Genomic DNA, 57671 nt, shown 5'->3' on the forward strand with positions numbered 1-57671 from the left:
CGCCGCTGTCAGGATAATGACCGGGTACGGAATGATGTCCAGAACCGGAACGTCCTGGATGCCGCCGCGCCCGATCTGCCGGAAGCTGTCCGCAGGGTTCCCCTGGGCCGCGCCGCCGGTCCAGTAGAGGACCAGCCCGAGAAGCGCCAGCATCATGCCCAGCGTGACAATGAAACTCGGGACTTTTAGCAAGGTTGTGATCAATCCGTTCACCAGTCCGATGAAGGCGCCCAGCACCAGCATCAGGACCAGCACGGGGATCACCTTGGAATCGTCCTGCCGTATCAGGTTGCCGGCAACGATGACCTGCATCGTCACGACCGATCCCATCGACAGGTCGAATTCCCCGGCGACAATGACGAAGTACTGGCCGATGGCGGCAATGGCAATGGGGGCAGTCCTGCCGACGAACCGGATGAAGGAACCCGGCTCCCCGAAGGACGGGTTTAGGACGATGATCGTCGCCAGGAGGCCGGTCAGCAGGACGAAGACGGCGCCGCCGGGGGTGCGCACGGCGCGCAGGAGCCGCTCGGAACGGCTGGCACGGTTCTGCTTGAGAATGGCGCTGCGCTCGGAGTTCAAAGCCGTACTCATGGCCCCTCCACGGGCACAGGCTGGGCCGCGGGCGTTTCCACGGACCCTTTTGCGGGGAACCGTTCCGGTCTGCTGACGATCCGGCGACGGGCATAGACGGCGACGGCGACGACGATGACTACGCCCCTGACCACATCCTTCAGGAACGGGTTGACCTGCATGACGGACATGATGTTGTCCAACATGGCAAAGATCAGCACGCCGCCGAGGGTGCCGGTGATAGTCCCCTTGCCGCCGGAGAGCAACGTGCCCCCGAGCACAACTGCTGCGATGGAGAGCAGGTCGTAGCCGCCCTGGGAACCCACAGTGGGACTGCCCACGCCCAGCCTGCTGGCAAGGAGCAGCCCTGCCATTCCCGCCAGTACTGAACAGATGACATGCGCCGTAATGACCGGCACGTCAACGCGGATTCCGGATGTACGGGCGACGGCAATGTCGCCGCCGACAGCGTACAGGTGGTGGCCGACGCGGGTGCGGTGCAGGAGCAGGCCGGCCAGGCCCGCGCAGGCCAGCATGATGATCGTGGAGATCGGGACCGGGCCGATCCCCGTGGCTCCGACGAGGCGGAACGCAAGCGGTGTCTCGCCGAAGCTGCCCTTAAAATTGGTGGCGAGGAAGCCACTGATGATCAGGCCCACACCAAGCGTGGCGATGAATCCATGCACATTCAGGCGGGCGACGATCAGCCCGTTCGCGAGTCCAATGACCGCTGCGGTGCCCAGCGTCAGCAGGACTCCGGACAAGACGTTGTTTGGATTGTTGGCCATCACCCCGGCAGCGATGAGGCTGGCCAGGCTGGTGACGTAGGGAACTGACAGATCCAGGCTGCCTGCCAGGATGACCAGTGTCTGGCCGATCGCGATGAAGCCCAGAACACTGGTTCCTGTCAGGATGCTCGAGATATTTCCCGGGCTGAAGAAACTCCGCCCGATGGAGTTCACCAGCAACACTCCCAGGATGAGTGTCACCAGCGCCACCAGGTAGACGATCTGCGTGGAGGACAGTCTCTGGAAGAAGCTTGCTCGTTGTTTCATGCCTCTCCTTCGGGTGCTGTCCTGGCGCCGGTTCCCAGCTGGAGGATGGCTTCTTCCGACGTACCGGCAGGCAGTTCGCCGACGAGCCGGCCATCACGCATGACAAGGATCCGGTCCGACATTCCGATAACCTCCGGAAGCTCGCTGGAGGCCATCAAAATGGCCTTGCCCTCCGCCGCGAGCTGGCGCATCAGCCGGTACACCGCCACCTTGGCTCCCACGTCAATGCCACGGGTGGGTTCATCCAGCAGGACGAGCAGGGGGCGGATAGCCAGCCACTTGGCGAGGACCACTTTTTGCTGGTTGCCGCCCGACAGGTACTGCACCTCCTGGTCCAGGTCCCGCGCGATAACCTCGAGGGAGGAGAATACGCCCGGGATTTCTGTCCTGACGGCTCCCGTGCGGCGCGGAAAGACCGACCTGATGACACTGAGTGCGTTGTCCAGGATGGACTGGTTCAGGCTCAGGCCCTCAGCCTTGCGGTCCTCTGTGATCAGGGCCATCCGGGCCCGCACGCCTTGGCGGGGCGACTTGGGCAGCAGCTCCCCACCGGCCATTTTCATCGTTCCGCGGGTGAACGGTGCTGCGCCAAAAATGGCATGAAGCAATTCCGTGCGCCCGGACCCTTGAAGTCCTGCCAGGCCGACAATCTCGCCGGGCTGGATACTGAGGCTGATCCCGTCCAGCTGGCCGTTTCCGGCGCCTTGCAACTCGAGGATCGGCTTCTCCTCGGGACCGTCTGGCGTCAGATCCTCCCGGGGTAACTTGTCCGGGAAGAACGCCGAGATGGGCCGGCCCACCATCAGCCGGACCAGCTGGGCGTCGTCGAGTTTGGAGGCGGGTAGGGTGCTGACCACCTTGCCGTCTTTCAGGACGGTGATGACGTCACAAAGGTCGAACACTTCGCGGAGCCGGTGGGAGACGTAGAGGATGGCCGTGCCACGTTCACGGAGGCGTGCCACTATCTCGTAGAGAAGTCCGACCTCGGCGCCGGCCAAGGCCGCAGTGGGTTCGTCCATGGAGATGATCCGGGCGTCGTAGCTTACCGCCTTCGCGATCTCCACTACCTGCTGCTCAGCCACCGTCAGGCTCCGCACCTGCGTGCTGGGCCGGATGGCGGCGATCCCCAGGGAGTCAAGCAACTCCGCCGTTTGCGAATTCATCAGGGTCTTGCTCACGAGCAGTCCGCGGCGCGGCTCCCGGCCAAGGTAGATGTTCTCGGCCACCGTCCGGTCGGGGAGGAGGTTGAACTCCTGGAACACCGATGACAGCCCCGCTTCGTGTGCCTTCGTGGGATGGCTGAAAGTCACTTCCTGGCCGTCCAGGAGTACGGTTCCGGCGTCGGGTTGGTACACCCCGGCCAGCACCTTCATCAGGGTGGACTTGCCCGCGCCGTTTTCCCCCACGAGCCCGTGTACCTGGCCCCGGTGAAGGCTGAGATGGGCATCCTCCAGTACGGGTACGCCGAAAAAACTCTTGGTCAGTCCGCGGACTTCCAGGATTGGCGGGGGAGCCGGAGAGCCGGAATGGAGCGCCTCGGAAGCATTCACGGCATCAGTTTCGTTGTGGTTCTCCATCGATGCGCCCTCCACGAGCTAACTGTTACAGCACCGGTTCTGATCCGTCAAGAAGTGAACGAGCGTTCACTATTGCCGCTTTCCGGCCGGTCTCTTACTGCTTGAAGGCGGCGTCGAAGGAGGTGTTCGAGGCCGGGAAGTCGAACTTCTTGAGCGCGGCGAGGGCTTCGGGGGCGCCGTGGAGCCGGTCCATGCCCGCGTCCTCCCATTCGATCGAGATGGGGCCGTCGTAGCCGATCGCTGCGAGTGCCCGGAACGAGGATTCCCAGGGCACGTCCCCGCGGCCTGCGGAGACGAAGTCCCAGCCGCGGCGCGGGTCCCCCCAGGGCAGGTGCGAGCCCAGAACGGTGTTCCGGCCGGTGGGCCGCAGCTTGGTGTCCTTGCAGTCCACATGGTAGATCCGGTCCTTGAAGTCCCAGATGAAGGAGACCGGGTCGATGCCCTGCCACATGAAGTGCGACGGGTCCCAGTTCAGGCCGAAGGCCGCACGGTGCCTGATCGCCTCGAGGGTCCTGACGGTGGTCCAGTAGTCGTAGGCGATCTCGGAGGGGTGGACCTCGTGCGCGAAGCGGACACCGCAGTCGTCGAAGACGTCCAGGATGGGGTTCCAGCGGTCCGCGAAGTCCTGGTAGCCGGCCTCGATGACTTTCTCCGGCACGGGCGGGAACATCGCGACGTACTGCCAGATCGAGGATCCGGTGAACCCGACCACGGTGTCGACGCCGAGGGCCTTGGCGAGCCGGGCGGTGTGTTGCATTTCCTCAGCCGCGCGCTGCCGGACGCCCTCGGGGTCGCCGTCGCCCCAGACCCTGGCCCCGACGATCGCCTCGTGCCGGAAGTCGATCGGGTCATCGCACACGGCCTGGCCCTTGAGGTGGTTGGAGATGGCCCAGACCTTGAGGTTGTACTTCTGAAGCACAGCCAGCTTGGACTCGACGTAGCCGGGCTCGTCCCAGCGCCAGGCGTCCAGGTGGTCGCCGGAGACGGCGATTTCCAGGCCATCGTAGCCCCAGCCGGAGGCCAGGCGGGCGACTTCCTCGAAGGGCAGGTCGGCCCACTGGCCGGTAAACAGGGTGTACGGGCGGGGCATGTCAGGCTCCTTCGGTAGTGGTCTGGGTGGTCCGTGCGGACGGGGTCAGCTGGATGAGTGAACCTTTGGCGGCGGCGCTTTCCTCCACGGCCGCGAGGATCCGCTGGACGCTCAGGCCGTCCTCGAACGACGGCGACGGCTGGGTTCCGGTGCCCACCGCGACGAGGAAGTCGCGGATCTCGTGCGTGAACGTGTGTTCCCAGCCGATCACGTGGCCCTGCGGCCACCATGCTTCAAGGTACGGGTGCTCGGGTTCGCTGACCAGGATGCGGCGGAAGCCCTGCTCGCGGACCGGCAGTGTGGCGTCCAGGAAGCCGAGCTCGTTTAGGTCCTCCAAGTCGAACAGCAAGGCACCCTTGTCACCATAGATCTCCAGCTTCAGCGAGTTTTTCTGTCCGGTGGCCACCCGGGAGACCTCCACGGAGGCGATGGCCCCGGAGGCGAGGGTCAGCATGACCCAGGCGGCGTCGTCGACCGTCACCTCCTCGAGCCCGGCGGCGCCCGGGCGCTGCCGGGTGAAGGTGTGCAGCCGGCCGGAGACCTCGGTGACCGGCTCGCTTAGGAGGAACAGCACCTGGTCGATCGCGTGCGAGGCGATGTCGCCCAGCGCGCCGGAGCCGGCGGTGTCCTTGTTCAGCCGCCAGGTCATGGGCACGTCCGGGTCCACGAGCCAGTCCTGCAGGTAGGCGGCGCGGACGTGCCGGACGGCGCCGAGCCGGCCCTCCGCGATCAGCTCCCGGGCCAGCGCCAGGGCCGGGACCCGGCGGTAGTTGAAGCCGATCATGGACTGCACGCCTTCCTCCTGCGCGGCCCGGGCCGCCTCCGCCATGGCCTCGGCCTCGGCGAGGGTGTTGGCCAGCGGCTTCTCGACCAGGACGTGCTTGCCGGCGGCCAGCGCGGCGATGGCGATTTCCGCGTGCATGAACCCCGGCGTGCAAATATCGACGATCTGGATGTCATCGCGGGCGATCACCTCGCGCCAGTCCGTGGCGGACTCGGCCCAGCCGTACTTTGCGGCCGCCTCGGCGACGCCGTCCCGGTCGCGGCCGACCAGGACGCACCGTTCGAACGCCGGGACGTCGAAGTAGCTGGCAACATTCCGCCAGGCGTTCGAGTGGGCCTTGCCCATGAACGCGTACCCGATCATGGCCACTCCCAAACGTGAACCGGGTGCGCGGCCGGGGGTGGTTTCGTGGGAATTCATTGCTGGTCCCTAGAGTGTGGAAGCGGCGGGGTCCCAGTCCTCGGGGAGGGCTGCGGAGGTGGGGGCCGAGCTTTCCACATCGATGAACGTGCCGGAACCGACCGACTCGGAGATCGAGACCATGGTGTCCAGGACGTGGTAGGCGAGGTTGCCGGTGGCGCGGTGCGGGACGCCGGCGCGGATGGAGCGGGCCATGTCCAGCACGCCCATGCCGCGGCCCTGGCTGGGGCCGGTGGCCGGAATAACGGTCCATTCCTCGTCGCCGGCGCGCCAAAGCCTGATGTCGCCGTCGAAGTAGTTCGGATCCGGCAGCGAGATGGTGGCCTCCGTCCCGGTGATCTCCACGAAGCCCATCCGCAGCCGCGGGGACTCGAAGCTGAACACGCTGTGGGAGGACGCGCCGGACTCGAACTGGGCCATGGCGGAGACGTGGGTGGGGACCTCGACCGTGAATTCCTCGCCGGCCTGGGGCCCGGAACCGATGACCCGGACCTCCTTGGCCTTGGAACCGGTCGCGGCCACGCGGCGCACGGAGCCGAACGTCTGCACCAGGGCCGTGAGGTAATACGGGCCCATATCGAACAGGGGACCGGCGCCGTGCTGGAAGAGGAATGCGGGGTTGGGGTGCCACGATTCCGGCCCGGGCGTCTGGAACGTGGTCATGGCCGTCAGCGGGGTGCCGATGTCGCCGCGTTCGATCAGCCGCCGCGCAGTCTGCAGCCCGGCGCCCAGGAACGTGTCCGGGGCGCAGCCCAGCCGCAGCCCCGCGGCGTCGGCCAATTTCAGCAGGCCCACGCCGGAATCGCGGTCGAGCGAGAACGGCTTTTCCGTCCAGACGTGTTTGCCGGCATTGACGGCGGCCGTGGCCACTTCCACGTGCGCGGCCGGGATGGTCAGGTTGACGATGATTTCGACGTCGGGGTGGTTCAGGGCGGCGTCCACCCCGCCCCACTCCGGGATGCCGTATTCCTTGGCCCGCGCCTCGGCCGCCTCTTCGAAGAGATCGGCGATCACGTGGACCTTAAGGTCGGGGAAGACGGTCAGGTTGTCCAGGTACTGCTTGCTGATGTTGCCGGCGCCGATGACGGCGACGCCCACCGGGCCGCGGCCGGTGGCACGGTTCGGTGATACCTGGTTCACCGTTACCCGGTTCGCTGCGGCGCTCATGCATTCACGCCCTGCGCGTTGGCGGAACCGCTTTGCAGGTAGCCCAGGCTCTGGGCGATGCCGTCGAAGATGTCGCCGGAGTAGTCGTCGAATTCCACGACGCCGACTTCCAGGGACTGCGCCGCGGCGATGACGTCCCGCACGGCGATCTTGCCCTGCCCGGCCGGCTGCTGCGCCTTGGTGTCCGTGGAGACGGGGCCGTCCTTGATGTGGATGAACCTGACCCTGTCGCCGAGGCGCTGCAGCAGCTGCACCGGGTCCTGGCCGCCGACGGCCGCCCAATAGGTGTCCACTTCCAGGACGAGTTCCGGGTCGAGGAGTCCCTCGAAGTACTCCAGCGCGGTCTGGCCCTCGATGCTGGACTCCAGCTCCCAGGCGTGGTTGTGGTAGCCGACGCGGATGCCGTACCCGGCGCCCTTCTTGGCCGCGGCGTTGAGCTTCGCTGCGGTGGCCTGGATGTCCTCGGCCGACTGCCAGTGCTCGGCTGGCAGGTAGGGATCGATCACCGTGCTGATGCCCAACTCCTTGGCCGCGGCGAAGATTTCGTCCTGGTCCTGGCTCAGCAGCGGGGCGTGGCCGGACGGGGCGGTCAGGCCGTTTTCCTTCAGGGCGGCGCCGAGCTCGGCGGCCGTCGCCACGAAGTTGTAGGGCTCAACCTGGGTGAAGCCGAGCTGGGCGACCTTTTTGATGGTGCCGGGCAGGTCTTCCTGGAGGGCGTTGCGGAGGGTGTACAGCTGGATTGAGTAAGACACGGGATTCCTTTGCACGAGTTCGGCTTCGAAGGTGAGAGGGACAGCCCTGACAGCGGGAAGGGGGCGTCCACTCCGTTTGATTCTGCGCGAGGAAGGACTGCACGCCCATGGGCAGCGAGATGATTTGTCTGGAGCGGAGGAACACGATGGCTCTAAGCTAGGGAAGCTTTTGCCGGGCGTCAAGCAAAAGGTGGAAACCACGTGTCGATCTTTGTGAAGCGTGACATGCAGAAGATCTCCGTGCTATCACTTACTCATGAGTACGCCCACCGGCACCGAGCCCGCAGCCCCCGGGGCCGGCGGCAGCCTGTCCCGCGCCGGAGACCTCTTCCAGCTCCTGCGCGACGGCAAGGCCCGGACCCGCGCGGAGCTGGCCCTGACCACCGGGCTCGCCCGGTCCACTGTCGCTTCCCGCGTCGACGCGCTGATGGTCTCTGGCCTTGTTGGCCCGGCGGGGGAGGCGAGCTCCAGCGGCGGCAGGCCGCCGTCGCGCTTTGCCTTCAACCCGGCCGCCCGCGTCGTCCTGGCCGTGGATGTCGGGGCCACCCACGTGATCATCGCCGTTACGGATCTCAGCGGGAAGGTACTCGCCGAGCACCGGCTGGCGCAGGATGTCGCCGACGGCCCGGTGGTTGTCCTGGACCGCGTGGTCGATGAAGGGCTGCGGCTGCTCGCCGGGGCCGGCCGGGGCGCCGCGGATCTGGCTGGCGCCGGGATCGGGCTCCCGGGGCCGGTGGAGCACGCCACCGGCATGCCGGTGAAGCCGCCGATCATGCCCGGCTGGGACGGGTTCGACGTCGTCCGCCATGTCCAGCGGTCCCTCCCGGTGCCGGTCCTGGTGGACAACGACGTGAACATCATGGCGCTGGGGGAGCGCACGGCGCACTGGCCCGACGACGAAAACTTCCTGTTCATCAAGGTGGCCACCGGCATCGGGGCGGGCATCATCAGCAGCGGCCAGCTCCAGCGCGGGGCCAACGGGACGGCCGGCGACCTTGGTCACGTCCGGGTTCCGCGCGGCGATGACGTGCTGTGCCGCTGCGGGAACTACGGCTGCCTGGAAGCCCTGGCGTCCGGGCCTGCCGTCGCCAAGGCGCTGACGCAGCAGGGCCTGCCGGCGCACGACGGCGGTGATGTGCTGCGCCTGGTCGCCGAGGGCAACCTGCGGGCCATCCAGGCGCTGCGGCAGGCCGGCAGGGACCTCGGCGACGTCCTCTCCACGGTCGTGAACCTGCTGAATCCCTCAATGATTGTCATCGGCGGAAGCCTCGGCCAGGCCGGGGAGCACCTCATGGCCGGAGTCCGCGAGGTGGTCTACCGGCGCTCGCTGCCCCTGGCCACGACCCACCTGCGGATCGGCGTGTCCCGGGCCGGGGACCAGGCCGCGATCCTCGGTGCCAGCCAGATGGTCACCCAGCACGTACTCTCGCCCGCCGTCATTGAGGCGACCCTGCAGGCCACGGGCTAGGGCCCGCCGGCCCCGGCCCGGAATTTTCAGCGCAGCTGGAAAATGGTGCGGTGCCAGTCCTTTTCCGCGCTGCCGCTCAGCTCGAACATCACGTGCTTGACCTGGGTGTATTCCTCGAAGGAGTAGGCGGACATGTCCTTGCCGAAGCCGGACTGCTTGAAGCCGCCGTGCGGCATCTCGGAGATGATCGGGATGTGGTCATTGACCCACACGCAGCCCGCGTTTATCTCCCGGGTCGCGCGCATGGCCCGGTGCACATTGCTGGTCCAAGCGGAGGCCGCCAGCCCGTAGACAGTGTCGTTGGCCAGGCGGATGGCCTCGTCATCGTCGTCGAAAGGCAATACCACCAGCACCGGGCCGAACACTTCATCCTTGACGATCTCGCTGTCCAGGGCGGCGTCAATGATGAGCGTTGGCGGGTAGAAGGCACCACGGGCCAGGACGCCTTCGCTGGGGATTTCGCCGCCGGTGAGCACCTTCGCATAGCCGCGGGCACGCTCAACCATTCCCGCGACGTGCTCGCGGTGCTTGACTGAGACCAAGGAACCGAGGTCCGCGCCCTCGTCGTCCTGCAAGCCCAGGCGGATGTCCCGGAAACGCGTCGCGAGCTTGTCCACGAATTCCTGATAGATGGAACGGTGCACAATGGCCCGTGTGGCCGCCGTGCAGTCCTGGCCCGAGTTGATCAGGCTCCCGGCGACCGCGCCGTGCACTGCGGCGTCCACGTCGGCGTCCTCGAAGACCACGAACGGCGCCTTGCCGCCCAGCTCGAGATGAACCCGCTTGGTGTTGACGGCCGCGGCTTCCAGCACGGTGCGGCCGATCGCGGTGGAGCCGGTGAAGGAAACCATGTCTACGCCTTCGTGGCGCATCAGTGCCGCGCCCACTTCGGGGCCGGTGCCCACCAGGACGTTGACGACGCCTGGCGGCAGCCCGGCGTCGTTGAGCGCCTGGGCGAACATTACTGACGTCAGGGGTGTGATCTCGGCCGGCTTGAGGACGATGGTGTTGCCGGCGGCGATGGCGGGAAGAATTTTCCATGCCGCCATCTGGAGGGGATAGTTCCAGGGTGCAATTGAGCCCACCACGCCGATGGGTTCGCGACGAATGCTGGAGGTGTGATCTGGCGAATACTCGGCCGTTGCCTTGCCTTCTAGGTGGCGCGCGGCGCCTGCGAAGAACTCAATGTTGTCGATGGTGCCCGGGACGTCAAAACCCCTGGTCAACCGGAGGGGTTTGCCGGTCTGGCTGCTCTCCACCCGGGCGAATTCCTCGGCTCGCTCCGTCAGGATCGACGCGAAACGGTGCAGTATCGCGGACCGTTCGCCCGGTGCCGTGCGGGCCCACGTGGCGAAGGCCGCGCGGGCTGCCGCGACAGCGCGGTCAACGTCGGCCGCACTGGCAAGGTCTACGGTGGCCACCACCCCGCCGGTGGCGGGGTTCACGACGTCGTGCGTGTGGGTGGAAGTGCCCTGCTCGGTGCGGCCGTTGATGAATTGGTACATGATGCTCCCTCGGGGGATGGATGGGTAGTTGATGCCGGGGCGACGCCCGTGACGCGGCTCCCTACTACCGGACCCCCTGTTGGAGGGTTCCCGGCTAGCGGGTGCCCTCGCGCTCGGCGGAATCGAGAATGGCGCTGAGGCCCGCGGCGAAGACGTTCAGGCTGTCAAGCCCCAGGAGTCGATCGCGGTGTTCCTCGATCAGCGGGAAGCCGCTGACCGAAGCGACTGCAACCGCCTGGAGCCAGGGCTCGTGGCCGTCAGAGCTCGGTTTGGCCAGCACTTCCTGGGCGATGCCGGATCCGTGCCCCAGAGTGTAGCTCTCCAGCGCGCCGTAGTAGTGCACGAGCCGGTCCCCGGATAGACCGGCGTCCCGCAGGCAACCGAGGACGAATTCGATGCAGTGCAGTTCACCCTGGCCGAAGGTGTCGGTGGCAAAGGCGTCGCAGCCAATCGACGGGTACTTGATGAAGACTTCGATCAGGGTGTGGAGGTAGCGCTCCAGGCGGGGCCGCCAGTCCAGGGGCGCGTCTGAAGCGTTTGCTTCTTCAAGCGCCATGGAGAAGAGCCTGTCCAGCGCCGCGCGCAGGATCGCGTCCCGGTTGCGGAAGTGGCGGTACATGGCGGTGGGGTTCACATCGAGTGCCTCGCCGAGGCTTTTGAACGTGAAGCGGGACTGGGGTTCGTCCCGTGCAAGTTCCAGCACGGCGTCGACGATCATGTCTGCATCGAGACGTACTCGCCGGTCCGTGGGCTGTTCCTCGACTCGACCGGGCCTGGGCTGGGCCACGTATCACCGCCTCTCCTGAAGTTCTTTTCCCTGCGTGCGATCCCCACGGTACACGAGTCCCGGCACTCCTAGTCAAAGGTATTGTCATTGCCGTTGTCAACGTCGTTGACATTCTGTTGATGGCCACATAGTGTGACGCAGGACACCAGAAGTTTGCGAGGAAGGGAACCCATGGCCTGCGCTGAGACGATTTTTGAGAACGGTTGGATATACACGGGCGAGGACGAGCGCCCTGTCCGCGCCGCCCTGGCTGTTGCCGGCGGGCGTGTACTGGCAGTAGGGGACGGCGCGGAATTAGCCTCGCTGGCCACCAGCGCCACAATCCGCGTGGATCTGCGCGGACGCCTCCTCATCCCCGGGTTTCAAGATGCCCACGTCCACCCGATCATGGCCGGCGTCGAACACCTGCAGTGCGACCTCACCCAGACCACCAGTGCCGAGGAGGCAGTGGCCGCGGTGCGCGGCTACGCCGAGTCACATCCCGACGAGCCGTGGATCCTCGGCGCGGGCTGGTCGATGGACTGCTTTGCTGGTGGAACGCCCACCCGGCAGATGCTGGACGCGGTGGTGTCTGACCGCCCGGTGCTGGTCCAGAACCGGGACCACCACGGGGCCTGGGCCAATACAAAGGCCCTTGAACTGGCGGGGATCGACGCCGGGACGCCGGACCCCGACGGCGGCCGTCTCGAACGTGAGGCCGACGGCTACCCCGCAGGCACCATCCATGAGGGTGCGATGGGACTCTTTGACCACGTGCACCCGGGCATCTCACCGGAACAGGCCTACAAAGGGTTGCTCTGGGCGCAGGAGCTCATGCTCTCCTATGGCATCACGGCGTGGCAGGATGCCTGGGTGGGTACCTCCCAGAGCCCATTCGGGGACACCCTGGAGACTTACCTCAAGGCGCTCGACGCCGATGAACTCCGGGTCCGCGTCCGGGCAGCGCAGTGGTGGGACCGCTCAGCCGGCCGGGGACAGCTCGCCGAAATCCTGGCGCGCCGCGATCGTGTCGCCGACGCCTGCGATCCGCTGCGGTTGTCCGCGGCAACGGTGAAGGTCATGGTGGATGGGGTGGCGGAGAACTTCACAGCCGCCATGCACACGCCGTACCGCGATCGCCACGGACACCACACGGACAACCACGGCATCGAGTTCTTTGACCCTGCGCAGCTGCGGGAGTTCGTCACAGACCTCGACGCCAACGGGTTCCAGGTCCACTTCCACGCACTGGGCGACCGCGCCGTCACCAATGCGCTCGACGCCGTCGAGCAGGCACGCACTGTCAATGGCCCCGGCACTAACCGCCACCATCTCGCCCACCTTCAGGTGGTCCGCACGGCGGACGTGCCGCGTTTCGCGGCCCTCGGGGCAGCAGCCAACCTCCAAGCACTCTGGGCCTGCCACGAAGAACAATTGGACGTACTGACGCTACCTTTCCTGGAGGCCGATGCTGAGGAAAGGCACTACCCCTTCGGCGAACTCGCGGCGGCAGGGGCACATCTTGCCGCGGGAAGTGATTGGGCAGTCTCGTCGCCCAACCCCGTCCTGGCCATCCACGTTGCCGTGAACAGAGTGGAGCCAGGTGGCTCGCAGCAACCGCTCGGCCCGGAACACCACAAACTCTCCCTCAAGCAGATCCTTGATGCTTACACCCAGGGCACCGCATGGATCAACCACATGGACTCGGACACCGGCATCATCCGCCCCGGGGCCCTCGCCGACCTGGCGATCCTTGACCGGAACCTCTTCGACATTCCCGCGGAGGAACTGCATACCGCCCAAGTTGACGAAACCTGGATTGCCGGCGAGCGCGTCTTTGCCCGGCTGGATCCGTCATAGAACCGGGACGCCTTTCATGATTAGAGGAAGGATGCGCATGGCTCCCACACGCACATCGCGTCGACGGCTGGGCGCCGTCGTCGCCGGCTGCTCGGCCATTGGTCTCATGCTCAGCGGGTGCGGCACAACTGCGGGCGGCACCGTCGCCGCCAAATTCACCCTGAGCAATTCGACGCCCAAACCCAACAAGGAAATTGACCAGTTCAGCTGGGCGCTCTACGCCGAGCCGTTTTCGCTCGACTACGCCTACGCGTTCGACTACCCGGAGAACCAGGTCTTGGCAAACATGTGCGAATCGCTCTTCCGTTGGAACCCCGACCTGACCTCTGCGCCGGGGCTGGCAACCAAATTTGAGCACCCTGACGACCTGACCTGGGTATACACCATCCGGCAGGGAGTCCACTTCCACGACGGCAGCCTCCTGACGGCCGCGGACGTGGTGGCCTCGCTCAAGCGGCATGTCGATGAGAAGGTCGGTTCCTTCTGGGCTTCCTCCTTTGAACGAGTGGCCGACATCCGGAAGACCGGCGACTACGAGGTCACCATCACCACCAGTGTCCCGGATTACGCCTTGAACTCCGCGCTGGTCGGGGCGCCCGGCGTCGTGGAATCCGCCAAGACCCTCGCCAAGGACGGCGCGGACTACGGCAACGCCACCACAGGCGTGAATTGCACGGGCCCCTTTGAATTTGACCACTGGGAGGCCGGGGAGGGCATCACGCTCAAGCGCTTCGACGACTACTGGGATCCAAGCCTCAGGGCCAAGGCGAAGCAGATGACCTTTAAGATCCTCCCCGACGCCAATGCCCGGGTTAACGCTTTGCAGACCGGCGAGATCGATGGCAGCTGGCAGGTTCCCTCCAACGCACTGGACATCCTCAAGGCCAACACCGACGCCGGAAACGTCTACTTCGGCAACGACACCTCGGTGCAAAGCCTGGTCACATCAAATCTCAACGGCGTCTTCGGCGATGTCCGGGTCCGCAAGGCCCTCATGATGTCCATCAACCGTGAGGCGCTCCTTCAGGCGGCAGAACAGGGCTACGGCAAGACGACCGATGCGCTGACCACCAGGAACGTGTGGGTGGGTGCCCAGCCTTCCACGGTCAATTCGGCCTTCGAATCGCCCGACAAACAGGACTACAACCTTGACGAGGCCAGGCGCCTCATCAAGGAAGCCGGCGCTACAGGCAAGAAATTCGTCTACGCGACGGCGTCCCTCACCGCGGCCTTCGACATCACCTCGCGTGCCGTTGCTTCCGCTGCCCGGGAAATCGGCCTGGCACCGGAGATTCAGACCATGTCCAATGACAAGTACACGACGCTGTTCTCCGACCCCGAGGCCCGCAAGGGTGTCGATCTCTTCGAGACGTCCTGGTACCTCTCCAGCGCCGAACCCCTTGAAATGTACTCCGTGCTGCGTACCGGCGATTTCAGCAATTACGGTGGCTGGTCCAACGCCGAGTACGACCAACTCATCAACAGCGCGGTCGGCACCGAAGACGACGCCGAGCGAAACCGGCTCACGGCCCAGGCGGCGAAAATCGCCAGCCAGGACGTGGTCTGGTCTCCGCTCTATGAGACCGTCACCGCACTGTGGCTCGGCAAGCGCATCACGGGCGTGACGCCGTCGATCAACTACATGTACTACCCCTGGGCAGCAACGATTGGAGGCCGGTAGCCGTGGCTGTGACCCAACTGGCAGCACCACCCGCCCCACCGTCCCCCGCAACGAAGAAAAGCCCGACGGCGGCACCATTAGCCCTGGTGCTCCGCAAGGTAGGAACGCTGCTGATCACCCTGTTCTTCGCCTCACTGATCGTGTTCTTCTCCCGCTTTGTCCTGCCGGGCGACCCGGCGCGCTTCCTCCTGCGCGGCCGGAGCCCCAAACCGGAGGCCCTCGCGGAGATCACCAAACAGTTCGGCCTGGACAAGCCTCCGATCGAGCAGTATGTCACGTGGATCGGAGGCATCCTCCACGGTGACTGGGGCCGCTCGCTGACCTACCGCCAGAGCGTGAGCGATGTGCTGCTCAACCGCCTGCCCGTGACGCTGGAACTCGTGGCCCTGGCCGCCGTCTTCATCACAGGCCTGGGCCTCATTGCCGGCATGCTCGCAAGCTTGAACAAGGGCGGCTGGGACCGCTTCATCCTCATCACGGTCACGGCAGCCGGTGCCATACCGCCGTTCGTTGCGGCGATTGCTCTGACCGCCCTCTTCGCGGTCCAGTTGGGGTGGTTTCCTTCCTTCGGCAGCGGTGATGAAGGGCCGAGCCGGCTTTGGCACCTGACACTCCCTGCCCTGGCGCTGGGCGTGACCTTCATTGCCTTCATGGCCCGGGTGACGCGTTCCTCAATGAACGAACAACTCATCCGCGAACACGTGGAGGTGGCCACCAGCCGCGGCCTCACACGCAGTTCCGTGGTGTTCCGGCACGTGCTCCGCAACGCCCTGGGCCCCATTCTGACAGTGAGCGGTGTACTGATCGCCGGCCTTCTGGTCTCAAGCGCCATCGTGGAGCAGACATTCGGCCTGACCGGGATCGGCCAGCTTCTGGTCCAGTCGATCGACCGGCTCGACTTCGCGGTGGTTCAGGCGATCGTCATGATCGTTGTCACGGCATTTGTCCTGGCCAACACGGTCGTTGATCTCATCCAACCCCTCATTGACCCGCGGATCGCCGCAGGAACGGAGTCCCGATGACTCTCACAGGAACGCTTCCCCTCCTGAGGACCCGGCGCTACGGAAGCCTCCTGTCGGTCACGGGCTGGATGGCAGTGACGGTGACGCTCGTCGTCGTGTTGCTCTCCCTCCTCGCCCCGGTCATGGCGCCGTACGATCCGGACTTCGTCGATCTCTCCAGCGTGCTGAGCGGGCCAAGCAGCGCCCACTGGCTCGGCACCGATGCCCTGGGCCGCGACCTCCTCAGCCGGCTCATGTTCGGGGGGCGAACGTCGCTGATGGGCCCGTTGATTGTGGTGGCAGCGTCCACGGTCCTGGGCCTGCTCTTAGGCCTGGCAGCCGGATGGACGGACGGCTGGATCAGCAGGATCCTGACCCGCATTTTCGATCTGCTCTTCGCCTTCCCCGCACTGCTGCTCTCCATGCTGGCCATTGCCATCTTCGGCAAGGGCCTTATGGCGCCGATACTGGCCATGACCATCAGCTACATCCCGTACGTGGCGCGTTTGACGCAGCAGTTGGTGGTCGCCGAACGGGGCCGACCGTATGTCCAGGCCTACCGGGTACTGGGATTCCGGACTCCCTGGGTGGTGCTGGGACGGGTCATGCCAAACCTGGTCCCCACCGTTGGCGCCCAGTCCACGCTCAATTTCGGTTATGTGCTCGCCGATCTCGCGGCACTGTCGTTTATTGGCCTCGGCATCCAGCCGCCAACCTCCGACTGGGGCGCCATGATCGAGGAGGCCCGGGGCGCGCTGCTCGGCGGCCATGTGCTGCCGGCCCTCCTGCCTGCGCTCGTCGTCGTACTTATTGTCGTGTCGATCAACGTCATCGGTGAGGAACTCTCCGACCGGATTGGAGGCAAGCTTTCATGAGCAAGCTCCTTGAAATTGAACAGTTCTCGCTGCACTTCCCGGGCCGCGGCCCGCTCCTGAACGAGGTTACGCTGCACGTGGACGACGGCGAGGCCGTCGCCCTGGTGGGCGAGTCCGGTTCCGGGAAGTCGCTCACCACGAGGGCCGCGCTAGGCCTTTTCCCGGACACCTCCCGGCTCTCCGGTTCCGTGAAGGTACAGGGTCTGGACACGACGAGTGCACCCGCGGCCAAGTTGCTGCAACTGCGCCGCAACCATGCGTCCATGATCTTCCAGGACCCGCGCGCAGGCATCAACCCGGTACGCACGGTGGGGGATTTCCTCACCGAGACGCTGGTGAGATGGCGCGGGCTGAGCCGGAAGGAATCCGTCGCGCGGGCCCTCACGCAGCTGGAACAGGTGGGTCTGAGGCGGACCAAAGAAATGATGCGGCAGTACCCGCACCAGCTGTCCGGCGGCATGCTGCAGCGTGTCATGATTGCGGCCGCGCTGCTCGATTCGCCCGAATTACTGTTGTGCGACGAGCCGACCACGGCCCTTGATGTCACCACTCAGGCCGGGATTCTCGAATTGCTGCGCGAGCAGCAACAGGCACGGGGCATGGGCATGCTGTTCATCACGCACGACCTGAACCTCGCCGCCTCCCTGTGCGACCGCGTCTACGTGTTGCGCAAGGGCGAAGTTGTGGAGCATGGCGCGGCTCGCGAAGTGTTCATGAGCCCGCAGGCGGACTACACCCGCCAGCTGGTCGGCGCCACGCCCCGCATCGAGATAGACAAGATCCCGGCATCCCCCGCCGTCGACGGCACCATGCCGCTGCTCTCGGTCAAGGGCCTTGGCAGGCGCTATGAGTTGCCGGGCGGGGAAATGCTGACCGCCCTGAACGACGCCACGTTCACCCTTGCCCCTGGCGGCTCCCTGGGCGTGGTGGGCGAGTCAGGTTCGGGCAAGTCCACGTTGGCGCGAATGATTGTCGCGCTCGAGACGGCCGATGAGGGCGAACTCGCGATCAACGGCCGGGTCCGGGCGCCACGTCCGCTCCGGGCGGGTGAACGCAAGCTCCTGGCCAAAGACGTGCAGATTGTCTTCCAGGATCCCTATCTTTCCCTGGATCCGAGGATCGCTGTGGGTAAGGCTGTGGCAGATGTTTTCCGGCTCCACCAGGGACAGGGGCGGGCAGACGCCGTGCAGAGCGCCCGTGAGCTTCTCGAACGCGTGGGCATCGGCCCGGAGCGGTTCGACTCCAAACCGCGGGCGCTTTCGGGCGGACAGCGGCAGCGGGTGGCGATTGCCAAGGCTCTCGCCGCGCGGCCCAAGCTGCTGGTCCTGGACGAGGCCACCAGTGCCCTGGACGTCTCGGTCCAGGCGCAAGTGCTGGAGCTCGTGGAGGAAGTGCGGGAGCAGCTGGGCCTGACCATTCTCTTCGTGACCCACGATCTCGCGGTGGTTTCCAGGCTGTGCGCGGAGCTTCTTGTGCTGCAGCAAGGCCAGATCGTGGAGCAAGGGCCCACGGCGAAGATCTTGTCTGCTCCCACCAGCGACTACACCCGCACGCTCCTCGACTCACGGCCGAGGGCCCTCTGGGAAGAGCAGCCCGCTTAGTTCGACATCTATGCCGGCGCCTGTACAACCAACGTGTGCCACCAACCCAGGTGCCTCGGGCACTCGCAAAGTGCTCACAAAGCACTCACAAATAGGAGAGATTCCAGTGCATACGACCGTTTTTGAGCGGAGCTTCCCGGGCTCGGCAATTGTTGAGCAGGCTTTGGCAGACACCGTGCACCGACCATTCTGGATCGACGATCTGGGCGATGACGTGGTTCGGTACCCCCAGCTTGAGAGTGAGCTTCAAGCCGATCTCGTTGTAGTGGGCGCGGGCTACACAGGCCTGTGGACGGCCCTGCGGGCCAAAGAACGCAATCCGGAACTTGACGTAATTGTCGTCGAGGCGCAACGCGTCGGCTGGGCCGCGTCCGGCCGCAATGGCGGGTTCTGCGTTGCGAGCCTGACGCATGGCTATGAGAACGGCAAGAACCGCTGGCCCAAGGAACTGGACCAGTTGGAGCGCCTGGGCATGGAAAACCTGGACGGGATCCAGGAGACCGTTGAGCGTTATCAGATCGATTGCGACTTCGAGCGCACGGGCGAGTTCAACGTGGCCGTGGAACCGCACCATGTTGAATGGCTTAAGAGCGACGGCGGGGGTGGGGTTTTCCTTGACACGGATGCGATGCGCGCGTCGGTGAATTCGCCAACCTATCTCGCCGGCCGTTGGCACAAGGACGGGGCCGCCATGATCCATCCCGCCAAACTTGCCGCGGGACTGGCGCGGGCGGCGACGGAGCTCGGCGTGCAAATCTTCGAAGAGTCCCGCGTCAGCGGGCTGGAGGAGTTGCCTGACGGCGTCCGCGTGCACACGGGATCCGGCGGCGTTCGGGCCAAGCAGGTAGCCCTGGCCACCAATGTCTTCCCCTCCCTCCTGAAACGGAACAGCTTCATGACCGTGCCGGTCTACGACTACGCGCTCATGACCGAGCCGCTCACGGACGAACAGCTCGCCGCCATTGGCTGGAAGGAACGCCAAGGCATCGGCGACATGGCCAATCAATTCCACTACTACCGCTTGAGCAAGGACAACCGCATTCTTTTCGGCGGCTACGACGCCATCTATTACGCGGGGCGCCAGGTGAAGGAGGCGTACGAGGACCGGGAGGAGACGTTCAGGAAGCTGGCCAGCCACTTCTTCACGACGTTTCCGCAGCTTGAGGGATTGAGGTTCAGCCACAAGTGGGGAGGCGCCATTGACTCCAGCACCCAGTTCTGCACCTTTTTCGGTACGGCCCGAAAGGGACGGGTGGCCTATGCCGCAGGCTTCACGGGCCTGGGTGTCGCATCCACCCGCTTTGCCGCCGATGTCATGCTGGACCTGCTGGGCGGGCAGGAAACCGAGCGGACGCGCCTTGAGATGGTGCGCAAACGCCCGCTCCCGTTCCCGCCCGAGCCCTTCGCTTCGATTGGGATCAACCTGACCCGCTGGTCGATGGACCGGGCCGATCACAATGCGGGCAAGCGGAACCTTATCCTCAAGACGCTCGACGCCGTGGGGCTGGGTTTCGACTCCTAGACACCCCCATTGACCCCACCAGAGGAGACCCAGCAATGACGGACTCAGCGGCCGAGCACACAGCGGCACTCGGTCTTGACCTGAAACACGAGCCGCTTTCCGCCGACAAGGTTGTTCTGGGCAATCCCAGCACAGCGGTTCGCGAGCTTGAGGACCTGGCGGGATGCGGCGTCGGCATATGGGAAATGACCCCGGGCACTGCCACTGATACCGAGGCCGAGGAGGTCTTTGTCGTCCTGAGCGGGAAGGCCCGCCTCGTGTTCCTCGACGACGGAAGCACCTTGGACGTCGCAACTGGCGACGTCGTACGGCTGCGCCAAGGTCAACGGACGTCGTGGACCGTCACCGAGACGCTTCGCAAGATCTATTTCGCGGGCCAATAGCCCCGCCCCGGAAACGTCACATTCCGCGGGTGCGGCAGGGGCCCGTGATAGCAATGGGACTGATGAAAGCATATTTCTGCCCGGCCGCCGGGCAACGGCCCACCCCATGAGCGGCGTGGCCCGGGCGCCGCGCGGCTGGCTCCTCATGCTCGCGATCGGGCTGATCGCGCTGAACATGCGCGGCCCGTTGGTGGCGGTTGCCCCGGTGATCGCCCAACTGGAGGACGATCTCGGGTTTACCCCGGTGGAATTGGGATTCCTGACCGGCATTCCGGTGCTGTGCTTTGCCCTCGCCGCGCCCCTGGCCTCGCTGGCCGGACGCAAGCTGGGGCCCGAGTTCGCCATCACCCTGACCCTGCTCGGCGTGCTCTTCGGCGTCGTGGTCCGCTCGGCCGGCGGTGGTGCCCTGGTCATGCTGGGAACGGTGATCCTCGGCGTCGCCATCACGATCGGCAACATCGTGGTCCCGCTGATCATCCGCCGTGACTTCACCCCCGCCCGGCAAGGCGCGGCAATGGGCACCTACACCGCGGCACTGAACATCGGCTCGTTCCTGACCTCCATGGTGTCGGCGCCGCTGGCTGACCTGCTGGGCTGGCGGCCCGCGATTGCCGCCAGTGGCCTGTTCGCGGTGGCGGCTGCCGCCGTGTGGGTGATTGCGGTTGGCCGGCGGGCATTCATACCTGCTGCCATCCCCGCGGCGGACCCGCGGCGGCCCGGCAAGCTCACCTCGCGGTGGATCACGGCAGCGCTGACCTTCGGGTTCGCCGGGCAGGCGTTCTCGTACTACGGAGTGACCGCCTGGCTGCCAAGCCTGCTCTCTGACGAACTCGGCATGTCGCCGGCAGCCGCCGGGGCGGGGTCCTCGCTCTTCCAGATCCTGGCCATTGTGGGCGGACTAGGCGTGCCGCTGGCGGCCCGGTTCGCCAGTACGACGGCGGTGGGCCTCGCCCTTGGGCTGCTGTGGCTCACCGTACCCGTGGGCCTGCTGCTCGCACCGGAGCTGTGGTGGCTGTGGTGTTCCTTCGGCGGTGTGGCCCAGGGCGGCGGCATCACGCTAATCTTCCTGGCCATTATCCGGCTGGCGCGGGACCAGGCCTCGGCGGCCCGGATGTCCGCCGTCGTCCAGGGGACGGGATACTCCTTCGGGGCAGTGGCGCCGACCCTGCTGGGCTACGTCCACGGGACCACCGGCGCCTGGACCGGCCCGCTGCTGATGATCCTGTGCTCGGTGGCCGCATTCATCCTGGGCACCTCGCTGTCACTGCGGCGGGTGCCGAAGCCCCACTGATTCGCTGTCGCGCGCCGGGGTGATTTCAGTCGAGACGACAGGTAAGGCCCATGTTCGCGGGGAACATGGGCCTTACCTGTCGTCTCGACGCCGTTGTCGAGTACGGGGGGATTTTCCGTTGCTGGACTGCCACCCGGATTTCGGGGTGCCTGTTGCGAAGGGCCTGGCAGCCCAGCCAACGGAAATCTGTGCGGACCCGGTTGCCCGGGACGCGGAGTCCTACGCCGGAAGCAGTGCGGGGTCCCCGCTGGCGACGCCGGCGCCGTCGCGCGCTTCGTGCAGGAAGCGGTCGTAGGCCGGCAGTGTCAGGAAGGCCGGGAACTCGGTGCTGAGGGTGACTTCCTCGAAGATGTCCCGCGCGTCGGCGAAACGGTCTCCTTCGAAGCGCTCCAGCTTGGCGAATTCCTCGTCCAGCATGTCCTCCACCCACTCCCGGGTGATCACGTCGCCGTGGTCGGTGATGGCGCGGGCGAAGATCCACTGCCACAGCTGCGAGCGGGAGATTTCCGCGGTGGCGGCGTCCTCCATCAGGTTGTGGATGGCCACGGCGCCGTTGCCGCGCAGCCACGACTCGATGTAGCGGATGCCGACTTCGATGTTGTTCCGGATGCCCTGTTCGGTGATGGTTCCGGTGGTCGTGGAGATGTCCAGGAGCGCGCGGTCGTCCGGGGTGACGTCCTCACGGAGGCGCTCGAGCTGGTTCGGACGCTCGCCGAGGACGGCGTCGAACACCTCGCGGCAGACCGGCACCAGGTCCGGGTGCGCCACCCAGGAGCCGTCGAAGCCGTCGCCGGCCTCGCGGGTCTTGTCCGCGCGGACCTTCTCGAAGGCGATCGCGTTGGCATCCTGGTCCTTGCGGTTGGGGACAGCCGCGGCCATGCCGCCGATCGCCATGGCGCCGCGCTTGTGGCAGGCCCGGACGAGCTGTTCTGTGTAGGCGCGCATGAACGGCTGGGTCATGGTGACCTGGCCGCGGTCCGGGAGCACGAAGCGCGGGCCGCGGGTGCGGAAGTTCTTGATCAGGGAGAAGATGTAGTCCCAGCGGCCGGCGTTCAGGCCCGCGGCGTGGTCCCGGAGTTCGTAGAGGATCTCCTCCATTTCGAACGCCGCGGTGATCGTCTCGATCAGCACGGTCGCGCGGATGGTGCCCTGCGGGATGCCCAGCAGCTCCTGCGCCATGATGAAGATGTCGTTCCACAGCCGGGCCTCGAGGTGGTTCTCGATCTTCGGCAGGTAGAAGTACGGGCCTTTGCCCTGGGCGATCAGGCGGCGGGCGTTGTGGAAGAAGTACAGGCCAAAGTCCACGATCCCGCCGGCAATGGGCGTGCCATCGATGAGCATGTGCTTTTCCGGCAGGTGCCAGCCGCGGGGGCGGACCACGACTGTGGGCAGTTCCCCGGCCGGGCGCAGCTTGTACTCTTTCCCCTCCGGCGAGGTGAAGTCGATCCGGCGTTCCAGCGCGTCCGTGAGGTTCAGCTGGCCCTGGATCACGTTGCGCCAGGACGGCGTGGAGGAGTCCTCCATGTCCGCGAGCCACACCTTGGCGCCGGAGTTCAGCGCGTTGATGGTCATCTTCTTGTCGACCGGCCCGGTGATTTCCACGCGGCGGTCCTCCAAGCCCGGGGCCGGGGGAGCGACGCGCCAGTTCGGGTCGTTGCGGACGGACTCGGTCTCGCGCAGGAACCGCGGGTCCTGGCCATTGGAGATCTGCTGGCGGCGTTCCTGCCGTGCCTGCAGCAGCTCCCGACGGCGCCCTGCCGTGGCCTTGTGCAGCTTGGCAACAAACGCCAGCGCGTCCGGCGTGAGGACCTCGCCCTGCCGGCAAATCGGCTGCGCGGTCAACGTGATCCCGTTGATAGTGAAGTTGTCAGTGAAGCTGTTCATTTCAAATCTCCTTAGAGAAGAAGCAAGTTCGACGGCGGTTGGCGACGTGCGCACGAGGCGGCGGGCCGGATGCTCCGGAAGCGTGCGTAAAAGGGGCCCCATTGCCGCCCAGTCGACGTGTGTAGTGTCGAAGGCGGCAATGGGGAATAGCACGCGGAGGAGTATTCGGTCCGATGGCGGAAGCGCCGCCGTCGGGTGTCTAGTGGAACTGGCCTTCTTCGGTGGATCCCACCAGGGCCAGGGTGGATGCGTTCGGGTTGAGCGCGGTGGCGATGTCGTCGAAGTAGCCGGTGCCGACTTCGCGCTGGTGCTTGGTGGCGGTGTAGCCGCGGGACTCGGAGGCGAATTCCTTCTCCTGCAGCTCGACGTACGCGCTCATGCCTTCCCGGGCGTAGCCGTGGGCGAGGTCGAACATCGAGTAGTTCAGGGCGTGGAAGCCGGCCAGGGTGATGAACTGGAAGGTGAAGCCCATGGCGCCGAGTTCGCGCTGGAACTTCGCGATCGTGGCGTCGTCGAGGTGCTTGCGCCAGTTGAACGACGGCGAGCAGTTGTAGGAGAGCATCTGGTCCGGGAACTCGGCCTTGACGGATTCGGCGAACTTGCGGGCCAGTTCCAGGTCCGGGGTACCCGTCTCCATCCAGATGAGGTCGGAGTACGGGGCGTAGGCCTTGGCGCGGGCGATGCAGGGTTCGATCCCGTTGCGGACCTTGTAGAAGCCCTCCGGGGTGCGGACCGGCTGGCCGCCTTCGCGGAGGATGAATTCCTGGTCACGCTCGTCGACGTCGGAGGTGATCAGGGTGGCCGCCTCGGCGTCGGTGCGGGCGATGATGACCGACGGGGTACCGGCGACGTCGGCGGCGAGCCGGGCCGCGTTCAGCGTCCGGACGTGCTGCTGGGTGGGGATCAGGACCTTGCCGCCGAGGTGGCCGCACTTCTTTTCCGAGGCGAGCTGGTCTTCCCAGTGCACGCCCGCGGCGCCGGCCTGGATCATGGACTTCATGAGCTCGTAGGCGTTCAGCGGGCCGCCGAAGCCTGCCTCGGCGTCGGCCACGATCGGGACCATCCAGTCCTCGACGGTCTGGATGCCCTCGGAGAACTCGATCTGGTCCGCGCGGAGCAGGGCGTTGTTGATGCGCCGGACCACCGTGGGAACGGAATTGGCGGGGTAGAGCGACTGGTCCGGGTAGGTGTGGCCGGAGTTGTTGGCGTCCGCGGCGACCTGCCAGCCGGAGAGGTAGATGGCGCGGAGGCCGGCCTTGACCTGCTGCACGGCCTGGTTGCCGGTCAGGGCGCCGAGGGCGTTGGTGTAGCCGCCGGTCTTGTGCTCTTCGGTGAGCTGCTTCCACAGCTTTTCGGAGCCGCGCCGGGCGAGGGTGTGTTCTTCGGAGACGCGGCCGCGGAGGCGGATGACGTCGGAGGCCTTGTAGTCCCGGGTCACACCTTCCCAGCGCGGGTTGGCGGCCCACTCGAGCTCCAGTGCGGCGGCCTGCTGTTCGGGCGTCTGCTGGGTGGGCTCAAATGCTGCAGTCATCTTTGTCTCCTTGGTGGGTCCGGGGCCGGTCAGTCTGCGTCTCTGCAGAGCCTGGTTGGTTGTTCCCGGATAGTGAATCTTTCCGTGAGTTCTACTTTTCTGCACTTTCCAAGGGGTTTCTAGACCAAAGCTATGGAAAGAAATGCACTTCTTCGCGTATTCTCAAGAAATGCACTCAACCAGCTGGAACCGCCAAGCCCTTGCGTCGTCCGCGCCCGCAGCGCCGGAGGTGGATGTCATCAGCTTGGGCCGGCGCGTCCGGCATCTGCGCAAGGCGGCAGGGCTCACGCTCGACGACCTGAGTGCCGCCGTCGGGACGGCCCCCAGCCAGCTGAGTCTGATGGAAAACGGCAAACGCGAGCCCAAGCTGGGTCTGCTCCAGCAGCTTGCTGCGGCACTCGGGGTGAGCATCGACGAACTGCTCGGCGCGGAGCCGCCCAACCGGCGTGCGGCGCTGGAGATCGAGCTGGAACGGTACCAGCGCAGCCCCATCTATGAGTCCCTGAATCTGCCCAAGATCCGCATCAGTTCGCGGCTTCCGATGGATGTGCTGGAGTCCATGGTGGGCCTGCAGCATGAGCTTGAACGCCGGCTCAATGAGCAGGTCGCGACGCCGGAGGAGGCCCGCCGCGCGAACGGTGAACTGCGCGCGATGATGCGCGAGAGGAACAACTATTTCCCCGAGTATGAGGCCGAGGCGCAGAAGGTCCTGGCCTCGGTGGGCCACACCAGCGGTCCGCTGTCCCACCACGTCATTTCGGACATCGCCGGGCATCTCGGATTCAGCCTCCACCATGTGGGTGATCTCCCTCATTCCACGCGTTCGGTGACTGATCTTAAGAACCGCCGAATTTATCTCACGCAGAACGCCCGCAGCGATCACGACCCCCGTTCGGTGCTGCTGCAGGCGCTGGGCCATTACGTCCTGGGCCACCAGACGCCGAACAACTACGGCGATTTCCTGATGCAGCGCGTGGCCACGAACTACTTCGCCGCCGCGCTGCTGCTGCCCGAGCAGGCTACCGTGGCATTCCTGCAGGAGGCCAAGCAGGCCAAGGAAATCGCGGTCGAGGACATCCGGGATGCCTTCGCGGTGTCCTACGAGACCGCCGCGCACCGCTTCACAAACCTGGCCACCCAGCACCTGGGCATCCGCACGCACTTCCAGAAGACGCACAAGAGCGGCATCATCTACAAGGCCTACGAGAACGACGGCGTGACGTTCCCGCAGGACCACACCGGCGCCATCGAGGGTCAGTTCTCGTGCCGGAACTGGACGTCCCGGGTGGTGTTCGACGTCCCGGACAAGTTCAGCGCCTACAACCAGTACACTGACACCCCGGCCGGGACGTACTGGTGCACGGCCCGGACGGAACGCTCCGCGAACGGGGAGTTCTCCCTGTCCGTGGGTGTCCCGTATGCGCACGTGAAGTGGTTCCGCGGCCGCGACACCACCGAGCGGTCCAAGTCCACCTGCCCGGACGAAAGCTGCTGCCGCCGCCCGCCGGCGTCGCTGACCGCCGAATGGGCCGGGAACGCCTGGCCCTCGGCCCGGGCCCACTCCCACCTGCTGGCGGCCATGCCGCCGGGCGCCTTCCCAGGCGTGGACGAGACCGAGGTCTACTCCTTCCTGCAGGCGCACTCGGGGAGCTGACCCTCCCTCAGTTCCTGCGGGTTCCTCCTGGACCCTCCCTCAGATCCTGCCCGTTACTGCTCGTCGCTCCCTCATTTCCTGCGGCTTTCGGTGCGTCGCTCCCGCACATCAGGTGAGGGAGCGTCCGGGAGTTTGCTGCAGAAGGTGAGGGAGCGTCCCCTTGGGCGTGGCTGACCGCAGGGCAGACTATATTGGCCTGTGTCAGCTCATCGATCTATCTCGCGGGAGCGTGCGCCCATGGCCAAGGAACTTGCCACCCAGCTCATCGAACAACTCCAGGCTGCCGGCGTGCAGCGGATCTACGGGATTGTGGGGGACAGCCTCAACCCGATTGTCGACGCCGTCCGCAAGACCGGCGGCTCGCAACAGGGCGGTATCGATTGGATCCATGTCCGGCATGAGGAGGCGGCCGCATTCGCCGCGGCGGCGGAAGCCCAACTGACCGGCCGGCTCGCGGTGTGCGCCGGCTCCTGCGGGCCCGGCAACCTGCACCTGATCAACGGCCTGTATGACGCCAACCGTTCCGGGGCGCCGGTGCTGGCCATCGCCTCGCACATCCCCAGCAAGCAGATCGGCAGCAGTTTCTTCCAGGAAACCCACCCCGACCGGCTCTTCAACGAGTGCTCGGTCTATTCCGAGCTGATCAGCACCGCGGAGCAGGCGCCCCGCGTCATGCACAGCGCCATCCAGCACGCCGTCGGCCTAAGGGGCGTCGCCGTCGTGACCCTTCCCGGTGACATCGCCGGCCTGGAGGCGACGGCCGAAACGCCGGCCCCGGCGACCTTCCGGCCGGCGGCGCTGATGCCGGACCCCGCGAGTGTGCAGGAACTGGCCGACGCCATCAACGCCGCCGGCAAGGTGGCCATCTTTGCCGGTGCCGGCGTCGAGGGCGCGCACGACGAGGTGATTGCGCTCGCCGGGCTGATCGCGGCGCCGATCGGCCACAGCCTCCGCGGCAAAGACTTCATGCAGTACGACAACGCCTATGACATCGGCATGACCGGGCTGCTGGGTTACGGCGCCGCGGCCGAGGGCATCGAGGACGCGGACCTGCTGATCCTGCTGGGAACGGACTTCCCGTACGACCAGTTCCTCCCCGGAACCCGGACGGCGCAGGTGGACCGGGCCGCGCACAAACTGGGGCGGCGGACCGACGTCGACGTCGCAGTGCACGGCGACGTCCTCCCCACCCTTGCCGCCCTCATGCCGTTGGTCACGGCCAAGAAGAGTCGCCGTTTCCTGGATGCGATGCTGAAGAAGCACGACCGGCTCATGAACAAGGCCGTGGGGGCGTACACCCGCAACGTCGGGACGAAACAGCCGATCCACCCGGAATATGCTGCCTCCCTGCTGGACCAGGTGGCGGCGAGGGACGCGATTTTCACGGCGGACACCGGCATGTGCAATGTCTGGACCGCCCGGTACATCAACCCGCTGGGCACCCGCCGGCTGATCGGCTCGTACCTGCACGGGTCCATGGCCAACGCGCTGCCGCACGCGATCGGCGCCCAGCTGGCCTACCCCGGCCGGCAGGTGGTTTCGGTCTCCGGCGACGGCGGCCTGTCGATGCTGCTGGGCGAGCTCATCACGGTCGCCGCGCACCGGCTGCCCGTGAACGTGGTGGTCTTCAACAACTCCACCCTGGGCATGGTGAAACTCGAGATGCTGGTGGACGGGCTCCCGGACTTCGGCGTCGACGTCCCGGACGCCAACTACGCGGACGTTGCCCGGGCCCTGGGCTACCACGCCGAGCGCGTCACGGATCCGTCCCGCATCGAGGCTGCGTACCGGGAAGCCTTCGCCCACCCCGGCCCGTCGCTGGTGGAGCTCATCACGGACCCCAAGGCGCTGTCCCTCCCGCCGAAGATCAAGGGCGCGCAGGTCCTGGGCTTCGCCACGGCCATGTCCAAAGTGGTCCTGAACCGGGGTGCCGGCGAGGCCGTCAGTATGGCACGGAGCAACCTGCGGAACGTCCCGCGGCGCTAGGGGCCCGGCGAGTTCGCCGGAAGCTGCCCGGTTCGCCGGATATGTCCGGCGAACCGGAGACATTCCGGCGAACTGCGCACCCATCGAGGCGAAAGGTGTGGCCATGAAAGATCACCGCGTGGCGAAAATTGTGGCGGCGGGAACCATCGCGGTGCTCACGGCTTGTGCGCCCCCGGTACCAGGGCTTGTGAAGGCCGACGGCGTCGAACGGGTTCCGGTGGACCGCGCCGCGTACGCTGCCGAATTCCAGGCATTCCGGGCTTCCGCCCTGACGTTGGGAGCCGCGCTGCTGGCCGACGGCGGTGACGGGGCCGAAGGGAACGTGGTGTCGTCCCCCGGCAGCCTGCTGATCGCGCTCGCCATGCTGCGGGCAGGGGCGTCCGGGGAGACCGCCGTCGAAATGGACCAGGTGCTGGGGCTCCCGGACGGCAACCGGGATGAGGCCATGAACGCCCTGCTCGAGTCCCTGGCGGCGTATGACGGTGATCCCGGCTCGGTCGACGAAAAGGATCCGCCCCGGAAGCCGGTCATGCATGCGGCCAACGGTCTGTTTGTGGACAAGGATGTACCAACCGGGAGGAACTACCTGGAAACCCTTGCCCGGCACTACGGCACCGGGGTGTACCCCGTGGATTTCCGGGATGAGGCCGCCACGAGGCCGGCCCTGGATGCCTGGGTGGACCGGAACACAGGCGGCCGGATCAAGAAAGCACCCGCGGAGTACGATCGCGACAACACGTTCAGCCTCCTCAATGCCCTGTACTTCGCCGCGGCGTGGCAGTCTCCTTTCGACCCGAACGACACCTCGGACGGGCCTTTCACGACCTCAGGTGGCGAGGAAATCAGCGTGCCGACCATGTACAACTCGCTGCAGCTGGCCTATGCGGAGGGCCCTGGCTGGCGGGCGGTGGAGCTGCCATACGCAGAAGGTTTTGCCATGCGGCTGGTGCTGCCCGGTCCAGGCGTTGGGCCGGAGACCCTCACGGCGGCCAAGCTGGCGGCAATTGCGGCGGCCCTGGACACGGCCCAGGAGGTCTCCGCACTGATCTCCCTGCCCAAGTGGGACCACAAGAGCACCTTCGACCTGCGGAAGGTATTTGAAGCGCTGGGACTGGCCGGGACCCTGGTGACCACCGAAGATTTCGACGCCATCCAGCCGAAGCTGACGCTTACGCAGGCCGCCCAGGCCGCCGACATCACCGTTGCCGAGAAGGGAACGGTGGCCGCCGCCGTGACGCAGATCAACGGCGCCGTGACCGGTGTGCGGCCCCTCCCGGACCAGACCATCGACTTCGACCGGCCGTTCCTCTACCAGGTCGTGCACACCGAAACCGGGCTCCCGGTCTTCATGGGGAAGGTCGCGGACCCGCGCTGACGGGTGGCCTACCGGCACCCACATCGCCGGAAGCCCTCCAGTTCGCCACAAACTTCCGGCGAACTGGAGGGACTCCGGCGAACTCGGCGGCTTAGGGCGTCCCGCTCCGGCGCTCTTGTGCCAAGGCCGCCGCCACTTTTCCAATCAGCTCGTACGGGACAGGCTTCCGCAACGGGAACTTCAGGCTGCCCTTCGCTGCGCGGTAGGGGGCGAGTTCCGTGCTCAGCGATTCGTCGCCGTCGGGCACGGGGTAGACGGAGATGTGGTGCGCCCAGCCCGCGAAATAGACGACGTATTTGCCCCCGAGCGTGATCGTCGGGATGCCGTAACTGATCATCTCCCCTGATCCTGGTACCGCGGCATGGCAGTGCCGCCGGATCTCCTGCAGCGCCTCCTGCACGTCAGCAGGAAACGAGGCGATGTATTCCTCCACGGACTCAAAGTGCTGTGCCATTGCCGTTTCCTCCAATGATCCCAGCAACGAGTTAGCGCGGGCCGCCCTGCCACAAGGCATCGAACGGGGCGCCCGAGGCCACGCGGTTCCGGATGCCGGCGGTCACAAACGCCTTCGCCGTCCGGGCGGCGGCCAGCGGCGTCGCGCCCTTGGCGAGCTCGGCCGTCACCGCCGCGGCCAATGAGCACCCGGCGCCGGAGACTGCCACCTCGCCCACCTTCGGGGCGGACAGGACTTCCAGGGTTTCGCCGTCATAGTAGACGTCGACGGCGTCGGGGCCTTCGAGCCGCACTCCGCCCTTGGCGAGCACCGCGGCGCCGCTGAGCTCATGGATGCGGACCGCGGCGGCCTTGAGGGATTCGACGTCGGTGATCTCCAGCCCGGAGAGCGACTCGGCCTCGAAGTGGTTGGGCGTGACGAAGGTGGCCAGCGGCAGGATGTGGGATTTGAGCGCCTGGTCGGTGTCCAGGGCGTGGCCCGGCTCCTGGCCCTTGCAGATCAGCACCGGATCCAGCACCACGTTGGCGAACTGCCCGGCCGCCAGCGCCGCGGCCACGGTCGAAATCGTCGCCGGGCTGCCCAGCATGCCGATTTTGACGGTGTCCAGCACAGCCGGCGCGCCGGACGCGGCACCGTAAGCCGCCGTCGTCGCTTCCAGCTGGTCCGCGATGACCTGCTGGTCCACCGGGACAAAGCGGTGGTTCCAGTTGTCCTTGGGGTCGAAGGACACGATGCAGGTCAGGTTCGCGATCCCGAAGACGCCGAGTTCCTGGAACGTCTTCAGGTCAGCCTGCGCGCCGGCGCCGCCGGTCGCTTCGGAGCCTGCGATGGTCAGCGCGACGGCGGGGGAGGAGGCGGGCCCGGTAGCTGTATCGGAAGCAGCAGCGCCATCCGCCAGGGCGGTGGAATCGAATGCGGTAGAAGTCATGGTCCCATCCTGCCATCCCGCCAAAACCGCGCGCATTGTGCTCATGAACAAGCGTTCCATGAACAGTATGAACAAAACCTGAGTGTTCCGGATCACGCGGGCTAGGGTGGCGGACGGTGTTGCTTACCGGCGGCGCCGGATCCAGGAAGGTTCATTGATGAGCACCCAACTGACCGAAGCGGCCCAGACCCGGAAAGCCGTCGGCAACATCCTCAAAGGCTCGGCCGGCAACCTTGTCGAGTGGTACGACCTCTACGTCTACACCGTGTTCGCGGCCTACTTCCAGGCGCATTTCTTCAACTCCAAGGACGAGCTCCAGGCCGGCCTCGAGGCGATGGCCGTCTTCTCGACGTCGTTCCTGATGCGCCCGATCGGTGCCTGGTTCTTTGGCCGTTACGCCGACCGCAAGGGCCGCAAGGCCGCGCTGACACTGAGCGTGACCATGATGTCCGCGGGCTCTTTCGCGATCGCGGTGCTGCCCACCCAGGACGTGATCGGCCTGTGGGCCTTGATCCTGCTGGTCCTCATCCGCGTGATCCAGGGCTTCTCCGTGGGCGGTGAGTACGGCACCAGCGCCACGTACATGTCCGAGGCTGCCACCTCCAAGCGCCGCGGCTTCTTCTCCAGCTTCCAGTACGTCACCCTGGTCGGCGGCCAGATGCTGGCACTGCTGGTCCTTGTGGTCCTGCAGAACGCCATGCCCAAGGCCGAGCTGACCGAGTGGGGCTGGCGCATCCCGTTCGCGGTGGGCGGCGTGGCCGCGCTGGTGGTCCTCTGGCTGCGGCGCTCCATGGAGGAAACCGTCTCGGCCGAACAGCTCGAGGCCGCAAAGTCCCCTGCCTTGGGAGGCCAGGCGCAGCCCGGGACCATGAAGCTGCTGTTCACCAGCTACTGGAAGCCGCTCATGATCTGCATCGGAATCACCCTTGGCGGCACGGTGGCGTTCTACACGTACACCAACTTCATCCTGAAGTTCATGAACGATACCTCCGGCATCGCCAAGACGGACACGTCGGTCATCAACTTCTGGGCACTGTTTATCTTCATGCTGCTCCAGCCTGTCTACGGCATCATCTCGGACAAGGTAGGCCGCAAACCGCTGCTGCTGTGGTTCGGCATCACCGGCGTCCTGTTTACCTGGCCGCTCCTGTCCGCGCTCGCCGGTACCAAGGATCCGATCACCGCGTTCCTGCTCATGATGGGCGGCCTGCTGATCGTAGGCGGCTACACGTCCATCAACGCCCTGGTGAAGGCCGAGCTCTTCCCCGCGTCCATCCGTGCCCTCGGGGTGGGCCTGGGCTACGCGATCGCCAACTCTCTCTTCGGCGGCACCGTCCCGCTCATCGGCGCTGCACTGCAGAAGACCGGACAGGAAGAGCTGTTCTTCACCTACGTCACCGTGGCCATCGGCATCTCCCTGCTGGTCTACATCTTCGCCCTGAAGAACAAGAAGTCCACGCACCTGGATCACGAACAGGGCCACGCCTGGGTGGCTGCTGGTCCGGGCGCGGCCCCGGGGGCTGCTGCTGGTGGTCCGGGCGACGGCGGCAGGGACGAGGACAAGGACCTCATCGACGCCTCGCGCCGCTAGGGCAGGCCGCAGGCCGTCCTCGATCGCCGGATACGCGCCGGGTCGCCGTATGTTCACGGCGACTTGGCGACGGCGGCCCGGGCCCACGCTATTGGGCGTTGTCTGCGAACCGCAGCTGCAGGATCGTTGCGGCGGTGCCCGCCACGAACGTTCCCGCGAGCACAACATAGCTGCCTGGCGGGAGCGAGCCGACAGGATCGGCCACCATGCCGATCAGCAGCGGGACGATCGAATAAGGGAACCACTCCGCCCAGCCGGTCTTGCCGAACAGATTGCCCAGGGCCAGCATCACGAGCGAGAAAGCGATGGGGGCCACTTCGCCTCGGCTCCACACTGCGATCCAGGCGACCACAGGCGCGAGCAGGAACGAGATCGTCGCAGCGAGGAGCACGTGTGCGATTCCCGCCGCGGCCAACTCCGCCGAGAACCCCGGCAGCCCCAACACCAGTCCGATCGCCATGGCCTCGACGAGGACTATGACGATGAGCGCCATCCACCACACGGCCGCGACCGCCAGCTTGGCGACGGCGAACCAATGACGGGCCACGGGCAGCGCGAGCATGTTCTTGGCAGTGGCATCACCGTATTCCCGGCCAAACAGGTAGGCGACGATGAACGTCAGCAGAAGCATCCCTCCGACACCGAAGACCAGCGTGAGCATGTAGAAGTATTGGAGCCACGTCGCCTCAAGCCCGGCAAGGCTCGCTTTGGTACCCAGAAGCCCCAGCTGGGCCGCCCGCCCCGGTTCGCGCACGATCCACATGAAAAGCGCAATACCGAGCGGCATGATCGCGAGCACCGCCAGCGTGGCCCACGTCGCCTTGGCACGGTGGAGCTTCATGAACTCGGTGCCAAGAACCTGACCGAACATCAAACCGCGCCGCCTTCGGACGAAGCGCCGGTCCTCCGGCCATCGGCACCGCGCGCATCGCCCGTCCGCGCCAGGAAGTAGCGCTCCAGATCCAGTGTGAGCAGCGCCTGCTCGCGCTCTTCCGGGGTGTAGGCGTCGGTCGCGAACGCGCGCGCCTTCGCGGCGAGTTCGTCGCGCGACGACTCCTCGATGAGACGGCCGTCGTGGACGATACCGATGCGGTCGGCCAGGTGAGCGACCTCGGCGAGGATGTGGCTCGACATGAAGACGGTGGCGCCGCGATTGTCGGCGAGCGAACGGAGCAGCTCGCGGATCTCGACTATGCCGGCCGGATCAAGGCCGTTGGCGGGCTCGTCGAGCACGAGCAGTTCGGGGGAGTGCAGCAGTGCGCGGGCGAGGGCTAGACGCTGTTTGTTGCCGAGCGAGAGCTGCCCGGCGCGCCGATCGGCATAAGGATCCAAGCGCAGCAGCGTGATCGAGTCGGCGACCGACCGCGGCGGCGAGCCGGTGAGCCGGCGCTGGATGTCCAGATTCTCGCGCACGGTGAGGTTGGGGTAGGCGGTCGCGGTCTCGACGAGGAAGCCAACGCGGGCGAACACAGCGGTCTCGCCAGGGATGATGCGCTTGCCCAGGACGGTCACCTCCCCGCTGCTCGGCCGGATCAGGCCGAGCATCATGCGGATGGTGGTCGTTTTGCCCGCCCCGTTCCTGCCGAGGAACCCGTAGATCTCGCCCCGGCGGACGTCGAGGTTGAGCGAGTCGACGGCGGTGACGTCGCGGTACCGCTTGACGAGGGCGCGCGTGGAAACTGCGGTGTCAGGCATGGGGCTCCTCCTTGGCCCCATCCTGCCACCACGCCCGGAGCGTTCACAGGGTGTGGGCAAGCTTCATAGGATGGGCAGTGCGGAAGCGCTGCGACTTCGAATTCGCCGGAAGCGCGCCGGGTCGCCGTACATTTACCGCGAGCTCGAGGGCTTGCCGCGAACTCGCGGCTCCTGGCCGCCGCCCAGACTCCCATGCCGCCGCCCCCATACCGCCGTGCCCGAACCGTCGGGTGCGAGAATGGAGGCGGTTCCGGCTGCTTGTGTTACCGGGACCGTCCAGTGCTAATACAGCCGGCCGCCCAGCGTGTTCCCTTTGCGGGTGTGGGCCGCCGAGCGAACCACTACGAATGGAATACCCATGACTTCCGCCAAGACCTTCCCGGCGTCAGCCGCACCAAGGTTCGCCTCGATCGGCTCCCCGCATTTCGGCATCATGCTCGCTGTCATGGCCGTGGTACTGATCCTGTCCAACATCGGGGCGTCCAAAGGCGTGGCGATCGGCCCCGTCATCACCGACGGCGGCTTCTTCCTCTTCCCGCTGGCGTACATCCTGGGCGATGTCATCAGCGAGGTCTACGGCTTCAAAGTGGCGCGCAAGGCCATCATCACCAGCTTTGCGCTGTCCGTCTTCGCGTCGCTCTGCTACTGGGTCATCATCGCCCTGCCGGGGTTCGACGACGAATACGGTTCCGCCAAGCAGGCAGCTCTGGAAGGCGCACTGGGACCGGTCCCGCAGATTGTGCTGGCATCGCTGCTGGCCTTCCTCGCCGGCCAGACCATCAACTCCTGGATCCTGGTGAAGATGAAGGCGCGGACCGGGGAAAGGTCCCTGTGGGCGCGCATCATGGGCTCCTCCGTGGCCGGTGAGTTCGTGGACACCCTGATCTTCTGCAGCATCGCCGCATCCGTGATCGGAATTACCGACGCCGCGATGTTCGTGAACTACGTCCTCGTGGGCTTCCTCTACAAGACCCTCGTGGAGTTCGCCTTCGTCCCGCTGACCTCGCTCGCCATCGGCTGGGTCAAGAAGCGCGAACCGAGCTACGGCGCCTAGGACTCCGCCGCCGTGCGCCGGCCGGTTCGGAGCCAGCAGCCGCCCAATTCGCCGGAAACCCGCGGTGTCGCCGTAAGTGTCCGACGACGTGGCGCGCTACCGGCGAATTCGAGTCTGCGGGGTGCGGGGTGCCGGGCGCCGCAACGCATTCGACGCTCAGGGGCACCGGCGGCCGGCCAGCGCACGAAGCAGACGGTGCTTGAATTCCTGCTCGCGAAAGAGGTCCTTCCACTCCACGCGGACGAACCGCCAGCCCTCTTCAACCAAGGCCTTCTCCCGGCGCCGTTCCTCGAAGAGCACCTCGGCCGCGGGCCTGTAGTCGAAGTACTTGATCTTGCCGTCGAACTCGAGGGCGACCTTTTCCTCCTTCCATGCAAAGTCCAGGCGATGGCGCCCGGCGCGGCTCGACACTTCCAGCTGCGGCTCAGGTGGTCGGATCCGCAGCCGCAGGATCAGGTCGCGGGTCAGGGTCTCACCGGGAGATTCGGAGCGAGGATCGGCCGCGGCCAGGACGCGGCGGAAAGTCCGAATGCCCCGGCGGCCGTCCAGATCATCTGCCATGGCCTGCAGGGCGCCCGGGTCCGCGCCGAGTCGAAGTGCGTGGTCGGTGAGGATCAACGCCTGCCTGTAGGGCAGCAGCATGGCGCAGTCGGCCGTCGTGCGCTCCAGGGACGTGGTCCGGAGGCCGTTCACCACGGCGACGTCGTGGTCGGCGAAGGGGCGCGTGTGGCAGCGGACGTCCCTGCCGTGTCGCTCGTTCGAGGGCCGTACCTTCTGGAGGACATGGATCATGTCATCCACTTCCCACAGGTGGAGGAGGCGGAGGCGCGCTGCGGAAGTGTGGCTGTAGTGGAAGGCTCCTGTCGACGTCGTACGCGTTCCGTGGGCGTGCGCGTAGATGAGCTGCCGGCTCCGGACAGTAGGCGACTGGGCGTTCCAGAGGCTGGCGCGGATGTAGCAGCCGTGCCGGAGCCGGACGAGAGTGCCTGAATCGAGGAGCGAGCGGATGGCGCGCGAGCTGAAGCCGAGATCCAGGAGCTGTTCGGTGCGCCAGAGGTTACCGGCCGGCGGCAGCTCCAACACGGGGTTATGCGTCATGCCACCAGCTTCGGCCGCTGCAGGAGCAGGCGGGAGGCCCCGCCGTCGCTATGTGGATAACACGAGAGCGCCGCACCTTGGCTTCTTTGGGGGACGGCTGCTTTGGACGCCGCCCAATTAGCCGGAACGTGGCGAGGGCGCCGCAAAGTTACGGCGAACTCGGTGGTTTCCCGCGAATTCAGCGGGCTTCAGCCGGGAACGCGGGCGGTGGTGCTGCGGACGATGAGGTCCGGCTCGATCAGCTGGCGCTCAGGCTCGAGGGCCGGGTCCTGGATCCGTGCCAGCAGGACGCTTGCGACGCCGGACCCGACAATGTCGCTCCGGTTGTCCACCGAGGTCATGTCCAGATACCGCGACTTGGCCAGCGGGGAGTTGTCGTAGCCGATCACGGAGAGCTCTTCCGGGATGGACAGGCCCCGGGCCTTGGCTGCGGCGAAGGCGCCCAGGGCCATGGTGTCATTGGCGGCGAACAGGGCGGTGGTGTCGGGGTGGTGGTCAAGGACCCAGCAGGCGGCCGCATAGCCGTCCTCCTCAGAGGTGCCGCGGGATTCACCGGCGATCCTGACCTCGATGCCGGCCTCCAGGATGCGGCGGCGGAAGCCCTCCCGCCGGTGGGCCGCGGCGCCGCCGGAACCAGAGAGGTGTCCGATGCGTGTGTGGCCGAGCCCGATCAGGTGCTCCGCCGCCATGCGGCCGCCGCCGTCGTCGTCGTTGGTGATGAGCCCGGCGCCGGCCGGAACGCCGTTCCGCCAGCCGGCGACGACGGCGGGAACCCAAGTGCCGGCCATCATGGACTCGCTTGGCTCGGCGGCGATGACGAGGCCCTCCACGTGCATGGACAGAAGGCCGTCCACGGCCTCCGTGATGCGGTTCTCGCCCGGGCGGGAATCCGCGAGGGTGACCTGGTAGCCGTGGGGGGAGAACACGGATTCCATGCTGCGCAGGAGGTCCACGAACCAGGGGTTCCGGAAGTCGTCAATGACCAGCCCGATGCTTTTCGTCTGGCTGCTGGCGAGCGTGGTCGCCGCCCGGCTGGGGCGGTAACCGAGCTCCGACATTGCCGCCCGGACGGCCTCCCGACGCTTCTCGCTGACCTTTGACGGGTTTTGGAGCACGAGCGAGACCAATGACGGGGAGACGCCGGCGCTCTTGGCGACGTCGTAGATCGTCGGGCGGCGGGTTCTGGGGGTATTCAACGACATCTGCAGGGCCTTTCACGTCTCATCCGAGGATAACCGGTCAACCATTGACAGGACATATGCACATAGCTACGCTTTTGTTCGGTGCCAGATTTTGTAGCGCTCCAATTTCTATCGTCGGGCCGTCGGCCTGACCGAATTTCAAAGGAGAAATCGATGGCTGACAGTTTGGGAGTTGCCGTAATCGGCGCCGGAATGGCAGGAAAAGCGCATGCGGCCGCGTACCGCACGGCGTCGGCGCTCTACAGCCCGGTTCTTCCTCCTATCCGGCTGGTCTCCATCGGCGACGTCAACGCCGAGTTCGGTTCCCTGGCCGCGAAGCGTTTCGGCTACGAACGCCATGACACCTCGTGGCAGGCGATCGCCGAGGCCGATGACATCGACGTCGTGAGCGTCGTGATCGCGAACTCCCTCCACCGCGAAGTCGTGGAGGGCCTGCTGGCCGCCGGCAAGCACGTGCTGTGCGAGAAGCCGCTGAGCGACTCCATTGAGGACGCCCGCGCCATGGCCGAGGCGGCCCGCAGTGCCAGTTCGATTGCCCGCATCGGGTTCACCTTCCGCCGCACGCCGGGCATCGCCTACATCCGGGACCTCATCCGCGCCGGCGTGCTGGGGAACGTCCTGCACTTCAGCGGCCGCTACTGGACCGACTACGGGTTCAGCCCGTCGGCGCCCATGAGCTGGCGTTACAAAGGCGGCCCGGGTTCCGGGGCGCTGGCCGACGTCGGCAGCCACCTGACGTACGTCGCTGAGTTCCTCTGCGGCGACATCAAGTCCATCAGCGGCGGACGCCTCAGCACCGTGATCGACAAGCGGCCGCTGCCGCTGGGCGCCGTCATGGGCCACGACCACTCCGCGGTCAGCGACACGTTCGAGCCGGTCGAGAACGACGACTACGCGGTGTTTTCCGCCGAATTCGAGAACGGTGCAGGCGGCTTCGAGGTCTCCCGGGTCGCCGCAGGTCACGCCAACAGCCTCATCTTCGAAGTCTTTTGCGAGAACGGCGCCGCCCGGTTCGACCAGCGCCGCCCCGCGGAGATCGAACTGTTCCTCAACGACGGTCCCGCCAACGAAAACGGCTATCGCCAGGTGATCCTGGGACCCGGACATCCCTACATCGCGGGCGGGCTGGCCATGGACGCGCCGAGCGTCGGGTTCGGCCAGAACGACGCTTTCGGCTACCAGGCCAGGGCCTTCCTCGAGGAGGTCGCCGGCCTCAGTGAGGCGGACTCCCTGCCCCGCTGCGCCACGTTCGACGAGGGCGTGCGCAACATGGAGCTGCTCGACGCAGTCACCGAATCCGCCCTCAACAACGGAAAGAAAATCACGCTATGAAACTCGGCGTCTACAACGCAATCCTGCACGACCGGACCCTTCCCGAGGCCCTCAAGGTCATCGCCAACCTCGGACTGACCGGCATCGAAATCAACACGGGCGGGTTCCTGCCGGCCGTCCACGTCCCCACCATGGACCAGATCCTGGAAAGCGATGCGGCCCGCGATGACTACCTCGCGATTTTCGAGGGCACCGGGGTCTCGATTGCCGGCCTGAACTGCAATGGCAACCCGCTGCACCCCAAGCATGAGATCGGCGGGAAGCATGCCGAGGACATCCGTCGCTCCATCCGCCTGGCGCAGCGGCTGGGGCAGGACCGTGTGGTGACCATGTCCGGCCTGCCCGGCGGCGAACCCGGGGCCACCACGGTCAATTGGGTGGTCAACGCCTGGAACTCGGCGGCCCTGGACGTGCTCGACTACCAGTGGGGCATCGCGGCCGACTTCTGGAAGGAAACCGACCGGCTGGCCGCCGACCATGGCGTGAAGGTGGCCCTCGAGCTGCACCCGCAGAACATCGTGTTCAACACCGCCGATGTCCACAAGCTCATCGAGCTCACAGGCGCGACCCACGTCGGCGTCGAGCTGGACGCCTCGCACCTGTTCTGGCAGCAGATGGATCCGGCCGCGGTGGTCCGCGAACTCGGCCCGCTGGTCTTCCAGGCCGCGGCGAAGGACGTCCGCATCAATACCGCGAACGCCGCGCTCTACGGCGTGCTCGACAACAGCTTCCGGCGGCTCTCCCCGGACGAAAACCGCACCAACCTCGGCGGCGACGAGTGGGCCAACGAATGGCCCAAGGACTCCGCCTGGGACTTCGTTGCCCTGGGCCGCGGGCACGACACGGCCTACTGGACCGAGTTCCTGCGCGCGCTCTACGACGTGGACCCGGACATGCTGGTCAACATCGAGCACGAGGACGTCTCCCTGGGCCGGATCGAGGGCCTCCAGGTGGCGGCCAAGGTCCTGAGGGACGCCGACTCGGCACTCGCGGCGTCGCTGCACCTCACCAACTGACGGCCTGACGGCCCGGCACCCGAGTAGCGGGCCGCCGTCGTACTCTGGAAAACCTCGAGGTCGCCGGAACGTTGCGGGGTCGCCGCAAACTTCCGGCGACCTCGCGCGGTTCCGGCGATTTCGACGCCGTGGACGCCGGGACGCCCTAGGAGTAGTAGTTCGCCAGGGTCTCGGTCTTGAACTCGAAGAACTTGCCTGCCTCGATGGCGAGCCGGGCGTCGTCGACCATCTTCACCACGAAGCGCTCGTTGTGGATCGAGATCAGGGTGGCCGAGACCATCTCCTTGGCCTTGAACAGGTGATGGATGTAGGCCCGCGAATAGTTCAGGCAGGCGTAGCAGTCGCAGCCTTCCTGCAGCGGGCCGAAGTCGCGTTTGTACTTCGCGCCGGAGAGGTTGAACCGGCCGGTGGGGTGGTAGAACGCCGAGTTGCGGGCCACCCGGGTGGGGGAGACGCAGTCGAAGGTGTCCGCGCCGTTTTCAATGGCCGTGAAGATGTCGTCCGGTTCGGAGATGCCCAGCAGGTGCCGCGGCTTGTTCTCCGGCAGCTCCTCGTTGCACCAGCGCACGATCGTGCCGAGGTTCTCTTTCTCCAGCGCCCCGCCGATCCCGAAGCCGTCGAAGTTCATGGCGCCGAGGTCGCGGCAGGCCTTGCGGCGCAGGTCCTCGTATTGGGCGCCCTGGATCACCCCGAACAGGGCCTGGTAGGGCTTACCGGCGCGCTCGTCCGTGAGCCGGAAGTGCTCGGTGATGCACCGCTCGGCCCAGCGCCGGGTCCGCTCCAGGGACTCCTCCTGGTAGCCGCGGGAGTTCTGCAGCGTGGTGAGCTCGTCGAACGCGAACATGATGTCCGCGCCGATCCGGTGCTGGACGTTCATGGAGATCTCGGGGCTGAAGCGGTGCCGGTCGCCGTTGAGATGGCTCTTGAACCACACGCCTTCCTCGTCCACGTGGGCCAGGCGTTCCTTTCCGGGGGCGACGGCGTCGTCCGGGCCCGAATTGTCCACCGATTTCATGTCGATGACCTTCTTGAACCCTGAGCCCAGGCTCATCACCTGGAAACCCCCGGAATCGGTGAACGTGGGACCGCGCCAGTTCATGAACGCGCCCAGGCCGCCGGCCTCGTCCAGGATGTCCGCGCCCGGCTGCAGGTACAGGTGGTAGGCGTTGGCCAGCACCGCCTGCGCGCCGAGTTCGGCGATGGATTCCGGCAGCACGGACTTGACCGTGGCCTTGGTGCCGACGGCGATGAACGCCGGGGTCTGGATCTCCCCGTGCGGGGTGGCGATGGTGCCGGTCCGGCCCAGGAACTCACCGCCGTTGGCGGCAACCTGCCCGGCCGACGGCGGGCACGCCTCGCTCAGGCGTTTGCCCACGCGGAAGGAGAATTCGGACTGCCGGGCGGGCGCGGGGGACGAAGACGCGAAGTCAGGATTGGCTGGCACGGTTCAAGTGTGCCAGCTAACGCAGCTCAGGACTCAGTGGACGGGATCCGATGTGGGGTAGTTCTCAGCCCGCCACTTGTCCCAGTAGTCGCGGACCGCCTCCAGCTGGTGGGCCCCGAGGTCGTAGGTGGAGACGATTGCGAGGGATCCGCCGTCGGGCCGGACGTCGGCGATGGCGGGCTGGTCCGCCACGATCAGCAGGCCGTCCCCGTGCTCGGCATAGTTGTGGACCGTCAGGCCCACCTGGTGGTTGCTGCGGAACCACACTTTGCCGGAGATTTCCTCGCCCGTGGGCAGGGTGAGCGAATACGGGTCCCCCGGCGACGGGACATCATTGAGCCCCAGTTTCTCTATCGCGGAACCGCCGGAGCCGGGCACGGAGAAGAAGAAGGTCCGGCGCTTGCCGTGCGGGTGCCGTTCCAGGGAGAAGCGCAACTGGTGGAGGAATGTCAGCCAGCCCTGGGTGATGTCCTCGTCCCAGGCCGCCCACTCGGAATTGTGGTCGATTGCCGCCCGGGTGACGCTGACCTCCGTGCCCGTGGGGACAGGTTTCAGGGTGAAAACGTCGCCGCCGTCGACCACCAGGGAGGTGTGGTCGGCGCCTTCGACCACATTGGGGCCGAAGTAGATTTCGTTGATTTCGGCCTCTTGGTCATCGGCCACCCAGCCGTGCCATTGGGCGATCTTGGCGGGTTCGCGCAGCATGGTCCAAACTTGCTGCGCGTCGGAATTGATCACAACGCTCAGATTGTTCGTCATGGGGTGAATCTACAACTCCGTGCCCGCCACGGGTAGGGCCCAACGCTAGACCTCAGGCGCGGACCGATTCGAGCTCGTTGGCGATCCGGCGTTCCAGCTCAACGGTGCCGATCGTTTCGGAGCCGCCGTGCGCGCGCAGGAACAGGAGCGCCTCGAGCCGCAGCAGGCGCCAGTCGCGTTCCGCATCCTGGTTCGCGTTGTCGATCGAGCGGAAGATTTCCTTGTCGTACAGGTTGGGCTCGTTGAGCGAGCGCTGGCGCACCTTGGCGTTGATCCTGGCCTTGAACGGGTCCGTTTCCATGGCCTCCGGCGCGCGGAGCAGTTTCTCGTAGATCCCGGCGCGCTGGTCCTGACCCAGCTGGCGGCAGATGTAGCTGGAGAGCGCCAGCGATGACTCCACGGAGGCCCAGCGGTCGGGGTTGCCGTCGAACGGCAGGACGTTGAGCAGGTCCGCGACCGCCAGGGCGTTGTCGGGGTCCTTGAGGGTGACGAAGAGCTCGTGCGCGAGGTCGCTGAGATCCTTCAGGCAGCTCCCGGACTTGGTGTTGATGCCCTTGGCGAGCCGTTCACTGAGCAGGAGCACCCCGACGGCGCCCGGATGGGCCTCGGCCGCGGCCTCCACCACCGACTCCGGCGTGCCGTCGGGTGCCGGGATGAGCGCCAGGTCCGCTTCGCTGGGTCCGCTCACGGCGGGGGGCGCAACAGGCTGGGGAGGAACGACGACGGCGGCGGCCGCCGTATTGTCGGGCCCGGCAGCGTCGGAGCCAGGTGCGTCGGACCCAGCAGTGTCGGATTCAGCTGCGTCGGGCCCAGGTGCGACCGGCTCAGCCTCGTCCGGCGCGGGGGCGCCGAAATCGGAAGGAGCTGGCGTGCCGGTCGCGCCGCCGTCGGACGCCGGGGTGCCGGCCCCGGCGTCGTCCGTAACGCGGACCAGTGATCCCGCCGCGATCCGCAGCACACCGCCACCGCTGAGGGTCGCCAACACCATGGCGGGAGTCCCAAAGTCGTCGGTTTCGACATCCACGCGATGGATCTCGGCGGAGCGGTTTCCGTCGGGCAGAATCAGGTGGTCACCGGCCCGCAGAGATCCAGCCTGCTGTTCACTGTAGTTCCGGGAGGCTGGGGGGTGGGTCATCGGGAGTCCTTAAAGTTCTCTTGCGGTCCGCCCAACAGTCTACAAAATCGGCCGCACGAAGTCGGGGACGCAGGGGAGCCCCCGAGAGTCCCCGGCCGGCGCCGGGCCCAAGGGAACCGGCTAGTTGCCGACTCCCGCGAAAGCCAGGGCCTGCCGGATCAGGGCCCCCCGGCCGCCGCTGAATTCGAGCTGCACGTCCGTGCCCATGACCTCCTGCGGGGTCATCCAGGTCAGCTCAAGGGCGTCCTGCCGTGGGGAGCATTCGCCGGTCACAGGAATGATGTACGCCAGGGCAACGGCGTGCTGGCGGTCGTCCGTGAAGCCGGTATGGGACGGCGACGGGAAGTACTCGGCCACGGTGAACGGCACCGGGCTGACCGGAAGCTGCGGGAAGGCGAGCGGGCCCAGGTCCTTCTCCATGTGGCGGAGCAGGGCGGCGCGGATGGTCTCGCGGTAGAGAACGCGGCCGGACACCAGGGACCGGACCATGGTGCCGTCCTCGTCGGCCTGCAGGAGGGTGCCGACCTCGTTCACGAACCCTAGGGGGTCCAGCCGGACCGGAACGGCCTCGACATAGACCATCGGCAGCCTGCCCCGCGCTTCGAACAGGTCGTCGTCGGAGAGCCAGCCGGGATTCGGGTCAGGGGTGCGCACATTCATGGTTAAGTTCTACCCCATCCCGTCCCCGAACCCCGGCGTCACGCCCAAGCGACGACGAGCCGGGCCGTCTGCGCCGGGACCGCCAGGTCCACGCCTGTCAGATCCTGAAAGCGGCTGATCCGGTTGAGGATGGTGTTGCGGTGGCAGAAGAGCTGCTGCGCTGTCGCCGTAATGCTCCCTGTTTCCAAGTAATGCTGGACGGTTTCTTTCAGCCGCTCCCGTTCGCCGCCGCGGCACCCGGACAGGCCGGCCTCAAGGTCGGCCAGCAGGTCCAGGCCGACGTCGAGCATTTGCTGCTTGGCCAGCCGGGCCCAGGCGGCCTCCGCTGACAGGGGCCCGGAATCGGAAGGCCGCAGCAGGGAGGCGAGGCTTCCGGCCGTGCGGGCGGCCGCGGGCAGCGCCCGCAGCCCGGCGACGCCCGGAACATAACCGCATGGGATGTCGGTCAACGCGGCGGGAACAGAGTGCCGGGCGCCGTCCCGGTATGGCGGGAGCGGCCAGAACGCGTAGGTGTTCCCACCGAATTCGTGGACGAAGAACCGGCTGCGAGTCTGTTGCCCGGAGCCCAGGCTGGTCGCGGCCGTTCGGAGACTCACTGCTGCGTCGCCACTGGCCGCCACGAGTCCGAAGCGGGCGGTCGAGTCCACGCCGAGGGCGGCGGCGACCTGGCTGACGGTCTCCGCGGTGGGGCTAGCCTGGTTGAAGAGCCGGGCAATGAATTCGCGGCGGATGCTGGACTCCTCCTGGGCCATCCGCACGCGTTCGGTCAGATAGCTCGTGTGGGTGCGCGTGGCGAATTGGTCCACGACGCGCCAGACCCTGTCCACACTGGATGCCAGCAGCGCGGCGTCCTCGGCATCGGCGATCTGCAGCAGGCCTTCCCAGATGATGCTGAAGTCCAGCCGGACGGCCGAGATGAGCGCCTCCGGCGGGATGCCGGCCCGGGCGCGTTTGGCGCCCAGATCGGCAGCAAATTCGAGGAGCGACTCCATCGCCGGACCAAGGGTGGACTGCTGCCGGAGTTCCTGTCCGCGCAGCCCGTCCACCAAGCGCCTGAATGTTTCGCGCGCAGTCACTTCGAGATCGCCGGAGCCCACCTGTTTTTCGGCATACTCGGGGATGTCACGGACCCTCGCCGTAAATGTTTCGGCCAGCGTGTCCAGCCGCCCGTGGAGCAGCTCCACCAGTTCGGCCCAGCGCAGGGAATCACCCGGCGAATGAAAATTGTGCATTCACACATTTTAGGCATGGAAATGCGTGATGCAATGCTAGTTTTTTGGACGAAATGTACTGGCAGAATGGAACAAGAGAAACCGGGTGAGCGCAGTCACACCCCGTCGGCCTTATCGGCCGGTTCCATCCCTTCCGCATTATTTGGAGTAATCATGGCAAGCAGCGCAAGCAACGCCACCACCACCGCCAGTCCGCAGTTGCCCCGGGTTGTCGATGAGAGCGTGGCCAAGAAAGTCGCCCTCGCGGCCCTCGTCGGAACGGCGCTGGAGTGGTACGACTTCTTCCTGTTCACGACGGCCGCAGCGCTGGTGTTCAACGCGCAGTACTTCGTGTCCCAGGACCCCTTCGTCTCGGCCATGAGCTCCTTTGCCACCCTGGCCGTGGGCTTCGTGGCCCGCCCGATCGGCGGCTTCATCTTCGGGGCCCTGGGGGACAAGGTGGGGCGCAAGAAGATCCTGATGGTCACCATCGTGGGCATCGGCCTCGTGACCGGGCTCATCGGCCTGCTCCCGAACTACATGACGATCGGCGTCGCGGCCCCCATCCTGCTGGTTGCCCTGCGCATCCTGCAGGGCCTCGCCGTCGGCGGCGAGTGGAGCGGCGCGGTGATCATCGCAGTCGAAAACGCCCCGGTTGCCAAGCGCGCCCGCTACGCTGCCCTCCCGCAGCTCGGCTCGCCTATCGGCACCATCCTGTCCTCCGGCGGCTTCTTCGGAATGCTCTAACTGGTGGGCCAAGCCAACTTCGATGCCTGGGGCTGGCGCATCCCGTTCATCGCGGCGATCCCGCTGCTGGCCATCTCGATGTGGATCCGCAGCAAGCTCAGCGAGTCCCCGGAATTCGAAGCCCTCATGGAGTCTGGCGAGACCGAGCACGCCCCCATCCGCGGCGTCCTGACGAAGAGCTGGCGCCAGATCCTGGTGGGCATGTGCTCGGCGCTGCTGGGCATCGGCGGCTTCTACCTCATCACCAGCTTCGTAGTCTTCTACGGCACTAAGGTGCTCAAGATGCCCTACGAAACCTTGCTTCTCGGCTCGCTCCTCGCTGCCGTCTTCGAAATCTTCGCCCTGATCTGGGCTGGCCGCATGGGCGAGAAATACGGTGCCAGCAAGGTCATCCTCTGGGGCGGCATCGCATCCGCCGTCATCGCCGTGCCGGTCTTCCTGGCCATCGACACCGCCAACCCCGCCCTGGTCATCATCGCCATGATCATCGGCGTGTGCACCCTGTCCATCCCTTACGCGGTGTCCGGAACGGCCCTGACCGCACTCTTCGCCACAAAGGTCCGGTACACCGGCGTCGCCATCACCTCCAACAGCGCGGGCGTCATCTCCGGCTTCGTGCCGCTGATCGCCACCGCCCTCGTGGCCGCCAATGGCAACTCATTCTGGCCCGGCGCCATCATCTTGCTGGTGGTGTCCGTATTGACCGCGCTGTCCGGCATTTTCCTCCCCGCACTGAGTATCGAAGAAAAGGGAATGAAGCATTGAGTGCAACAACCACCGCCGGGCACCTGATTGTTGCCCAGCTGGAACGAGCCGGTATCCAGCGCGTCTACGGTGTTCCCGGGGAGAGCTTCCTGGATGTGCTGGACGGCTTGCACGGATCCTCCATTGAAACCGTGGTGACCCGCCACGAAGGCGGCGCCGGGTTCATGGCCCTAGCCGAAGGCCGGCTCACGGAGCTTCCGGGCGTGGCCATGGTGACCCGTGGTCCCGGTGCAGCCAACGCCTTCATCGCCATCCACACCGCGCACCAGGACGCCACCCCGATGATCCTGTTCGTGGGCCTCATCCCGGTCGCGGACCGCGGCCGGGAGTCGTTCCAGGAATTCGACATCAACGCCTGGTTCGGCAGCACCGCCAAGAAAGTCGTGACGCTCGACGACGCCGCCTCCGCCGCCCGCGTGGTGGACGACGCCATCTTCACAGCACTCAGCGGCCGGCCGGGACCCGTGGTGATCGGCCTGCCCGAAGACGTGCTGGTCCACGCGATCGAATCGGCCACGGTGGAGCCCCGGACCGTCGCCCGGACTGAACCTGCAGCAGCCGATCTCGCCGGCCTCGAGACGCGCCTGGCCGCGGCCAAGAAGCCCCTGATCGTGGTGGGCGGCGAAGGCTGGAACCAGGCATCCTCCGACGCGCTGGCCGGCTGGGCCGCCCGCCACGGCATCCCGGTGCTCGCGGATTTCCGCGCCTATGACGCCGTCCCGCACGGCAGCGACTCCTACGCCGGCTACCTCGGCTACGCCCGTAGCGACGCCAACGCCCGCCGCCTCGACGAGGCCGACCTGCTGGTCTTCGTCGGCTGCGTCCGCGCCGACGTGCTCTCCGACGGCTACAAGCGCGGACTGGATGCCGTCACCGTCGTCGTCCACCCCGGCGCCGATCTGCTGGGCCACTTCGGCCGGCTGGACCAGCACATTCCGGCCCACGTCGCGTCCTTCGCCACCGCACTCGCCGCCACGGATTCCGCGGCGGATCCCGAGGCCGGCTGGCTGGCCGGGGCCCGTGCCGACTACGAAAAATTCTCCTCGGCGCAGCCGGATGGAGGCACGGGGGTGGACCTCGCCGTCGTCATGGAAATCCTCAAGCAGGAAATGGACGACGACGCCGTCATCACCTACGGGGCGGGGAACCACTCGCTGTGGCCGGCCCGCTACCTGAAGCACAACACCGCGAACTCACTCGCCGCACCCCGCAACGGGGCCATGGGCATGGGGATCCCGGCGGCGGTGGCTGCCTCCCTGGCCTACCCCGGCCGCCAGGTGATCTCCGTGGCCGGTGACGGCTGCTTCATGATGAACGGCCAGGAAATGGCCACGGCCATGGGCCACGGCGGGAAGTTCATCGCCCTCGTGGTGGACAACGGCATCTTCGCCACGATCCGTGAGCACCAGGAAGGCCACTACCCGGGCCGGCCCTCGGGCACACACATGACCAACCCGGACTTCGCCGCACTGGCCCGGTCCTACGGCGGCTACGGCGAACGGGTCGAGAAGGCAGAGGACTTCGGCGCCGCTTTCCGCCGTGCCGTCGACTCCGGGCTGCCGGCAGTCCTGCACCTCCCACAGGACCCCACCACCCGCTCGCCCAAGACCGCCAGCAACTGACCGGAGCCTGTCATGATCACCCTGCACAACATCATCAACGGTGAGATCGTCCCCGGCAGTGCCGCCGACGGTTCGGACGCGGCCACCCTGCCGTTCTTCGACCCCGCCACCGGAGTCCAGCTCGGCACCGCCCCGGACAGCGACGCCGCCACCGTAGACCGCGCCTTCCAGGCCGCCCACACCGCCTTCCAGAGCTACAAGCGGACCACCCCGGCCGAACGCCAGGCCATGATGCTCAAACTCGCCGACCTCATCGAGGCCAACGTCGACAGGCTCTTGGACGCCGAGGTAGCCTGCACCGGCAAGCCGCGCCAGATCACCCGCGAGATCGAGATCCTCCGCGGCGCCGACCAGCTGCGCTTCTTCGCCGGCGCCTGCCGCGTGGTGTCCGGGACCGCCCAGACCGAATACGTCCGCGGCTTTTCCTCCAGCGTCCGGCGCGAACCCCTCGGCGTGGTCGCCCAGATCACCCCGTGGAACTACCCGTTCATGATGGCCATCTGGAAGATCGGACCGGCGCTCGCCGCCGGCAACACGCTGGTCCTGAAACCGGCCGACACCACGCCCTGGTCCACCCTGGTGCTTGGCGAACTGGCGCAGGAGGCCTACCCCGCCGGCGTCGTCAACGTCATCTGCGGCGGCCGGGGGACCGGTGCCGCCATGGTGGATCACGAGATCCCGGAAATGGTGTCCATCACCGGCTCCACCCGGGCCGGGGCTCAGGTGATGTCCGCGGCGTCGAAGACCCTCAAGGACGTCCACCTGGAACTCGGCGGCAAGGCACCGGCGATCGTTTTCGCCGACACCGACATTGACCTGGCGGCCAGGGAGATCGCGCTCGGTGCGTTCTTCAACGCCGGGCAGGACTGCACCGCAGTGACCCGTGTGCTCGTCGAGGACTCCATCCACCAGGAGTTCGGCGCCGCGCTCGCCGCGGCAGCCGCAGCGCTGCAGGTGGGCGGCGACGCCGCGGACCTGGGCCCGCTGAACAGCGCCGCCCAGCTTGACCGGGTAGAAGGCTTCATGTCCCGGTTGCCCGCGAACGCCAGGGTCCTGGCCGGAGGCAAGCGGACGGGCGCCGGCTTCCACTTCGAACCCACCGTCATCGACGGGGTGTTCCAGGCCGACGAGGTGGTCTGCGAGGAAATCTTTGGACCCGTCGTCACCATCCAGCCCTTCCGGGACGAGGCCGAAGCCTTGGAGCTGGCCAACGGGACCAAGTACGCGCTGGCCTCCAGCGTCTGGTCCAACAACCACGGAGTGGTCACCCGGGTCTCCAATGAGCTGGACTTCGGCGCCGTCTGGATCAACTGCCATCAGGTGATCCCGGCCGAGGCACCGCACGGCGGTTTCAAGCACTCCGGGACAGGCAAGGACCTCTCCGTCTTTGGCCTGGAGGACTACACCCGCATCAAGTCAGTCACCACCTCCCACCGCTAAAGAACCGCGTAGGTAACCCTTGAAACTCGATCTGCTGCTGCGCAACGCGGACATCATCACCATGGATGAGCGCCGCCCGCATGCCACCTCGCTGGGAGTCTGGCAGGGCCGGATTGTGGGCCTCGACGACGACTTGGCAGGCCTGGACGCAGCCGAAGTCCTGGACCTCGGCGGCGCCACCGTGACCCCCGGCTTCATCGACGCCCACTGCCACACCACCTGGTTCGGGCTCGGCCTGGGCGAACTGGACGTCTCCGCCGCGCGCGGCCTGACGCAGCTCTACGCCCTGCTGGAGGCCGGCATGGCGGCAGACAGCGCGCGGCCTGAGGCAGGGCCAGAGCCGGAGCCCGGGACCGGGCCGGAACCGGACTGGCTGCTGGCCACCGGCTTCAGCCAGCAGCAGCACGGCGGCGAGTTCCCGGACATCACCGTCCTGGACCGGATTACGGGAAACCGGCCGCTGTTCATGCGGCACAACTCCGGGCACATGGCCGTAGTCAACACGGCTGCGCTCCGGCTGGCCGGCGCCGAACCGGCGTCGTTTCCGGACCCCGACGGCGGCGTCATTGTCCGCGACGCCGACGGCCGCCCCACCGGGCTGGTCCAGGAAACCGCGCAGCAGCTGATCCAGCAGCTGATCCTGCCGTACTCGTCCGAGGCGATCGAAGCCGCACTGGACCGGGCCACCAGCTACTACGCCGCGGAGGGCATCACGAGCTTCACCGAGGCCGGGATCGGCGGCGGCTGGATCGGCCACAGCCCTGTGGAGCTGGCCGCCTACCAGCGGGCGGCCTCCGCGGGCAGGCTCCACGCCCGGGCGCAGCTGATGCCCGTTCTGGATGTCCTCCACCCGCTCGGCGGGCAGCACCCGCCGGGCACCACGCCGGCCGGACTGGATCTGGGCATCGCCAGCGGCTTCGGCGGCGACTTCCTGTCCCTGGGCCCGGCGAAGGTTTTCCTGGACGGGTCACTGCTCGGCGAAACGGCCGCGGTCAGCCATGACTACTGCAGCCACGGCGGGACGGACAACACCGGCAACACCGGCTACTTCCAGGCCGAACCGGACGCGCTCCGGGCAAAGATCGAGGCCGCCTACGCGGCCGGCTGGTCGATCGCGGCGCACGCCATCGGCGACCGCGCCGTTGACCTCGCGATCGACATCATCACCGGCTGCGCCGCCAAATACGGCCCCCGGACCGTGCCCAACAGGATCGAACACGCCTCGATGACCCGGCCGGAACAGCTGCAACGGCTGGCCGCCGCGGACATCGCCGTCACCCCGCAGGCGAGCTTCTTCGCCGACGGCGGGGACGGCATGACGCTGTCCCTCGGCCCGGAACGGCTCGGTTGGGCCTATCGGGCGGCGTCGTTCCTGTCCGCCGGTGTGACACTCGCCGGCAGCTCCGACCGCCCCGTGGCCGACGGAAACGTGCTCCGCGGCATGCAGGCGTTCGTGGACCGGCGCACCGCCTCCGGGGCCGTGTTCGGGAACCCGGACGAGCGGCTGGGCCCGCTCCAGGCCCTGGCGGCCTACACCACCGGAGCCGCCGCAGCCACGGGCACGTCTGGCATCAAAGGCTCACTGACCACCGGGAAGCTGGCCGACTTCACCGTCCTGTCCGGGTCCCCGCTCACCGCGGGCAGCATCGCCGACCTCGAGGTGCTGGCAACCGCCGTCGGGGGGAGCTTTACGTTCCGGACCCCCGGCCTCACGTCCCCGGTTGCGGTCGATTCGGCCGCAACCGGTCCATTCTTCAGCACAGCCACCAATCGTTCATAGGGGAAAACCGTGACCACTCAGACCTCTTTCAGCACCCGCGACGCCGCGTTCGTGCGGGACTTCCACATCATGAGCGAATTCGGCGCTACCGAGAACGGCGGTGTGGAACGCCAGGCCGCCAGCGTGCCGGACGGCCAGCAGCGGCAATGGCTTACGGGCCTGCTGGAGGCCAAGGGCTTCACCGTACGGTTCGACCGGGTCGGCAACCAGTGGGGCCTCTATGAGGCCGTGCCGGGTGCCCCCTTCGTGGTGGTGGGATCCCACATGGATTCCCAGCCGACGGCGGGTCGCTACGACGGCGCGTACGGCGTGCTCGCCGCAACCCACGCGGCCTTCCGGCTCGTGGAGCAGTGGGCCGCGGCCGGAGCAGCCGGGCAGCCCCGGTTCAACATCGCGGTGGTCAACTGGTTCAACGAGGAGGGCTCCCGCTTCAAGCCGTCCATGATGGGCTCCTCCGTCTACACCGGAAAGCTCGAACTCGAGACCGCGCTGGCCACCACGGACGCGGCCGGAGTCTCGGTCCGCGAGGCCCTGGACGCGATCGGCTGCCGCGGCAGCTATGAGGGCCCCGAAGCCGCGTACTGTGCCGAGATACACATTGAGCAGGGCCGGAGCATGGAACGCGAAGGCATCACCATCGGGCTGGTGAACTCCAACTGGGCGGCCAACAAATACGAGTTCGTGGTCCACGGCGAGCAGGCCCACACCGGCTCCACCGTGATTGCCGACCGGAAGGATGCGCTGCTGGGCGCGTCCATGATGGTGGTCGCCGCCCGGGAACTCGCCGACACCTACCCCGGCGTGCTGCACACGTCCGTCGGGCAGCTGAATGTCTACCCCAACTCGCCCGTGGTGGTGCCGTCCCGGGTGAGCCTGCTGCTGGACCTGCGCAGCGCCGACGAAGCTGTCCTTGCCGAGGCGGACGCCCTGCTGGACAAGCGGATCGCCGGGATCGAGAAGCTGGCGAACGTCACGGTGGAGCGCAACCACTCCCACACGTGGCCCGTGACCCCCTACCAGCCAGAGGGCGTGGAACTCGCGGCCAAGGTGGCGGCGGACCTGGGCCTGGCGAACAAGCCGGTCATGACCTTGGCCGGGCACGATTCGACCAACATGAAGGACCTTGTCCCGACGGTGATGCTGTTCGTGCCCAGCGTGGACGGGATCTCCCACAACGAGCACGAATACACCACGGATGAGGACATCGTGGCTGGTCTGGCGATGCTCACCGAGGTAGTGAACCGGCTCTGCAACGGGGCGCTGGAAGACTGACCGCGGCCACCAAGGGCTGAAGTCCACAGGTCCTCCGCGGCCACCGCGGAACCCCCCAGGCGCCTGGCCAGTGCCGTCTCAGGCGCCTTCCGTCTTCTGGGAGATCCAGAGCATCGCCCCGTTGGGGTTCTCAGGCAGGTCAGCCGCGTCCGGGTTGGCCACGTGCAGGGTCCGCCCGAAGGCCTCTTCCGTCAGGCTGACCCGGTGGCCGGCGGCCGCGAGGCGGTCCCGCAGGCCGGCGAGGTCGCCGGTGTATTCAAACCCCAGACCGGTCCGGGCGGCCCCGCTGACGGGCCGGACCATCAGCACACCGCCGTTCTTCGCCGTGAAATCCGCGGTTTCGTCGTCGTCCGGGGCCGGCCGCAGCCGGGCGCCCATGTTCCGCAGGGTTTGCGCGGCGGCGGCCGCGTCGGGCGTGAACCAGACTTCGACGACGGCGAGGGCAGGATCGGCGTCCGCGCACTGCGCGCCGTGGGCGGCCTTGTCCGCGAAGAAGCCGAACCCGTCCTCGCCCGTGATCCGGCAGGTATCGCCGTGGCGGGCGCTGACCAGCTCGGCCGGGGTGGTCCCGTCCTCCGCGCCGGCCAGATTGGTGCGGCGCGCGAACTCCGCCAGATCCCCGACCTCGACGCCGAAGTCAGTCTTTCCATCCAGCACCATTCCGGCACCGGCACCGGCAGCGGCATCAGCCCCGGCGGCACCCGCCGCTACCCGGTGCAGCGCGAGGCGGCCCGAGCCGGCGTCGAACTCCTGCCAGTCGCCGTCGTCGACCGTGCGCACCATGCCGAGGGCGGACAGCAGGCCCTCCCACTGGTCCATGCGGGAGGTGTAGTGGATCGGGCGGACGCGCAGCATGGGATCTCCTTGCGAGGGACGGTTTTTGGCTCCTCCTGACATGGTGCCACCAAAGCACCCCTCCGGTCAGCACAGCAGGGCACAATGGGGCCATGGCTGCTGAACTTGAGGAACTGCTGGTGAAGGACGCCGCCGAGTGGCGCGCCTGGCTGGAGCAGCACCACGCGCAGAGTCCCGGCGTGTGGCTCGTGCTGCACAAAAAGGGCGGATCGGTGACGGAGCTGGACTACGAGGCCGCGCTGCAGGAGGCGCTGTGTTTCGGCTGGATCGACGGGCAGGGGCGGCGCCGGGACGAGGAAAGCTCATTCCAGCGGATGACCCGGCGGGGACCCAAGAGCGTGTGGTCGGCCCGGAACGTGGAGCGAATTGACCGCCTGGAGGCGGCGGGGCGGATGGCCCCCGCCGGGCAGGCGGCCGTCGCCGCCGCCAAGGCGGACGGGCGCTGGGAGGCCGCCTATTCGGGCGCGGCGACGGCGGAGGTCCCGGATGACCTCGCCGCCGCCATCGCGGCGGACCCGCGGGCGCAGGCGATGTTCGAGGTCCTGACGTCCGTGAACCGGTATGCCCTGATCTACCGCACCAACTCGGTCAAGCAGGCCTCCACCCGGGAGAGGAAGATCGCCGGGTTCGTGGAGATGCTGGCCAGGTTCGACACGCCGTACCCGCAGACCAGGCGGCCCCCGGAACCGTAGCGCTCGCCCGCGGCGCATCCCAGAGAATTCCCAGCGGCCTTGCTGGCTGCAGGGAGTTGCCTCTGGCAGGATTGGGCGAATGCTCCTTGCCCAGCGTGCCCCGCGACCCCCTGCCCGCCTGCCGCTGCCGTCCCAACAACGGCTCTTCTTCGTGGCAGCGGGCCTGTTAATTGCGGGTGAGACGATCTTCTGGACCGTGCTCGCCGCCGTGCAGTCGAACAGCGGCGTGGCTGACCTGGACGCGCCCGTGCACGACGGAATCGTGGCGTCCCGGACCCCCTTGGCCACCGCCATCCTGGCGGCCGTGACCACGGTGACGTCGCCGCTGTGGATGACGGTGATCGGCTGCGCCGTGGCACTGGCCTGGGCGGTCTTCAAGCGTGAAGTCTGGCGTCCAGCCCTGCTGGTCGGCGCTATGGCGGCCACCTTCGCGGTGTCCACGCTGGTGAAGCACGACGTCGGCCGGAGCCGGCCCGCCGCCAGCGGCTTCATGCTGGGACCCGACGACGCCCTGTCCTTTCCCTCCGGCCATACCTTCGGGGCCGGCGTCTTCCTGTGCGTCCTCAGTTACCTGCTGCTGGCGGCCCGCGGCACGCGGACGGGCAAACGGACGACGTCGGTGCTCGGCTTCGCGGCAGCGGCTGCCGGGACACTGGTGGTTGCCTTCAGCCGCCTGTACCTGGGGTATCACTGGCTGACGGACGTGCTCGCCTCCATGGGCCTGGCGCTCGCCGTTACCGGGATCGTTATCCTGGCCGACGGGCTGCGCGCCGCCGCGGCCCCGTCCGGGCATAGCCCAGTGGACGCGGGACTGTCAGAGTCCGACGCCCATCGCCTGGGCGATCACCACCGCCGAGGCTGAGGACCACGCCTGCGGGTGGCACGACGCCGGATACGGTACCGCGACGCTCGAGTCCTCGGCCCGCACCCCGGCGAACACCTCCGGCAACCGGTGCCCGAAGGAGGCCGCCGCCGCGATCAGGCCGTCGGCGAGGGTGCGTGCCTCTGCGACGAAACCGTCGGCTAGGAGGCCGCGGATCGCGATGGCGGTGTCGTGGCTCCAGACCGAGCCGCAGTGGTAGCTGAAGGGCCAAAACCCTGCGGCCCGCCGCGAAATCGTGTGCACGCCGTAGCCGGAGAACAGCTCGGGGCTCACCAGCCGGTCTGCGACGATCCGGGCTTCGGCCGCGTCCAGGATGCCCGTGCCCAGCAGATGTCCCATGTTTGAGCCCGGGATGTCCAACGGGACCCCGTGCCCGTCCAGGGCCATGGCCGGGAACGGCCCGCCGTCGTCCTCAACCCAGAAGCGCTCCCGGAACCTGATCCGGAGGGCCACGGCGAAGTCGCGCAGCGCCTGAGCGCCCGGTTCCCCGAACGCGTCGAACAGTTCCGCCGTCTCCATGGCTGCCTGGTACGCGTAGCCCTGCACCTCGGACAGGGCGATAGGCCCCTCGGCCTGCCGGCCGTCGCGGAACTGCATGGCGTCCCGGGAATCCTTCCAGCCCTGGTTGCTCAGGCCGTGGCCCGTGGAGTCACGGTAGCTGAGGAACCCGCCGTTGCCGGCTGCGCCGTCCGCTCCGGTGGAGCCGGCGGCGAGCAGCCACTCCGCGGCGCGAGCCGCGTTCGGCAGCAGCGACCGCACGGCGTCCTCGTCCCGGCCGGTGCGCCAGAGTTCACCGAGCAGGCAAAGCCATAACGGGGTGGAATCCACCGCCCCGAAGTACACCGGCGGCAGGCGCAGGTTCTGGCTCTCCAGCACCAGTTCCTTGGACCGCAGTTCGTGCAGGATCTTGCCGGGTTCCTCGGCGGCCGCCGCGTCCGTCCGGGTGCCCTGGAAAGCAGCCAGCGCGCGCAGAGTGCCCGCCGCCAGCCCGTTGTCCGTGCCGGTGTCCAGAGGCAGCAACAGCCGCGCAGCCCACAGCGAATCCCGTCCGAACAGCGTGAAGTACCAGGGCGCCCCGGCGGCGATGAACGGGGCGTCCGGCAGCTGGCGGGTGGCCAGGCGGAGCCCGGCCACGTCATCGAGGGAGTTATCCAGGAGCAGGCCCAGGGCCCCGGCCGGTCCGGTCCGCGGCGACCTGGCCGCGGGCGGGCGGGCAGCCACCACGGCGTCATCATGGTCGGTGAGGACGGCCTGCCATTCGGCCTCGAACGGCCGGCCCCGGCCCAGGGTTCCGCGCCAGGCGAGGTGGCCTTCCGGGGTGACGGCGCCCGGGGCCGCGACCGCCAGGGTCTTGCCACCCTCCTGCCAGCGCAGCGTGGACTCATCGGCAGAGACCGGCGCGGACGGGTCACGGAAGCGGCTGAGGCGGATCTGGGCCATGTCGGTGAAGTCGGCCGCGAGGGCTACGTCGATTTCGACGTCGAGGGAATCCAGCGAGGTGCGCAGCTGCAGGGTGTGCCGCACCACGCCCGGCGTCACCGTCCAGGTCTGGAGGAGCTCGACGGCGGGATCCTCCGTGGGTCCCGGGATGCCCCGGACCAGGCCCCGGACGCGCAGGACGCCGCCGGGCTCCGTCTCGACGGTGGCCGGTTCGGGTTCCAGGCCGTTGACGCGCACCAGCGCCCGGCAGAGCATCCGGGTGTCGCCGTGGAGCAGCCCGGTGAAGCCGGCCGGATCAGCGGAGTCACCGGCTCCGGGCGGTTTGACCTCCCCGGCCAGGCGGCCTTCCGGATCGAGCCACAGCTGGGTGGGGGCGGCAACGGAGCAGTGTTGGCGGTGCAGGCCTGGCTGAACAGTCATCCGCCTACCCTATGCCGGGCACTGGGCGGTCTCAATGCGCCACAGCCCGCTGCCGACCGCCTAACAGGTCATGGCGTCGGCCGCCGGCCGCCGGAAGGTCCGCCGGCTGATATCGATCCGCTCTCCGAAGGATGCCTGCCGGGTGCCGGGTCCGGTTGACGGGGTCATGGTGCGGTCAGGGCTGATGCCACCGCTGTGCCCAGTTCTTCTGTGGTGGCGTTGCCGCCCATGTCGGGTGTGAGGGCTTGTTGCCCGCGGGCGAGCACGGTTTCCATAGCGGTGGTGATGGCGGCCGCAGCTTCGGGTTCTCCCAGGTGTTCGAGCATCATGGCGGCGCACCAGATTTGCCCGATGGGGTTGGCGATGCCCTTGCCG

General features: G+C 67.0%; 47 protein-coding genes and 1 pseudogene (2 of these 48 cut by a window edge). 23 read left to right on the forward strand and 25 right to left on the reverse strand.

What is annotated here, in order from left to right:
- The 7 genes from AC1D0A_RS13665 to AC1D0A_RS13695 form a co-directional block, all read right to left on the reverse strand.
- Positions 1-594 carry the 5' portion of an ABC transporter permease gene (locus AC1D0A_RS13665; RefSeq protein ID WP_243181474.1) on the reverse strand. Its footprint begins 516 nt before the window's first position, so 594 of the gene's 1110 nt are visible here — the first part of the coding sequence; it begins with the start codon at positions 592-594; the stop codon falls past the left edge of the window.
- Positions 591-1628, reverse strand: a complete 1038-nt coding sequence (locus tag AC1D0A_RS13670; RefSeq protein WP_028278026.1) for an ABC transporter permease — start codon at positions 1626-1628, stop codon at positions 591-593. Before AC1D0A_RS13670 ends, AC1D0A_RS13665 begins: the two co-directional genes overlap by 4 nt.
- Positions 1625-3205, reverse strand: coding sequence for a sugar ABC transporter ATP-binding protein (locus AC1D0A_RS13675; protein WP_476946107.1), 1581 nt, complete (start codon positions 3203-3205; stop codon positions 1625-1627). The genes AC1D0A_RS13670 and AC1D0A_RS13675 overlap by 4 nt, the downstream gene beginning before the upstream one ends.
- 94 nt (positions 3206-3299) lie before the next feature.
- Positions 3300-4295 (reverse strand): sugar phosphate isomerase/epimerase family protein, encoded by a 996-nt coding sequence (locus AC1D0A_RS13680; protein ID WP_028278028.1) that lies wholly within the window; start codon positions 4293-4295, stop codon positions 3300-3302.
- 1 nt (position 4296) lies between these two features.
- Complete coding sequence (locus AC1D0A_RS13685) at positions 4297-5499, reverse strand: Gfo/Idh/MocA family protein (RefSeq protein WP_476943182.1); 1203 nt, start codon at positions 5497-5499, stop codon at positions 4297-4299.
- Positions 5500-5508: 9 nt separating this feature from the next.
- Positions 5509-6666: a Gfo/Idh/MocA family protein gene (locus AC1D0A_RS13690; RefSeq protein ID WP_476946035.1), complete on the reverse strand. Its 1158-nt coding sequence runs from the start codon at positions 6664-6666 to the stop codon at positions 5509-5511.
- The gene (locus AC1D0A_RS13695) at positions 6663-7418 is read right to left on the reverse strand and encodes a sugar phosphate isomerase/epimerase family protein (RefSeq protein ID WP_243181477.1); all 756 of its coding nucleotides are present in this window, start codon (positions 7416-7418) and stop codon (positions 6663-6665) included. Before AC1D0A_RS13695 ends, AC1D0A_RS13690 begins: the two co-directional genes overlap by 4 nt.
- Before the next feature lie 256 nt (positions 7419-7674).
- Here AC1D0A_RS13695 and AC1D0A_RS13700 point away from each other — a divergent pair, with 256 nt between their 5' ends.
- A complete protein-coding gene (locus tag AC1D0A_RS13700; protein WP_476943180.1) occupies positions 7675-8886 on the forward strand; it encodes an ROK family transcriptional regulator in 1212 nt (403 codons plus the stop codon).
- A gap of 26 nt (positions 8887-8912) precedes the next feature.
- Here AC1D0A_RS13700 and AC1D0A_RS13705 read toward each other — a convergent pair whose 3' ends face one another.
- Both AC1D0A_RS13705 and AC1D0A_RS13710 read right to left on the reverse strand, forming a co-directional pair.
- On the reverse strand, positions 8913-10391 hold the full coding sequence (locus AC1D0A_RS13705) for a gamma-aminobutyraldehyde dehydrogenase (RefSeq protein WP_243181479.1): 1479 nt from the start codon (positions 10389-10391) through the stop codon (positions 8913-8915).
- 94 nt (positions 10392-10485) lie between these two features.
- Positions 10486-11178, reverse strand: a complete 693-nt coding sequence (locus AC1D0A_RS13710) for a TetR/AcrR family transcriptional regulator (RefSeq protein ID WP_243181480.1) — start codon at positions 11176-11178, stop codon at positions 10486-10488.
- 171 nt (positions 11179-11349) lie between these two features.
- On the opposite strand from AC1D0A_RS13710, the gene AC1D0A_RS13715 reads away from it, so the two are divergent.
- The 8 genes from AC1D0A_RS13715 to AC1D0A_RS13750 all read left to right on the forward strand — a co-directional run bounded on the left by AC1D0A_RS13715 (position 11350) and on the right by AC1D0A_RS13750 (position 21371).
- Positions 11350-13017, forward strand: a complete 1668-nt coding sequence (locus tag AC1D0A_RS13715) for an amidohydrolase (protein WP_476946036.1) — start codon at positions 11350-11352, stop codon at positions 13015-13017.
- A gap of 37 nt (positions 13018-13054) precedes the next feature.
- The gene (locus AC1D0A_RS13720) at positions 13055-14698 is read left to right on the forward strand and encodes an ABC transporter substrate-binding protein (protein WP_476946037.1); all 1644 of its coding nucleotides are present in this window, start codon (positions 13055-13057) and stop codon (positions 14696-14698) included.
- 2 nt (positions 14699-14700) lie between these two features.
- Positions 14701-15720: an ABC transporter permease gene (locus AC1D0A_RS13725; RefSeq protein WP_476946038.1), complete on the forward strand. Its 1020-nt coding sequence runs from the start codon at positions 14701-14703 to the stop codon at positions 15718-15720.
- Entirely contained in the window at positions 15717-16574 is an 858-nt protein-coding gene (locus AC1D0A_RS13730) for an ABC transporter permease (RefSeq protein WP_476943175.1), read from the forward strand. The genes AC1D0A_RS13725 and AC1D0A_RS13730 overlap by 4 nt, the downstream gene beginning before the upstream one ends.
- Entirely contained in the window at positions 16571-18175 is a 1605-nt protein-coding gene (locus AC1D0A_RS13735) for a dipeptide ABC transporter ATP-binding protein (RefSeq protein WP_476946039.1), read from the forward strand. The genes AC1D0A_RS13730 and AC1D0A_RS13735 overlap by 4 nt, the downstream gene beginning before the upstream one ends.
- Before the next feature lie 106 nt (positions 18176-18281).
- On the forward strand, positions 18282-19697 hold the full coding sequence (locus AC1D0A_RS13740; RefSeq protein ID WP_476946040.1) for an NAD(P)/FAD-dependent oxidoreductase: 1416 nt from the start codon (positions 18282-18284) through the stop codon (positions 19695-19697).
- A 35-nt stretch (positions 19698-19732) separates the two neighbouring features.
- Positions 19733-20080, forward strand: a complete 348-nt coding sequence (locus AC1D0A_RS13745; RefSeq protein ID WP_476943172.1) for a cupin domain-containing protein — start codon at positions 19733-19735, stop codon at positions 20078-20080.
- Between the two features lie 106 nt (positions 20081-20186).
- Positions 20187-21371 (forward strand): MFS transporter, encoded by a 1185-nt coding sequence (locus AC1D0A_RS13750; RefSeq protein ID WP_243181487.1) that lies wholly within the window; start codon positions 20187-20189, stop codon positions 21369-21371.
- 219 nt (positions 21372-21590) lie between these two features.
- Here AC1D0A_RS13750 and aceB read toward each other — a convergent pair whose 3' ends face one another.
- Positions 21591-23255 (reverse strand): malate synthase A, encoded by a 1665-nt coding sequence (gene aceB / locus AC1D0A_RS13755; RefSeq protein ID WP_476946041.1) that lies wholly within the window; start codon positions 23253-23255, stop codon positions 21591-21593.
- A 199-nt stretch (positions 23256-23454) separates the two neighbouring features.
- Positions 23455-24786: an isocitrate lyase gene (gene aceA, locus AC1D0A_RS13760; protein WP_459383768.1), complete on the reverse strand. Its 1332-nt coding sequence runs from the start codon at positions 24784-24786 to the stop codon at positions 23455-23457.
- 142 nt (positions 24787-24928) lie between these two features.
- On the opposite strand from aceA, the gene AC1D0A_RS13765 reads away from it, so the two are divergent.
- The 3 genes from AC1D0A_RS13765 to AC1D0A_RS13775 all read left to right on the forward strand — a co-directional run bounded on the left by AC1D0A_RS13765 (position 24929) and on the right by AC1D0A_RS13775 (position 29801).
- Entirely contained in the window at positions 24929-26440 is a 1512-nt protein-coding gene (locus AC1D0A_RS13765) for a helix-turn-helix transcriptional regulator (RefSeq protein ID WP_028278044.1), read from the forward strand.
- 237 nt (positions 26441-26677) lie between these two features.
- Positions 26678-28426: a pyruvate dehydrogenase gene (locus AC1D0A_RS13770; RefSeq protein ID WP_476943169.1), complete on the forward strand. Its 1749-nt coding sequence runs from the start codon at positions 26678-26680 to the stop codon at positions 28424-28426.
- Between the two features lie 103 nt (positions 28427-28529).
- Positions 28530-29801, forward strand: coding sequence for a serpin family protein (locus tag AC1D0A_RS13775; RefSeq protein ID WP_476946042.1), 1272 nt, complete (start codon positions 28530-28532; stop codon positions 29799-29801).
- 91 nt (positions 29802-29892) lie between these two features.
- Here the strand turns inward: AC1D0A_RS13775 and AC1D0A_RS13780 are convergent, their stop codons facing one another.
- Complete coding sequence (locus AC1D0A_RS13780) at positions 29893-30255, reverse strand: iron chaperone (protein ID WP_243181492.1); 363 nt, start codon at positions 30253-30255, stop codon at positions 29893-29895.
- 31 nt (positions 30256-30286) lie between these two features.
- A complete protein-coding gene (locus AC1D0A_RS13785; protein ID WP_243181493.1) occupies positions 30287-31183 on the reverse strand; it encodes a hydroxymethylpyrimidine/phosphomethylpyrimidine kinase in 897 nt (298 codons plus the stop codon).
- A 157-nt stretch (positions 31184-31340) separates the two neighbouring features.
- On the opposite strand from AC1D0A_RS13785, the gene AC1D0A_RS13790 reads away from it, so the two are divergent.
- A complete protein-coding gene (locus AC1D0A_RS13790) occupies positions 31341-32774 on the forward strand; it encodes an MFS transporter (RefSeq protein ID WP_476946043.1) in 1434 nt (477 codons plus the stop codon).
- Positions 32775-32862: 88 nt separating this feature from the next.
- Here AC1D0A_RS13790 and AC1D0A_RS13795 read toward each other — a convergent pair whose 3' ends face one another.
- Together AC1D0A_RS13795 and AC1D0A_RS13800 are read right to left on the reverse strand one after the other, a co-directional pair.
- Positions 32863-33645, reverse strand: coding sequence for an ABC transporter permease (locus AC1D0A_RS13795; protein ID WP_476946044.1), 783 nt, complete (start codon positions 33643-33645; stop codon positions 32863-32865).
- Positions 33645-34469, reverse strand: coding sequence for an ABC transporter ATP-binding protein (locus AC1D0A_RS13800; protein ID WP_243181496.1), 825 nt, complete (start codon positions 34467-34469; stop codon positions 33645-33647). Before AC1D0A_RS13800 ends, AC1D0A_RS13795 begins: the two co-directional genes overlap by 1 nt.
- A gap of 358 nt (positions 34470-34827) precedes the next feature.
- Here AC1D0A_RS13800 and AC1D0A_RS13805 point away from each other — a divergent pair, with 358 nt between their 5' ends.
- Positions 34828-35523 (forward strand): queuosine precursor transporter, encoded by a 696-nt coding sequence (locus AC1D0A_RS13805; protein ID WP_459383777.1) that lies wholly within the window; start codon positions 34828-34830, stop codon positions 35521-35523.
- Positions 35524-35679: 156 nt separating this feature from the next.
- Here AC1D0A_RS13805 and AC1D0A_RS13810 read toward each other — a convergent pair whose 3' ends face one another.
- Positions 35680-36621 (reverse strand): type IV toxin-antitoxin system AbiEi family antitoxin domain-containing protein, encoded by a 942-nt coding sequence (locus AC1D0A_RS13810; protein ID WP_476946045.1) that lies wholly within the window; start codon positions 36619-36621, stop codon positions 35680-35682.
- Between the two features lie 188 nt (positions 36622-36809).
- Entirely contained in the window at positions 36810-37823 is a 1014-nt protein-coding gene (locus tag AC1D0A_RS13815; protein WP_476946046.1) for a LacI family DNA-binding transcriptional regulator, read from the reverse strand.
- A 153-nt stretch (positions 37824-37976) separates the two neighbouring features.
- On the opposite strand from AC1D0A_RS13815, the gene AC1D0A_RS13820 reads away from it, so the two are divergent.
- Together AC1D0A_RS13820 and AC1D0A_RS13825 are read left to right on the forward strand one after the other, a co-directional pair.
- A complete protein-coding gene (locus AC1D0A_RS13820; RefSeq protein ID WP_476946047.1) occupies positions 37977-39155 on the forward strand; it encodes a Gfo/Idh/MocA family protein in 1179 nt (392 codons plus the stop codon).
- Positions 39152-40171 carry a sugar phosphate isomerase/epimerase family protein gene (locus AC1D0A_RS13825; protein ID WP_476946048.1) on the forward strand — a complete coding sequence of 340 codons (1020 nt, stop codon included), beginning with the start codon at positions 39152-39154 and terminating at the stop codon, positions 40169-40171. Before AC1D0A_RS13820 ends, AC1D0A_RS13825 begins: the two co-directional genes overlap by 4 nt.
- 145 nt (positions 40172-40316) lie before the next feature.
- Here the strand turns inward: AC1D0A_RS13825 and tgt are convergent, their stop codons facing one another.
- The 5 genes from tgt to AC1D0A_RS13850 form a co-directional block, all read right to left on the reverse strand.
- Positions 40317-41615 carry a tRNA guanosine(34) transglycosylase Tgt gene (gene tgt, locus AC1D0A_RS13830; protein WP_476946049.1) on the reverse strand — a complete coding sequence of 433 codons (1299 nt, stop codon included), beginning with the start codon at positions 41613-41615 and terminating at the stop codon, positions 40317-40319.
- A 33-nt stretch (positions 41616-41648) separates the two neighbouring features.
- Complete coding sequence (locus tag AC1D0A_RS13835; protein WP_028278055.1) at positions 41649-42374, reverse strand: SRPBCC family protein; 726 nt, start codon at positions 42372-42374, stop codon at positions 41649-41651.
- Between the two features lie 52 nt (positions 42375-42426).
- On the reverse strand, positions 42427-43509 hold the full coding sequence (locus AC1D0A_RS13840; protein ID WP_243181500.1) for a DUF6707 family protein: 1083 nt from the start codon (positions 43507-43509) through the stop codon (positions 42427-42429).
- A gap of 120 nt (positions 43510-43629) precedes the next feature.
- Positions 43630-44169, reverse strand: a complete 540-nt coding sequence (locus AC1D0A_RS13845) for an NUDIX hydrolase family protein (protein ID WP_079551800.1) — start codon at positions 44167-44169, stop codon at positions 43630-43632.
- Positions 44170-44207: 38 nt separating this feature from the next.
- Positions 44208-45401: a PucR family transcriptional regulator gene (locus AC1D0A_RS13850; RefSeq protein WP_243181501.1), complete on the reverse strand. Its 1194-nt coding sequence runs from the start codon at positions 45399-45401 to the stop codon at positions 44208-44210.
- A 153-nt stretch (positions 45402-45554) separates the two neighbouring features.
- On the opposite strand from AC1D0A_RS13850, the pseudogene AC1D0A_RS13855 reads away from it, so the two are divergent.
- The 5 genes and pseudogenes from AC1D0A_RS13855 (at position 45555) to AC1D0A_RS13875 (ending at position 53006) form a co-directional block, all read left to right on the forward strand.
- Positions 45555-46892, forward strand: a pseudogene (locus tag AC1D0A_RS13855) (MFS transporter).
- Positions 46889-48514, forward strand: a complete 1626-nt coding sequence (locus AC1D0A_RS13860) for a thiamine pyrophosphate-dependent enzyme (RefSeq protein WP_476943161.1) — start codon at positions 46889-46891, stop codon at positions 48512-48514. The pseudogene AC1D0A_RS13855 and the gene AC1D0A_RS13860 overlap by 4 nt, the downstream one beginning before the upstream one ends.
- 12 nt (positions 48515-48526) lie before the next feature.
- Positions 48527-49954: a gamma-aminobutyraldehyde dehydrogenase gene (locus AC1D0A_RS13865; RefSeq protein ID WP_476943160.1), complete on the forward strand. Its 1428-nt coding sequence runs from the start codon at positions 48527-48529 to the stop codon at positions 49952-49954.
- A gap of 19 nt (positions 49955-49973) precedes the next feature.
- Positions 49974-51734 carry an amidohydrolase gene (locus tag AC1D0A_RS13870; RefSeq protein WP_476943159.1) on the forward strand — a complete coding sequence of 587 codons (1761 nt, stop codon included), beginning with the start codon at positions 49974-49976 and terminating at the stop codon, positions 51732-51734.
- Between the two features lie 9 nt (positions 51735-51743).
- Positions 51744-53006: a M20 family metallo-hydrolase gene (locus tag AC1D0A_RS13875; protein ID WP_476946050.1), complete on the forward strand. Its 1263-nt coding sequence runs from the start codon at positions 51744-51746 to the stop codon at positions 53004-53006.
- Positions 53007-53084: 78 nt separating this feature from the next.
- On the opposite strand, the gene AC1D0A_RS13880 is transcribed toward AC1D0A_RS13875, so the two are convergent.
- Positions 53085-53861: a VOC family protein gene (locus AC1D0A_RS13880; RefSeq protein WP_476946051.1), complete on the reverse strand. Its 777-nt coding sequence runs from the start codon at positions 53859-53861 to the stop codon at positions 53085-53087.
- A gap of 92 nt (positions 53862-53953) precedes the next feature.
- On the opposite strand from AC1D0A_RS13880, the gene AC1D0A_RS13885 reads away from it, so the two are divergent.
- Positions 53954-54553 carry a YdeI/OmpD-associated family protein gene (locus AC1D0A_RS13885; RefSeq protein WP_028278064.1) on the forward strand — a complete coding sequence of 200 codons (600 nt, stop codon included), beginning with the start codon at positions 53954-53956 and terminating at the stop codon, positions 54551-54553.
- A 79-nt stretch (positions 54554-54632) separates the two neighbouring features.
- Positions 54633-55415, forward strand: coding sequence for a phosphatase PAP2 family protein (locus AC1D0A_RS13890; protein ID WP_476943156.1), 783 nt, complete (start codon positions 54633-54635; stop codon positions 55413-55415).
- Here the strand turns inward: AC1D0A_RS13890 and AC1D0A_RS13895 are convergent.
- Complete coding sequence (locus tag AC1D0A_RS13895; RefSeq protein WP_476943155.1) at positions 55368-57296, reverse strand: glycogen debranching N-terminal domain-containing protein; 1929 nt, start codon at positions 57294-57296, stop codon at positions 55368-55370. The two genes, AC1D0A_RS13890 and AC1D0A_RS13895, sit on opposite strands and share 48 nt — an antisense overlap.
- Positions 57297-57460: 164 nt before the next feature.
- A protein-coding gene (locus tag AC1D0A_RS13900) for a tartrate dehydrogenase (RefSeq protein WP_243181509.1) crosses the window boundary here: on the reverse strand, positions 57461-57671 show its end. Its footprint extends 869 nt past the window's final position; only the last 211 of its 1080 coding nucleotides appear in the window; its start codon lies off the right edge, out of view; it ends in the stop codon at positions 57461-57463.

It is taken from the genome of Arthrobacter sp. P1_D4, from assembly GCF_056406115.1.

Excerpts from the sequence above, each read along its gene's own strand:
- AC1D0A_RS13880 (WP_476946051.1), bottom strand. The coding sequence starts at position 53,861 with ATGCTGCGCGTCCGCCCGATCCACTACACCTCCCGCATGGACCAGTGG.
- AC1D0A_RS13805 (WP_459383777.1), top strand. The coding sequence starts at position 34,828 with ATGACTTCCGCCAAGACCTTCCCGGCGTCAGCCGCACCAAGGTTCGCC.
- AC1D0A_RS13885 (WP_028278064.1), top strand. The coding sequence starts at position 53,954 with ATGGCTGCTGAACTTGAGGAACTGCTGGTGAAGGACGCCGCCGAGTGG.
- AC1D0A_RS13675 (WP_476946107.1), bottom strand. The coding sequence starts at position 3,205 with ATGGAGAACCACAACGAAACTGATGCCGTGAATGCTTCCGAGGCGCTC.
- AC1D0A_RS13730 (WP_476943175.1), top strand. The coding sequence starts at position 15,717 with ATGACTCTCACAGGAACGCTTCCCCTCCTGAGGACCCGGCGCTACGGA.
- AC1D0A_RS13895 (WP_476943155.1), bottom strand. The coding sequence starts at position 57,296 with ATGACTGTTCAGCCAGGCCTGCACCGCCAACACTGCTCCGTTGCCGCC.
- AC1D0A_RS13845 (WP_079551800.1), bottom strand. The coding sequence starts at position 44,169 with ATGAATGTGCGCACCCCTGACCCGAATCCCGGCTGGCTCTCCGACGAC.
- AC1D0A_RS13735 (WP_476946039.1), top strand. The coding sequence starts at position 16,571 with ATGAGCAAGCTCCTTGAAATTGAACAGTTCTCGCTGCACTTCCCGGGC.
- AC1D0A_RS13680 (WP_028278028.1), bottom strand. The coding sequence starts at position 4,295 with ATGCCCCGCCCGTACACCCTGTTTACCGGCCAGTGGGCCGACCTGCCC.
- aceB (WP_476946041.1), bottom strand. The coding sequence starts at position 23,255 with ATGAACAGCTTCACTGACAACTTCACTATCAACGGGATCACGTTGACC.
- AC1D0A_RS13810 (WP_476946045.1), bottom strand. The coding sequence starts at position 36,621 with ATGACGCATAACCCCGTGTTGGAGCTGCCGCCGGCCGGTAACCTCTGG.
- AC1D0A_RS13775 (WP_476946042.1), top strand. The coding sequence starts at position 28,530 with ATGAAAGATCACCGCGTGGCGAAAATTGTGGCGGCGGGAACCATCGCG.
- AC1D0A_RS13785 (WP_243181493.1), bottom strand. The coding sequence starts at position 31,183 with ATGACTTCTACCGCATTCGATTCCACCGCCCTGGCGGATGGCGCTGCT.
- AC1D0A_RS13690 (WP_476946035.1), bottom strand. The coding sequence starts at position 6,666 with ATGAGCGCCGCAGCGAACCGGGTAACGGTGAACCAGGTATCACCGAAC.
- AC1D0A_RS13825 (WP_476946048.1), top strand. The coding sequence starts at position 39,152 with ATGAAACTCGGCGTCTACAACGCAATCCTGCACGACCGGACCCTTCCC.
- AC1D0A_RS13685 (WP_476943182.1), bottom strand. The coding sequence starts at position 5,499 with ATGAATTCCCACGAAACCACCCCCGGCCGCGCACCCGGTTCACGTTTG.
- AC1D0A_RS13720 (WP_476946037.1), top strand. The coding sequence starts at position 13,055 with ATGGCTCCCACACGCACATCGCGTCGACGGCTGGGCGCCGTCGTCGCC.
- AC1D0A_RS13800 (WP_243181496.1), bottom strand. The coding sequence starts at position 34,469 with ATGCCTGACACCGCAGTTTCCACGCGCGCCCTCGTCAAGCGGTACCGC.
- AC1D0A_RS13700 (WP_476943180.1), top strand. The coding sequence starts at position 7,675 with ATGAGTACGCCCACCGGCACCGAGCCCGCAGCCCCCGGGGCCGGCGGC.
- AC1D0A_RS13865 (WP_476943160.1), top strand. The coding sequence starts at position 48,527 with ATGATCACCCTGCACAACATCATCAACGGTGAGATCGTCCCCGGCAGT.
- AC1D0A_RS13820 (WP_476946047.1), top strand. The coding sequence starts at position 37,977 with ATGGCTGACAGTTTGGGAGTTGCCGTAATCGGCGCCGGAATGGCAGGA.
- aceA (WP_459383768.1), bottom strand. The coding sequence starts at position 24,786 with ATGACTGCAGCATTTGAGCCCACCCAGCAGACGCCCGAACAGCAGGCC.
- AC1D0A_RS13790 (WP_476946043.1), top strand. The coding sequence starts at position 31,341 with ATGAGCACCCAACTGACCGAAGCGGCCCAGACCCGGAAAGCCGTCGGC.
- AC1D0A_RS13770 (WP_476943169.1), top strand. The coding sequence starts at position 26,678 with ATGGCCAAGGAACTTGCCACCCAGCTCATCGAACAACTCCAGGCTGCC.
- AC1D0A_RS13750 (WP_243181487.1), top strand. The coding sequence starts at position 20,187 with ATGAGCGGCGTGGCCCGGGCGCCGCGCGGCTGGCTCCTCATGCTCGCG.
- AC1D0A_RS13840 (WP_243181500.1), bottom strand. The coding sequence starts at position 43,509 with ATGACCCACCCCCCAGCCTCCCGGAACTACAGTGAACAGCAGGCTGGA.
- AC1D0A_RS13780 (WP_243181492.1), bottom strand. The coding sequence starts at position 30,255 with ATGGCACAGCACTTTGAGTCCGTGGAGGAATACATCGCCTCGTTTCCT.
- AC1D0A_RS13765 (WP_028278044.1), top strand. The coding sequence starts at position 24,929 with ATGCACTTCTTCGCGTATTCTCAAGAAATGCACTCAACCAGCTGGAAC.
- AC1D0A_RS13705 (WP_243181479.1), bottom strand. The coding sequence starts at position 10,391 with ATGTACCAATTCATCAACGGCCGCACCGAGCAGGGCACTTCCACCCAC.
- AC1D0A_RS13670 (WP_028278026.1), bottom strand. The coding sequence starts at position 1,628 with ATGAAACAACGAGCAAGCTTCTTCCAGAGACTGTCCTCCACGCAGATC.
- AC1D0A_RS13795 (WP_476946044.1), bottom strand. The coding sequence starts at position 33,645 with ATGTTCGGTCAGGTTCTTGGCACCGAGTTCATGAAGCTCCACCGTGCC.
- AC1D0A_RS13850 (WP_243181501.1), bottom strand. The coding sequence starts at position 45,401 with ATGCACAATTTTCATTCGCCGGGTGATTCCCTGCGCTGGGCCGAACTG.
- AC1D0A_RS13715 (WP_476946036.1), top strand. The coding sequence starts at position 11,350 with ATGGCCTGCGCTGAGACGATTTTTGAGAACGGTTGGATATACACGGGC.
- AC1D0A_RS13815 (WP_476946046.1), bottom strand. The coding sequence starts at position 37,823 with ATGTCGTTGAATACCCCCAGAACCCGCCGCCCGACGATCTACGACGTC.
- AC1D0A_RS13745 (WP_476943172.1), top strand. The coding sequence starts at position 19,733 with ATGACGGACTCAGCGGCCGAGCACACAGCGGCACTCGGTCTTGACCTG.
- AC1D0A_RS13890 (WP_476943156.1), top strand. The coding sequence starts at position 54,633 with ATGCTCCTTGCCCAGCGTGCCCCGCGACCCCCTGCCCGCCTGCCGCTG.
- AC1D0A_RS13835 (WP_028278055.1), bottom strand. The coding sequence starts at position 42,374 with ATGACGAACAATCTGAGCGTTGTGATCAATTCCGACGCGCAGCAAGTT.